Annotated in this window: 43 protein-coding genes (1 of these 43 running past the window's edge); 9 read left to right on the top strand and 34 right to left on the bottom strand. The window is 63.4% G+C overall.

Annotation, left to right across the window (positions count from 1 at the left end; translation table 11 throughout):
* Nucleotides 1-746, bottom strand: the 5' portion of a protein-coding gene (locus P5205_17340) for a thiamine pyrophosphate-binding protein (GenBank protein ID HSA12129.1). It extends 901 nt beyond the left edge of the window; the window shows 746 of its 1,647 coding nt (coding positions 1-746); its start codon is at nt 744-746; the stop codon falls past the left edge of the window.
* Between the two features lie 157 nt (nt 747-903).
* Between P5205_17340 and P5205_17335 the strand changes: the two genes are divergently transcribed.
* The 4 genes from P5205_17335 to P5205_17320 all read left to right on the top strand — a co-directional run bounded on the left by P5205_17335 (nt 904) and on the right by P5205_17320 (nt 4,097).
* Nucleotides 904-1,944: an Mrp/NBP35 family ATP-binding protein gene (locus P5205_17335; protein HSA12128.1), complete on the top strand. Its 1,041-nt coding sequence runs from the start codon at nt 904-906 to the stop codon at nt 1,942-1,944.
* A 190-nt stretch (nt 1,945-2,134) separates the two neighbouring features.
* The gene (locus tag P5205_17330; protein HSA12127.1) at nt 2,135-2,353 is read left to right on the top strand and encodes a DUF4032 domain-containing protein; all 219 of its coding nucleotides are present in this window, start codon (nt 2,135-2,137) and stop codon (nt 2,351-2,353) included.
* Nucleotides 2,354-2,515: 162 nt separating this feature from the next.
* A complete protein-coding gene (pyrR, locus tag P5205_17325; GenBank protein HSA12126.1) occupies nt 2,516-3,046 on the top strand; it encodes a bifunctional pyr operon transcriptional regulator/uracil phosphoribosyltransferase PyrR in 531 nt (176 codons plus the stop codon).
* 109 nt (nt 3,047-3,155) lie between these two features.
* Nucleotides 3,156-4,097, top strand: coding sequence for an aspartate carbamoyltransferase catalytic subunit (locus P5205_17320; GenBank protein ID HSA12125.1), 942 nt, complete (start codon nt 3,156-3,158; stop codon nt 4,095-4,097).
* Nucleotides 4,098-4,132: 35 nt separating this feature from the next.
* Here the strand turns inward: P5205_17320 and P5205_17315 are convergent, their stop codons facing one another.
* The 5 genes from P5205_17315 to P5205_17295 form a co-directional block, all read right to left on the bottom strand.
* On the bottom strand, nt 4,133-5,488 hold the full coding sequence (locus P5205_17315; GenBank protein ID HSA12124.1) for a nucleoside recognition domain-containing protein: 1,356 nt from the start codon (nt 5,486-5,488) through the stop codon (nt 4,133-4,135).
* A 195-nt stretch (nt 5,489-5,683) separates the two neighbouring features.
* Nucleotides 5,684-10,492, bottom strand: coding sequence for an ankyrin repeat domain-containing protein (locus P5205_17310; protein HSA12123.1), 4,809 nt, complete (start codon nt 10,490-10,492; stop codon nt 5,684-5,686).
* A gap of 495 nt (nt 10,493-10,987) precedes the next feature.
* Nucleotides 10,988-11,668: a response regulator transcription factor gene (locus P5205_17305; protein HSA12122.1), complete on the bottom strand. Its 681-nt coding sequence runs from the start codon at nt 11,666-11,668 to the stop codon at nt 10,988-10,990.
* A gap of 145 nt (nt 11,669-11,813) precedes the next feature.
* Nucleotides 11,814-14,135 carry a HAMP domain-containing sensor histidine kinase gene (locus P5205_17300; GenBank protein ID HSA12121.1) on the bottom strand — a complete coding sequence of 774 codons (2,322 nt, stop codon included), beginning with the start codon at nt 14,133-14,135 and terminating at the stop codon, nt 11,814-11,816.
* Between the two features lie 350 nt (nt 14,136-14,485).
* Nucleotides 14,486-16,621 carry a serine/threonine protein kinase gene (locus P5205_17295; GenBank protein HSA12120.1) on the bottom strand — a complete coding sequence of 712 codons (2,136 nt, stop codon included), beginning with the start codon at nt 16,619-16,621 and terminating at the stop codon, nt 14,486-14,488.
* Between the two features lie 139 nt (nt 16,622-16,760).
* Between P5205_17295 and P5205_17290 the strand changes: the two genes are divergently transcribed.
* Nucleotides 16,761-17,651, top strand: a complete 891-nt coding sequence (locus P5205_17290; GenBank protein ID HSA12119.1) for an SMP-30/gluconolactonase/LRE family protein — start codon at nt 16,761-16,763, stop codon at nt 17,649-17,651.
* A gap of 15 nt (nt 17,652-17,666) precedes the next feature.
* On the opposite strand, the gene P5205_17285 is transcribed toward P5205_17290, so the two are convergent.
* From P5205_17285 to P5205_17210, 16 genes are all read right to left on the bottom strand, one after another.
* Nucleotides 17,667-18,203: an NADH-quinone oxidoreductase subunit B family protein gene (locus P5205_17285; GenBank protein ID HSA12118.1), complete on the bottom strand. Its 537-nt coding sequence runs from the start codon at nt 18,201-18,203 to the stop codon at nt 17,667-17,669.
* A 3-nt stretch (nt 18,204-18,206) separates the two neighbouring features.
* Nucleotides 18,207-18,731: a 4Fe-4S binding protein gene (locus tag P5205_17280; protein ID HSA12117.1), complete on the bottom strand. Its 525-nt coding sequence runs from the start codon at nt 18,729-18,731 to the stop codon at nt 18,207-18,209.
* A 20-nt stretch (nt 18,732-18,751) separates the two neighbouring features.
* Nucleotides 18,752-19,672, bottom strand: a complete 921-nt coding sequence (locus P5205_17275) for an NADH-quinone oxidoreductase subunit H (protein ID HSA12116.1) — start codon at nt 19,670-19,672, stop codon at nt 18,752-18,754.
* Nucleotides 19,669-21,339, bottom strand: a complete 1,671-nt coding sequence (locus P5205_17270) for an NADH-quinone oxidoreductase subunit C (GenBank protein HSA12115.1) — start codon at nt 21,337-21,339, stop codon at nt 19,669-19,671. The genes P5205_17275 and P5205_17270 overlap by 4 nt, the downstream gene beginning before the upstream one ends.
* On the bottom strand, nt 21,336-23,252 hold the full coding sequence (locus tag P5205_17265) for a proton-conducting transporter membrane subunit (GenBank protein HSA12114.1): 1,917 nt from the start codon (nt 23,250-23,252) through the stop codon (nt 21,336-21,338). Before P5205_17265 ends, P5205_17270 begins: the two co-directional genes overlap by 4 nt.
* On the bottom strand, nt 23,249-23,737 hold the full coding sequence (locus P5205_17260; GenBank protein ID HSA12113.1) for a hydrogenase maturation protease: 489 nt from the start codon (nt 23,735-23,737) through the stop codon (nt 23,249-23,251). The genes P5205_17265 and P5205_17260 overlap by 4 nt, the downstream gene beginning before the upstream one ends.
* Nucleotides 23,737-24,612, bottom strand: a complete 876-nt coding sequence (locus tag P5205_17255; protein HSA12112.1) for an FAD/NAD(P)-binding protein — start codon at nt 24,610-24,612, stop codon at nt 23,737-23,739. The genes P5205_17260 and P5205_17255 overlap by 1 nt, the downstream gene beginning before the upstream one ends.
* Nucleotides 24,609-25,691: a 4Fe-4S dicluster domain-containing protein gene (locus tag P5205_17250; protein ID HSA12111.1), complete on the bottom strand. Its 1,083-nt coding sequence runs from the start codon at nt 25,689-25,691 to the stop codon at nt 24,609-24,611. Before P5205_17250 ends, P5205_17255 begins: the two co-directional genes overlap by 4 nt.
* A complete protein-coding gene (locus P5205_17245; protein HSA12110.1) occupies nt 25,688-27,715 on the bottom strand; it encodes a molybdopterin-dependent oxidoreductase in 2,028 nt (675 codons plus the stop codon). The genes P5205_17250 and P5205_17245 overlap by 4 nt, the downstream gene beginning before the upstream one ends.
* A 789-nt stretch (nt 27,716-28,504) precedes the next feature.
* Complete coding sequence (locus P5205_17240; GenBank protein HSA12109.1) at nt 28,505-29,929, bottom strand: PQQ-like beta-propeller repeat protein; 1,425 nt, start codon at nt 29,927-29,929, stop codon at nt 28,505-28,507.
* Between the two features lie 33 nt (nt 29,930-29,962).
* Nucleotides 29,963-31,168, bottom strand: coding sequence for a threonine synthase (gene thrC / locus P5205_17235; GenBank protein ID HSA12108.1), 1,206 nt, complete (start codon nt 31,166-31,168; stop codon nt 29,963-29,965).
* Entirely contained in the window at nt 31,165-32,385 is a 1,221-nt protein-coding gene (locus tag P5205_17230; GenBank protein HSA12107.1) for a YgeY family selenium metabolism-linked hydrolase, read from the bottom strand. The genes thrC and P5205_17230 overlap by 4 nt, the downstream gene beginning before the upstream one ends.
* Nucleotides 32,370-33,713, bottom strand: a complete 1,344-nt coding sequence (gene ssnA / locus P5205_17225) for a putative aminohydrolase SsnA (protein HSA12106.1) — start codon at nt 33,711-33,713, stop codon at nt 32,370-32,372. Before ssnA ends, P5205_17230 begins: the two co-directional genes overlap by 16 nt.
* Before the next feature lie 23 nt (nt 33,714-33,736).
* On the bottom strand, nt 33,737-36,220 hold the full coding sequence (locus P5205_17220; protein HSA12105.1) for an FAD-dependent oxidoreductase: 2,484 nt from the start codon (nt 36,218-36,220) through the stop codon (nt 33,737-33,739).
* A 156-nt stretch (nt 36,221-36,376) separates the two neighbouring features.
* Nucleotides 36,377-37,000, bottom strand: a complete 624-nt coding sequence (locus tag P5205_17215) for a phosphoribosylanthranilate isomerase (GenBank protein HSA12104.1) — start codon at nt 36,998-37,000, stop codon at nt 36,377-36,379.
* A 108-nt stretch (nt 37,001-37,108) separates the two neighbouring features.
* Entirely contained in the window at nt 37,109-39,190 is a 2,082-nt protein-coding gene (locus P5205_17210; GenBank protein HSA12103.1) for a HEAT repeat domain-containing protein, read from the bottom strand.
* 328 nt (nt 39,191-39,518) lie between these two features.
* Between P5205_17210 and P5205_17205 the strand changes: the two genes are divergently transcribed.
* The 4 genes from P5205_17205 (at nt 39,519) to P5205_17190 (ending at nt 44,632) form a co-directional block, all read left to right on the top strand.
* Nucleotides 39,519-40,787 carry an L-rhamnose isomerase gene (locus P5205_17205; GenBank protein ID HSA12102.1) on the top strand — a complete coding sequence of 423 codons (1,269 nt, stop codon included), beginning with the start codon at nt 39,519-39,521 and terminating at the stop codon, nt 40,785-40,787.
* Nucleotides 40,788-40,801: 14 nt separating this feature from the next.
* A complete protein-coding gene (locus tag P5205_17200) occupies nt 40,802-41,950 on the top strand; it encodes an L-rhamnose/proton symporter RhaT (GenBank protein HSA12101.1) in 1,149 nt (382 codons plus the stop codon).
* Nucleotides 41,951-41,995: 45 nt separating this feature from the next.
* The gene (rhaB, locus tag P5205_17195; protein ID HSA12100.1) at nt 41,996-43,477 is read left to right on the top strand and encodes a rhamnulokinase; all 1,482 of its coding nucleotides are present in this window, start codon (nt 41,996-41,998) and stop codon (nt 43,475-43,477) included.
* A gap of 294 nt (nt 43,478-43,771) precedes the next feature.
* Nucleotides 43,772-44,632: a glycosyltransferase family 2 protein gene (locus P5205_17190; protein HSA12099.1), complete on the top strand. Its 861-nt coding sequence runs from the start codon at nt 43,772-43,774 to the stop codon at nt 44,630-44,632.
* On the opposite strand, the gene P5205_17185 is transcribed toward P5205_17190, so the two are convergent.
* The 12 genes from P5205_17185 to P5205_17130 all read right to left on the bottom strand — a co-directional run bounded on the left by P5205_17185 (nt 44,597) and on the right by P5205_17130 (nt 57,174).
* The gene (locus tag P5205_17185) at nt 44,597-45,832 is read right to left on the bottom strand and encodes a glycosyltransferase family 4 protein (protein HSA12098.1); all 1,236 of its coding nucleotides are present in this window, start codon (nt 45,830-45,832) and stop codon (nt 44,597-44,599) included. The two genes, P5205_17190 and P5205_17185, sit on opposite strands and share 36 nt — an antisense overlap.
* Nucleotides 45,829-46,650, bottom strand: coding sequence for a methyltransferase domain-containing protein (locus P5205_17180; protein ID HSA12097.1), 822 nt, complete (start codon nt 46,648-46,650; stop codon nt 45,829-45,831). Before P5205_17180 ends, P5205_17185 begins: the two co-directional genes overlap by 4 nt.
* Before the next feature lie 22 nt (nt 46,651-46,672).
* Complete coding sequence (locus tag P5205_17175; GenBank protein HSA12096.1) at nt 46,673-48,004, bottom strand: FAD-dependent oxidoreductase; 1,332 nt, start codon at nt 48,002-48,004, stop codon at nt 46,673-46,675.
* Between the two features lie 115 nt (nt 48,005-48,119).
* Nucleotides 48,120-48,944, bottom strand: coding sequence for a hypothetical protein (locus tag P5205_17170; GenBank protein ID HSA12095.1), 825 nt, complete (start codon nt 48,942-48,944; stop codon nt 48,120-48,122).
* A gap of 182 nt (nt 48,945-49,126) precedes the next feature.
* A complete protein-coding gene (locus tag P5205_17165) occupies nt 49,127-49,273 on the bottom strand; it encodes a hypothetical protein (protein HSA12094.1) in 147 nt (48 codons plus the stop codon).
* A gap of 728 nt (nt 49,274-50,001) precedes the next feature.
* The gene (locus P5205_17160) at nt 50,002-51,384 is read right to left on the bottom strand and encodes a hypothetical protein (GenBank protein ID HSA12093.1); all 1,383 of its coding nucleotides are present in this window, start codon (nt 51,382-51,384) and stop codon (nt 50,002-50,004) included.
* A gap of 53 nt (nt 51,385-51,437) precedes the next feature.
* Nucleotides 51,438-51,683: a DUF6429 family protein gene (locus tag P5205_17155; protein HSA12092.1), complete on the bottom strand. Its 246-nt coding sequence runs from the start codon at nt 51,681-51,683 to the stop codon at nt 51,438-51,440.
* A 708-nt stretch (nt 51,684-52,391) separates the two neighbouring features.
* Nucleotides 52,392-53,921 carry an anthranilate synthase component I gene (gene trpE, locus P5205_17150; protein HSA12091.1) on the bottom strand — a complete coding sequence of 510 codons (1,530 nt, stop codon included), beginning with the start codon at nt 53,919-53,921 and terminating at the stop codon, nt 52,392-52,394.
* 16 nt (nt 53,922-53,937) lie between these two features.
* Complete coding sequence (locus P5205_17145) at nt 53,938-54,576, bottom strand: hypothetical protein (protein ID HSA12090.1); 639 nt, start codon at nt 54,574-54,576, stop codon at nt 53,938-53,940.
* Nucleotides 54,576-54,968 (bottom strand): phosphoribosyl-AMP cyclohydrolase, encoded by a 393-nt coding sequence (gene hisI / locus P5205_17140; GenBank protein HSA12089.1) that lies wholly within the window; start codon nt 54,966-54,968, stop codon nt 54,576-54,578. The genes P5205_17145 and hisI overlap by 1 nt, the downstream gene beginning before the upstream one ends.
* A gap of 108 nt (nt 54,969-55,076) precedes the next feature.
* A complete protein-coding gene (gene hisF / locus P5205_17135) occupies nt 55,077-55,853 on the bottom strand; it encodes an imidazole glycerol phosphate synthase subunit HisF (protein ID HSA12088.1) in 777 nt (258 codons plus the stop codon).
* 88 nt (nt 55,854-55,941) lie between these two features.
* Nucleotides 55,942-57,174, bottom strand: coding sequence for a uroporphyrinogen decarboxylase family protein (locus P5205_17130; protein ID HSA12087.1), 1,233 nt, complete (start codon nt 57,172-57,174; stop codon nt 55,942-55,944).
* Nucleotides 57,175-57,671: the final 497 nt, after the last annotated feature.

Raw genomic sequence — 57,671 nt, 5'->3', positions numbered from 1 at the left:
TCGCCGATGACGGACTTGCCAAGCACGGTGGCAGCGACCGGGATGTTTGTTTTGCGGGCAAGCTTAAGCAGTTGATCCTGCAAGCCGAACCGGTGGACCTCCACGTCGGCAAGAATGACCGGCCGGCGGGCGCGGGCAATCATCTGCCCGGCTTCGGCAAGGGCTTCGCGCAGGCTCCGGGGATCGCTCCGCTCGTGGAGCTCGGGGGGCTGGTGGTGGGGGATTCCGGGCACCGTGACGAGATCGCGGGGGAGTTCAATGTAGACGGGCCGCTTGTAACGCAGCGCTGCATGCAGCACCCGGTCTATCTCCTGGAAGGCAGTCTGCGGATCGCCAAGTACGGTTGAGGCAACGGTCAACTCTTCGAAGACCTTCTTCTGGGTGTCGAACTCGCGGACCTTGTGGTGGAGCAGGGGATTCTTCTCGCGTTCTTTGATGCCGGGCGCGCCGCTGATGACGACGACGGGAGACTTCTCCGCGAAGGCTTCGGCGGTGGTGTTGGCGACCTTCAAGCCGCCGACGCAATAAGTCACGCAGACCGCTCCCAGGCCGCGCACACGGGCGTAGGCGTCGGCGGCAAAGCCGGCGCCCTGCTCGTCACAAGTGTTGATCAGGCGCAGCTTGCTGCGGAAGAGCTGGTCGTAGAAACCAAGCACGTAGTCTCCAGGAATGCCAAATACATGGCGCACCCCATGCGCGTAAAGCCGTTGGATGAGGTATTCACCGATGGAGAGCGAGGTCTTCATTTGCCCTGCACTCAGGCTAACATGCTCGGTGGAAGGGGTCAAAGCCCGTTGCGGGCATGAGCGAAGACAAGAGCCAAGGGGAATGCCAAAGGGAATGCTTTTGACTTCATTCTGCTTCGCCCTACATTGCGGCGTTAAACCGAATCATCTGCACATGCTGACGGACCACGACATCAAGAACGCGCTGCGAGCAGTCAAGTACCCGGGCTACAGCCGGGACATTGTATCCTTTGGCCTCGTGAAGCAGGTTGCGGTTAACAACGGAGTGGTCAGTGTCGCGCTGCAACTGACGACGGGCAATCCGGACATCGCAAACCAGATCAAGCTGGAGAGCGAACAGGCGTTGAAGGCGATGCCGGGAGTGACACAGGCGAACGTGGAGGTGAATGCGCAAGGCGCGCAACAGCCAGCGGCGGGGCAGAGTCCCTGGGCGCAACAGCAAAAGGTGCCAGGCATCCGGCGAATCATGGCCGTAGCCAGCGGCAAGGGCGGCGTGGGCAAGTCCACCGTGTCAGTGAACCTGGCGTGCGCGTTGCAGCGACTTGACGCGAAGGTCGGCCTGCTGGACTGCGACATTTACGGTCCGACGATACCGCTGATGATGGGAGTGCACGAGCGGCCGACGATCAGTGAGGCGGAGAAGATGGTGCCGCCCGCCAACTACGGCGTGAAGCTTATGAGCATGGGTTTTCTGGTGGAGGGCGACCAGCCAGTCATCTGGCGCGGGCCGATGATCATGAAGACCATCCAGCAGTTCTTCAGCGCTGTGGAGTGGGGCGAGTTGGACATTTTGGTAGTGGACTTGCCACCCGGCACGGGAGACGCGCAGCTTTCACTCTGCCAGACGGTGCCGCTGGACGGGGGCGTGGTCGTGACCACTCCTCAGGAGGCGTCGTTGGGGGTGGTGCGCAAGGGCATCGCGATGTTCCAGAAGGTCAGCGTGCCAATTCTAGGGATGGTGGAGAACATGAGTTATTTCACTGCCCCCTCGGGCGAGCGCTTGGAGATCTTTGGCCACGGCGGCGGGCGAGCGGAGGCGGCACGACAGTCTATTCCGTTTCTCGGCGAGGTCCCGTTGTTCAAGGAAATTCGGGAGGGCGGTGATCGGGGTGTGCCGGTGGTGGTATCGGCCCCCAACGAGCCGGCTGGGCAGGCGTTTGTCAGCATCGCCCAGGCCCTGCGCCGGCAACTTGGCTGACCGGGATGACAAGAAGGCATTTCTGTGGTAGGTTGCTGCGCAAAGAAAGGCCGGCTTATGAAGCCGCAAGAGTTCAATGGAAAGGTTGCCCAGGCAGTCGAGGCGCCCAGGCAGGAATTTGCAGTTGGGGCTTGTCACCAGCCAGGGCCCTGTTACATTGCCGCGGTCGAAGCTATTTGGATTCGCGATTATGTCTGACCAAAGCAAAGCGCCGCTCCCGGCAGATGATTTGCTGAAGAACTCCTCGCTCTACAGGGAATTTCAGGCGGAACGCGAAGAGATTCTGAAGCACAAGTGGATTGAATCGGAGAAGGCAGGTCGGGACATTGGCTTTGAGCGGGCGCTGACGGACTGGATTATCAAGCATCGCTCCAAATGGCGGAGGAGCCGGCAAGCCGCAGGCCATTGATACCCACCGCTCCTTTAAGGCCGCCCAGTGAGGCGGCCAAGGAACCATGACACCACCCAAAGCCCGAAGCGCGAAGCCCGGGGTCTGGAGTCTAGAGCCAGGACCCGCGGTCTTGCGTTACTCTCCCGGGCCGCGGATTTGCTGTGCCCAATCACCTCTCTCATGCCCGATTCCACATTGATACTCAACGCCCTGGCTCTCCAGCGCGCCCTCACCCGCATTGCGCATGAAATTGCCGAGCGGAATGAAGCCGGCAGCGAGGTCGTAGTGGTTGGCATCCAGCGCGGCGGGGTACCGCTGGGGCGGCGGTTGGGCGCGTTGCTAACGGGGATTTGGGGACACGCCGTGCCGACCGGCGATCTGGATGTCAGCATGCACCGGGACGACCTGGATCAACGGGTTGCTCCCAATGTGCAGCCCACGGTCATTCCGTTCGATGTCACTGGCAAGACGGTGGTGCTGGTGGATGATGTGCTCTTTAGCGGTCGCACGGTGCGGGCGGCCATGGATGCGCTGAATGATTTTGGCCGGCCGCGGTGCATCCAACTGGCGGTGCTGATTGACCGCGGGCACCGGGAGCTTCCTATCAAGGCGGATTTTGTGGGCAAGAACGTGCCTACGGCCCGGATCGAGAGGGTCCGCGTGCGGCTCGCGGAAATGGGCGGCACGGACGAAGTCGTGCTCGAGAAATGAAGCACATACAAAGAGCTGCAGAGATGGGGTATTGTACCAATGGGAAGAGGATGACCTCCAGTGTGCGCGCATTGCGCCGCTCCATGACTTCATTGCCTCGTTTCTTGCCATGAGCTGGAATCGCAAACATCTGCTCGACATTGAATCGCTCACGGCGGATGAAATCACCACAGTGCTCGATACCGCGCGCGCCTTCAAAGCCGTGGGCGAGCGAGCGATCAAGAAGGTCCCGGCGTTGCGCGGCAAGACGGTCATCAACCTGTTTGTGGAGCCTTCCACCCGCACGCGCACCAGCTTCGAGCTTTCCGAGCAGCGGCTATCGGCGGACATCATCAACTTCACGGCGGAGGCCTCCTCACTCAAGAAGGGCGAGACCCTGAAGGATACGGCCCGCAACCTGGAGGCGCTCAATATTGATATCATCGTCATCCGCCACTGCGCGTCGGGCGCGGCGCATTTCCTGGCCCGGGTGCTCAACGCCAGCGTTATTAACGCCGGTGACGGCGCGCACGAGCATCCCACCCAGGCCTTGCTGGACACCTTCACCATCCGCGAGAAGAAAGGCCGCATCGAGGGTCTGAATGTCACGATCCTGGGGGACATTCTCTACAGCCGCGTGGCGCGGTCGGACATTTGGGCCCTGACCAAGCTGGGCGCCAAAGTAACCCTCTGCGGGCCCTCGACGCTTGTGCCGCGCGTGTTCGAGCAAATGGGCTGCCGGGTGACCCACGACGTGGAGGAGGCCATTCGTGAGGCGGACATCATCAACCTGCTGCGCATCCAGCACGAGCGCCAGCGCAAGTCCATGTTCCCCAGCCTTGGCGAGTATGCCAGCCTTTTTGGCCTGAATAAGACCCGGCTGGCCCGCACCAAACCGGATGCCCTGATCATGCACCCCGGCCCGATCAACCGGGGCGTGGAGATTGACAGCGAGATTGCCGACTGCGACCGATCTGTGGTTCTCCAACAGGTAACCAATGGTCTGGCGGTGCGTATGGCTGTGTTGTTCCTGGTGAACGGGGGCAAAGGCCCGCAGGAAGTGGCCCCCTGAAGCAGGCCCCGGCGCGTCGTTCGCGGCGGGCAACCTTACCCGAACACCAGCCGGCAGAAGATCACCGACGCGATGACTCCGACTGAGTCGGACACTATTCCGGCGGGAAGCGCGTAGCGCGTCTTTTTCACGCCCACGGAGCCGAAATACACCGCCAGCACATAGAACGTCGTTTCGGTGCTGCCGAAGATGGTGCCTGCCATGCGCACGGTCAGGTGGTCCGGCCCGAACTGTTTAACCAGCTCGGTGAAGATGCCGAGCGTGCCGCTGCCGCTCAGCGGGCGCATCAGCACCAGCGGGAGCAAGTCGGGGGGGAAACCGATGGCCAACATCGCCGGCGCCAGCATCCGGCTCAAGAGGTCAATGCCCCCGGCGGCGCGGAACATGCCGATTGCCACCAGGATCGCAACGAGGTAAGGGATGATGCGCAAGGCGACGTCGAAGCCTTCCTTCGCGCCGTCCACGAACTCCTCATAGACCTTGACCCCGCGCAGGATGGCATACAGCGGGAAGATCGAGAGCATCAGGGGAATGGACAGCTTCGAGATGGCGTCCACGACACAGACAAAGGTGGACCGGCCGGCCGCTTCGGGGGACAGCGGGAGTCCCAGCAGCGCGGGGAAGGCCTGGCGCAGGAACAGGTAGAGGAAGAACACCCCAAAGGCCGACAAGATGAGCTTGCCCCACCATTGCAGCGGCACGAGCGTGGAGGCTTCCTTTACCGGCGACTTGTCGTTGTTGGGATTCGCCGGCGGCGGCCCCACCGTTGGAGTCTCATTTGGCGGGGGCGCGGCTAGCGGCGGCAATCGGTAGAACGGCAACCGGCCCAGCAGCTTGGCGGTGAGGACGGCGGAGGTGGCGGCGCAGATCGTCGCCATGAGGGCGGTGCCGACGATGGCGGTGGGGTTGTTGGATTTGTTGGCCGCCAGGATGGCGATGGCAGTGACGGGAATGAGTTGGACGGAGCTGGTATTGAGGGCCAGCAGCATGCACATGGCGTTGGTGGCCGTGCCGGGCCGCTGATTGAGCGTCTCCAGGTCCTTCATGGCGCGCAGGCCCAGGGGGGTCGAAGCGTTGCCGAGGCCGAGGATATTGGCGGCCATGTTCAGGAGGATGGAGCCCATCGCCGGATGTTCGACGGGCACATCGGGGAAGAGCCAGCGCATGAGCGGTCGCAGGGCGCGCGCCAGCAACGCCACCAGGCCGGCGCGTTCCGCCAGCCGCATGATGCCAAGCCACAACGCCATGATGCCGACCAGCGGCAGCGCGGTCTTCATCACCGCGAACTCGGCCATTTCGAAGCTCTTGTCCGCAACGGCTTTGAGGTTGTCGTTGCAGCCGCCAATGATGACGGCCAGCACGATCAGCCCCAGCCAGATGTAGTTGAGCATCGCGCGGAAGCTTACGCGCGCGCGCCCCGTCCGCTAGCAAAATCAGCCTTCGCCGCAGCCGCAGGGTTCGTCACCCCACGCCGTCGGCATCCGCCGGCGTTCCCGACCACGGTTGGCGCACAACCTGCGCACGCATTTGTCCGCCATGGCCTCGCCATGGAATGCTCCCTCTTCCGGCCGCTGCCGCCGGAAAGATCATCGCCTGGCGTACGGGTAAAGCGTGCGCTGCGGCGAGTAATACCACGTCTCGTTCAGGTGCATCCCGTTGTAGCCGCCGAAGGTCAGCAGCCCGTCGCCGGTCCACACGACGCTGGTCAGGCGCGGCGACGGCGCGCCGGACGTGGTGATTTCCGTCCAGGTGTCGGTGGCGGGATTGTAACGGGCGCCGGTGCCAACGAAGCGGCCGCCGTTGTCCTGCGAGTCATTGACTCCGCCCCAGAGGACCATCTCGGTGCCCGTCCAAACCGCCGAGACCGAGACCCTGCCTTTCGGCGCGCCAATGCTGGAGATGGGCTTCCAGGTATCCGTTTCCGGGTTATAGCGCGCGCCGTTTTCGAGGTAATCCGACGGGGAAGCTGCCTCGCGCGTGCTGCCGCCCCAGACGATCATTTCCTTGCCGGTCCAGACGGAGACGTGGCCATAGCGCGGGCTGGGCGCGCCGTCAGTGCCGATCGGGGTCCAGGAGTCCCGGTTGGGATTATAGCGGTAGCCGTCGTTGAGTACTTTGCTGGCGTTGCCGCCGCCCCAGGCAATCGTCTCCTTGCCGGTCCAGATAAGGGAGTGAAAGGAACGGCGGGAGGGGGCGCCACGGGTTGTGATGGCCTGCCAGGTGTCGCTGGACGGATTGTAACGGCCCCCGGTGTTGAGGTAGGCATCGGCGTGGGCGCCCTGGTAGCGGCTGTGGGCGTCGGTATAGCCGCCCCACACCAACATTTCCTTCCCCGTCCAGACGGCCGGGAAATCGAAGCGGGCAGACGGGGCATTGCGGGTGGAGACCGGGGTCCAGGTGTCGGTGGAGGGATTGTAACGCGCCCCGTCGTTGCGGTTCGTGTTATTGCCCCGTAATCCGCCGAAGCCGCCCCAGACAATCACTTCCTTGCCTGTCCAGAGCATTGCATGACCTGTCCGCGATGAGGGCGCGCCTTTGGCCGGCAGCATGGCCCAGGTGTCTTCCGCCAGGCAATAGCGCGCGCCGTCGGCGAAGCTGGTGCCCATGCCCTCGCCGCCGAAGACGACCATATCGGTGCCGGTCCAGACGGCGTTGGCCGCCCGGCCGCTGAGTTCCGATGCGGCCCGCTGTTCCCAGCACTCGCCTGTCCGCGGCCTGGCCGAGGGGTCCTTGTGGTAGCCGGCGTTCACCAGGTCCGGGTCGTCCGCCTTGGGAGAGTAACGCACGCCGCCGATGTCCAGATGGTCGGTCCTGGCAGCCTGCGGCGCCTGGCCCGGAGGCAGCCGCAGCTTGCGCCCGGGTATCTGCCGGGCGGGACGTGCCCCCGGCTGCGACAGAGCCGGTGGCGGCGCCTGGCTGGGCGACACCGACGGGCCGCTCATTGGAAGCCCTGTCGCCGGGTCAATCACCGCCGGCGGGATCGGAGTGCGCCCGTCCTCGGGCGCAGCAACCTCAGATTGTCCTGGCAGGCTGGGAGCTCCCAAACCCGCACTCTGGCGGGACGTCGCTGCGCCCGAGGACGGGCGCACTCCGGCGGTGCCATCGCCCCTCTCCGGCACCTCGATCCGGTCCCCGTCCCGGAGCCATAACCCCGGCGCGGGTTTGCCCTCCGAGCAATCCACCACCCACTCGCGCTTCTCGCCCGTGGCCGGGTCCCGCCGCGTCACCTTCACCCGGGACAAGTCCGACGAACTGAGCACCAGCATCGACTGGAGCAGCACCGGCTTGAGCCAGAACGGAGTTCGGGAGGTGATCACGGACTCACGGCCTGTCCCGGGGAAGGGCATTTCGATCTTCGGTGTCAGTGTGATATTCGTCCCCCGGCCCTCGACGACGATCTCGACCTGCCGCGACAAGCATTTCCTTAGGTTGCCCAGTTCCTGCTGGGAGAAGCCGGGCCACCGCTCATTCAGCGGATGCACGGCCTCGGGGACCTCCACCACGTCGCCCCATTCCACCCGCACGTCTTTGGTGCAATCGCCGGACTCCAGCACCGGGCGCAGGTCAACCGCCTGCTCCTGCCAGGTCTTATGACCGGGCGCAGGCCGCCGAATGCGCAGATTGGCGAGGTCAGGAAAACCGACAAGGCGGCCCGGATTCCAGTCAGCGTCAACGAAGGCATTGTAGTATTGGCGGCTGTGCTCTTCCAGGCTTGGGGAAGTCGCCAGGAAACCGTATTGCAGGCCGATCAGGTCCAGCAGTGTGAATTGGCTCCAGTCGTTGGCGCCCTTCGTCAACACGTACTGCGAGTAACCCGTCGCGCGGCGGGACACACCAATCCGGTCCAACGCCGGCAGCTCATCCGTCGCCCCGTGCCGCCGCAGCAGGTCGGCCATCGGCTCGGGCTTGGGCTCCGGTTGCCTGGGGGTAGAAGACGGCGGCTGGCCGGGAAGCCCATAGGGCCCGCCCATGCCTGGCGGCGGCAGCGGCCACTGGCTCTTGGCCATGTCCAGCGGTGTTTGCCCCTTGCTGTCTCGCTCGTTGGGATCGGCCTTGTTGGCCAGCAGCAGCTCGACCAGTTCCCGCCGGCCATCCCGCACCGCGAAGTGAAGTGGTGTCCAGCCCTCGCCGCCCTCCTTCGCATTGGGATCGGCCTTGTGGGCCAGCAGCACCTCGGCCACCTCTCGCTGGTTGCTGTACACCGCTGCATGCAGAGGTGTAGACCCGTTCTGTGACTTGCTATTCACGTCCGCGCCAGCCTTCAGCAGCAGCTCGGCAATCTCCTTCCGGCCACGCTTTGCCGCCTCGTGGAGCGGGGTCCAGCCGTCCTTCGGTTGCCCGACATTCGGGTCGGCCTTGCAGGCCAGCAGCAATTCCACTGCCGGCTGCCCTCCCTCTATCTCCACTGCACACAGCAGCGGCGACTTGTCCTCCTGCCCGCGGAGGTTCGGATCGGCCCCGCCCTCCAGCAGGGCCTTGAGCGTCGGGGCGTTGTACAGGGCGCCGAAGATCAGACGGTTACCCCCGGGCAGGGAGCCGTTCGGGTCGGCCTTGGCCCGGATGAGTTCGGTCACAGCCTCGGCGCGGTTCTTCTTGACCGCAAGGGCGAGCGGAGTAGCCGTGAAGATTTGATTAGGAGGCACTCCATACACCCCACTGAAGTTCTGGGTGATATTGGTGTTGAGATTGGGGTCGGCGCCGCTGGCCAGTAGCAGCTTCAGCGCGGGCAATTCGCCATAGTAAGCGGCCACCGTCAGCGGCAGGTTGCTGGACCCGGCATTGGGATCGGCCTTGGCCGCCACCAGGGCTTGCGCGACCGGTTGGGAATGCCGCTCCACCGCATAGCTGAGCGCCGTGCGACCGGAGCCGTCCACGACATCGGGGTCCGCTCCCTTGGCGAGCAGCAACTCGACCAGCCCGGCGTAACCTGCGTTCGCGGCCAGGTGCAGCGGCGTTTGGCCGGCCGAGATTAGCGAATACTTCAGGGTGCTGCCTGGACGGTCACGCTGGTCGTTGGCTGTGGTCTTGGCATTTACCGGCGCTCCGGCGGCCAGGAGCGCCTTGGCGACCTCCTCGTAACCCTTGCGGGCGGCCAGGTGCAGCGCAGTGACGCCGTCCTCAGTCTGAGCCCCGGGCTTGGCGCCCTTGCTCAAGAGCAGGTCCACGATGGCCTTGTGACCGTTGCCGGCGGCGTAATGCAGGGCCGTCAGGCCCGGTTGCTGCAGGCCGTCCACCGCCGCGCCGTTGTCCAGCAGCAGCTTCACCACAGCCAGTTTGCCCTGGGCCGCTGCCGTCTGGAGCAGCGTCTCACCCGCCGCCTGCGGGGCGTTGATCAGGTCCGGGCTGTCCCTCACCAGGGCCTGGATGCGCCGCAATTCGTCGGCCTCGCTGGAGACGGCGGGGGCGGCGGGTTCGGCGGCGGCCATCTGAATCGGCTGGCCCGCCTCGAGCGCCGCCAACTGCCGCCTCAGCTTCAGCAGCTCGCGCTCGGTGGGCACCGTGCTGTCCCACGGGGCGCCGCCGGCCTGCACCAGCCGCTTTTGCGAGTCCACCTGCTTCTCCAGCAGTTTGATTTCTGCTTCCATCAGCCGCCTTTGCTCCTGCCGCGCGGCGTCCGAGAGAACGGGGGCGGCTGTCGCGGCTGGCGCGCTCACTTGCGCCTGGAATTCCTTCGCCAGTTTTGCAGCTACATCGCGCTTCACCTCCAATCCCTTCAATACACCTTCGACCTGCTCATCTATCTGCTTGTTGAGGGCTTCCAAGCGGGCCTTTTCCGACGTCACCACGGGATGCTGGGAACTATGCGTCTGCTGGAGGGCGGCAAGGTTCTGCTCCGCCTCTGAGAGCTTCTGCATCAGTGCGGTGAAGACCGGGTTCGGATAACTCTGCTGCACGGCAATGCGGAGCTTGTCCTTCGGCAGCTCTTGGAGCGCCCTGATCTGATTCCCCAGAGCCATGCGCTCAGCTTCCGCTGCGAGGAAGGCCTGCGATTGGGCGGAGACGGCCGCTGTTGCCGGCACGGCGCCGAGCCCCGCCAGGTTCTGGCGGCTGAGGGTGACGAGCGTCGGCTGGTCGGAGAACTCGCGCAGGATGCGCTCATACTGCGCCGCGGCGTCGTTGGTGTTCCCTTGTTTGCGGTAGCATTCACCGAGGCGAAAGATGGCCGTGGCGGCGAGCTTGCGGTCCTTGTCGAATTGACTGGCGACGGTTTGGTAGGCCTGAATGGCCGCGCCCAGGTTCTGATTGGCTTCCTCCTCGAACAGCCCGCGCTGGATGGCGATAGTGAGGTCGTTGGTCGCCGCGCAGGCGGGTGAGACCGGCAGGGCGAGTGTCGCGAGCAGCAGCGAGATCACGGCCAGTGCGCAGCTCGCCCGCGCCAGGTCAACGCCTCTCATTAACACCGGGGCTTCAGCCCGGTGTCGAGGTGCGGCGGGGGCTGGCAGCCGTTTCAACGGCTTTCCCCGTTTGCGGGCAAACTGTTGAAACAGTTTCCTGCTCGCCACCGCGCGTTTACACCGGGCTAAAGCCCCGGTGCTAATGAGAGATCGTGCCCAGCGGATCGCAGCAGTAGTTTTCATAAGAGTCTTGTTCTTAATTCTTCGCTCCCAGTTTGACGTGTGTTCCGCCGCTGAGTTGTCACCCTTTTGTAAATTCGAGCTGCCCGCGAAACAAGCTACAGGGCCCGGCAGAAGTCCGGACGCCAGGGCGTTTTGTTCCGCAAGGCCGCAACCGCGCGCAGGCCCGGCGAAGGCTTGGACTGCGGTGGGAAGCGAAGCGCCACACCGCTTTCGGAAACCGGACCGCACTCGGAAAGCGGTGTCGTCGCTCCGCTCTGCCACCGCAGTCCAAAAACTAACTGCCACTTCCTGGCGTCTTTGGGGGGGGGTAATTCACAGATCGAGCTTATACCCGACGCCGTGGACGGTTTTGATCCAGCGGGGTTGGTCGGGGTCGGGCTCGAGCTTGCCGCGGAGGCTGGCGATGTGGTTATCCACCGTGCGAGTGGTCGGGAAAGCGGTGTAACCCCAAACGACGTCCAGAAACCGATCGCGCGACACCGGCGTGCCCGGCGCCTCGGCCATCAGGCGCAACATGGCGAATTCCTTGGCGGTGAGGTGCAGTTCTTTACGACCGCGCGTGGCGGTTTGCCTGACCAGGTCTATCCGGGTTTCGCCGAGGGTGAGTTTTGTGGGCAACTTCGTTTGCCGCTGGACGCGGCGCAGCATCGCCCGCACGCGAGCCAGCAGTTCTTCCGTGCTGAACGGCTTGATCAGGTAGTCATCCGCGCCCACATCCAAACCCTGCACGCGGTCCTCCACCTGTCCCTTGGCGGTCAGCATGAGGATTGGCACGGGGTTCGAAAGCCGGCGCAACTCGGCGCAGACGGCGTAGCCGTCGAGCTTGGGCATCATGATGTCCAGCAGGATCAGGTCGGGCTTCTCCTCGATGGCCCGCTGGAGGCCGGTTTCGCCGTCGGGCGCTGTCAGCACGCGGTAGCCCTCGCCGGCCAGCACGTCTTGGAGGGCGGTGCGCATGGGGAGTTCGTCTTCGATGATCAGGATGCGTTCCATAAGAAGAAGTCCGAAGTCCGAAGGCCGAAATCCGAATGAGGGCCGAAACCCGAAACCCGAAGGCCGAGGGCGGAAATGCGAAGGTGGCGTAGCACCGCCGGGAAGGCAGCGCTGGTCTCGGACTTCGGACTTCGGATTTCGGCCTTCATTCGGGTTTCGCGCTTCGGCTGTCGGAGTTCGCAGTGGCCGACGGCACAGGCAGCTCGATGGTGAAGCGGCTGCCCTGGCCAGGGGCGCTGCGGACAACGACCTGTCCGCCGTGCGCCTCGACGATGTGCTTCACGATGCTCAGACCGATCCCCACTCCCTGGGTCTGGCGCCGCAGCTCGGAGCCGCGCCGGTAGAAGCGCTCGAAGATGCGCTCGTGCTCGGAGGCCGGGATGCCTTCGCCGTGGTCTTCGACCCAGAGCAGGAGGGCTGTTGCGTGTTGCGTGTTGCGTGGGGGTGTATTCCGCAGGCCTTCTTCCAATCCCACAGTCACGGTTTGGCCTTTGGGGGAGTGCTTGAGGGCGTTATCAATCAGATTAACCAGGGCCTGCTGGAGCGCCTTGCCGTCGGCAGCCAGTTGCGGGGTGAGGGTTGAGGCTTCAGGGCCGGGAAGCCGGAGCTGGAGGTTGACTCCCCGCTCGGCGGCGTAGGTTTGCATCAGCTTCACGGTCTGCTGCGTGAGCGCGATCAGGTCGGTAGGCTCGAAATCGTACTGCTTGCGGCCCTGCTCGATGCGGGAGAAGTCCAGCACGTTCTCGATCAGTGAAGAGAGGCGGCGGCATTCCTGGACGATGAAGCGGAAGTATTCCTGCTGCCTGGGTGTCTCAGGGACTTTGCCCCGCTCGAGGCTCTCGGCCATCAGGCGGACGGAGGCGATCGGGGCGCGCAGTTCGTGCGAGACGCTGGAGACGAAGTTGCTCTTGAGCTCGTTGAGGCGCAGTTGACGCTGGAAGGCGCGCCAGGAAGCGATGACGCCGAGCAGGGCGGCGAAGGCCGAGGCCGCGACCAGGCCGGCAAGGAGCAACGCGTGACGCCGGTAAGTGGCGAACATCAGCGCCTGGTCGGCCACATAGAGCTGCAGCACGAACCGCGGGCGGCTGGGGTATCCTTCGTAATCAATCTCCGGCTCGCCGGGGGCCTTCTGCAGCTTGCCGGGGGCGGAGAGGTTTCCGTTGGCCTCGGCCAGCATGAGCGGTGCGGCGTTGGTGCCCCGGCCCGGCGACCAGCGCGCCGGCAGCGACAGGCGCTCGCCCTCCAGCCATACCGCAAGACCCAGGTAGTTGGGGAGTTTCACCTGCGAGTTCTCCAGCGCCCGCGCCAGCGCCTGCTCGGCCACCGATTTGGGCAGGAACCGCACGGTCGTCCAGACCGCGTTGGCGGGCTCGGCCATTAGTTGGCCGGCCGGCGTCGGGGCCAGACTTCGCTCGGGGTTCAGAATGCACAGCCAGCGGGTCTGGTCGCGCTCGATCCAGAAATTGGCCGTGGTGACGCCCCGCAGCTTGCCGGTTTGGCGAATCTGTTCGGCGATGTCATGCAGCTTGAGGCGGGCGTCCCAAAGCATGCGCCAGGCCGCCACGCCGGTTTGCAGGGTGGAATTTGTGCCGGCGATTTCCCCCAGTTGATCCAGCAAAGCCGGAATCAACGGGCTGGGCGCGCGCAAGACCTGATCGGGAATCGCTTCCCACAGCGGCTCGGATGGTCCGGCGGCCCGCGCATAGCGCAGCGCTTCGCCGAAGGCCAGATTCGCTAGCGGCAGACCGGCTTCGGAGAGCGTTTCGCGGTTCTCCTGGGCCGAGCGTAGCGCCTGGGCCACCGCTTCCGCCGGGGGCAGGCGCGTCAACTGGCTGCGCAAGCCGAGGGACGCCGCGTTCAGGCTTGCTTCCGATTCCGGGTCGGTTTCCTGAAATTGCGCGATGCGCTGCTCGATTTCCTCCGCGTCCGCTCTGGCGGCGGAGGCGGCTTTGAGCGCGTCCCAGGCCGCTCGTTGCGCGGAGGACAGCCCCGTGAACCACGCCGGTGGTTGGGGTGCAGGATCAAACTCGAGCCCCTGGCCAAATCGTCCTTCCGCAGTCAGCCTGAACGTGGCAGGGAACACGGCTTCGGGCTCCCAACCGGGAAACAGCGCCCGCCATTCCGCCAACTGCGCCCGCGGATTGGTGTCGGGAAACTGAACCGCTTCGATCTCCCGCTCACTGCGCGACTTGCTGCCGGGCCACGCGCCCACGACCTCGACCAGGTGATCGCTCCAGCGCCGCGAGTGGATGTCCTGATGAATCAGGAAGTTTCCCCACGGCCGCTCCAGCTCCTTGCTGTATTGGCGGGCGACCTCCTCGGCGCGGCGCCGGGATTCGCGCTCGACCGCAGCCCGGTTTTCGATGATTGCCGTCAGTGCGACTGCCGCAATGATCAGCACTGGCAGCAGGATCAAGCCCGCTTGCCAGGCAAATCCTGGGTTCCGCGCTGAGTGCAGACTGGCCATTGGACGACGCATCAATTCTGGCCGCAGACTACCCCGCCGCAAGCACAACTGTTGTCATGGTTTTGTAAGGAATTCGGGACCAGCGGCTTTCGTCGCGCCGGTATTAGCCAGAAACCTGCCTGACGATGAGGAAAGATGGTGATGTTTTGCCCCATTTAACGCGTAAGTTATTGCGATTGAGGCGCTTGTGAGTGAGTTGACCGCCGGAATGGCCTGGTTTTGCATCGTAAGTTAAGGCAGGGCAAGGACTTACAGTGAATTCGCCATTGGATGTCAAGGCTGTATCCACGGTGTGGAGACGGTGAGGATACGGTGTGGATACGGTGAGACCCCTTATGGGGCCGGGGTCACTACGGGCGCGGGGCGATGACGAGGGTCTTCTCGGCCATGGTGGACACGGGCAGGGTTTCCACGGCGGCCATATGCTCGCGCCACCATTCCTCGGCGTTCAGCAGGGTCCAGGACCCGGCGGAAGCGCAGGCCGCCAGTGCCTGTTCCAGGGCTTCGGCACTGGGGGGGCGCTCCCCGGGTTGCTTGGCGAGGCAGCGCAGGAGAAGTTCGGCCAGGTCGGGCGAGACGGGTTTGCCGAGGCGGTCGGCGGGGTGTGGCGGGGTTTCCTTGACCTGACGGGCGAGCAGTCCTTCGACGGTATCGCGGACGAATAGCGTGCTGCCGGTCAACAACCAGTAGCCGACAGCACCGAGCGAGTAGAGGTCGCTTTGTTTGTCAACGGTTTCGGGCTTCTCAACGGCCTCTGGCGACATGAAGTGCGGCGTGCCGACGACGGCGTCCGAGCTATGCGCATCACCCGGTCCCGGGCGGACGGCCTTGACGAGGCCGAAGTCGAGGACTTTGACCAGGTCGCAGACGCCGCCGCGGCGGGTGAGGCTGATGTTGGCGGGTTTGACGTCGCGGTGAATCAGGCCGATGCGATGGGCTTCCGAGAGCGAGCCGCAGACTTGGCGCAGGATGTGGATGACGCGGCCTTCGGGCTGAGGGCCGAACTGGCGCACGAGCTGGTCGAGGTCAATGCCGCCGAGGTATTCCATGGCGAAGTAGAACAACCCCTCGGGCGTGCGCCCGTAGTCGTAGATGGCGACGGTGTTGGGGTGGGTAAGCTGGCTGGTCATCTGGACCTCGTGTTCGAAGCGGGCAGTGTTGGCTTCGTTGGTCAGTTCGGGGCTGAGGAGCTTAATGGCCACTGGCCGGCGGAGCAGGGAATGACGGGCGCGGTAAACCATGCCGTTGGCGCCGCGGCCAATCTCCTGGACGAGGACGTATTCGCCGAGCCGGCGGGCGGCAAGGGCGCTTTTGCGGGCGGAAGCCTTAAGCCGTTCGACGAGGAGCGTGAAACCGAAGATGGCTCCGCCGCTGGCGATGAGCAGCCCGGAGAGCAGCAAGAAGGCGCGGCGCAGCACGCGGAGGGTTTGGAAGGCTTCCTCGACGGATTGCTCGGCGGCGACGCCCATGCCGTAGTCAAACAGCCAGGCCCAGGCCCCGACGACCTTTCGGCCGCGGTAGTTGCGGTAACCGTGCACGTCGCAGTCACTGCTGCCCATGGTGGCGGAGGCGGCCATGCGGGTGAGGCGAAGCTGGTCGCGCGGTTTGGCGGGCGGGTCGCCGGCGCGCAGTTCCTCCTCGGGATCGAGCAGCTTGAGGTTGAGGATGGCGGTATTCTCGCGGCCCGGGGGAATGAGGCCGAGCACCTTGAGTTCCGGGTCAACCCGGGTGGTTGTCAGCATGAGGCCGGTGCGGTCAAAGGCGTAGGCTTCGCCCGTCTCGCCCATTTGGGCAACCGAGAAGATGCTGGAGAACTCCCGCTCGGGCCTGATGCGAAGACTCAGGACGGCAATGACGGTGTCGTTGGTGGACTTCACGGGGGCGGCGACGAACATGGTGGCGCCTTCGAACAGCTCGTTTGTGTGCACCTGGCGCGCGAAGGGCCGGGATACGGCTAGTTGGCCGTTGAGTGCCTTGTTGAGGAAAAGGTCGTAGGGGCGGGGCGTCGTGGTCCCCACCATTTGGGGCTGGGTCGCGGCCAGGACCTTCTTGTCGGGGGAGACAACGACGTAGGCGAGGTAGCCTTGAGCTTCGAGGAGGGGTTGGAGGTAAAGCTGCAGGGTGCGGGCGGGGGCGGAATCAGCCAGGTCTAGAGCGGTGGTTTGGGAGTCGTTCTGCCGGGCGGCAAGCTCGGCAATGGCCGCTTGGATGCGCAGGTCCGAGGCAAAGGACTTGGCGTCGTACTGCCGCTCGGTGAACCAGAGGCGCAGGGCGTTGATGTCAGCCTGCAACACGGTCTCCAGCCGGGCGGCCAGCTCCGCGCGGGTCGTTTTCTCCACCCGGTTGATTACCCACAGGGCGACGAGGCTGAAGACCAGCGCGCCCAATAGCGGCACGGCCCACAGATGCTTCGAGAGCACCCGCGGCACCCTCATCACCAACCGGGCAAGGGCGGTTGCGCGGGAACCTGTTCGGCCGGCAGTCACCGCCCAAGACTGGTAAGCGGCGAGGCGGTTGTCAACGGAGACCCGTTGACTGGGGACCCCGGCCGCCCGGCCGCCGCCGGGAGATTTCCCTCTTTACACCGGGCAACATTTTGATTCCGATAGCCGGAGTGAGATCAAAGTGAAACGCTTCATTTTAGTTTTCCTGGGCATTGCATGCTCGGCGCAAGTCCTGGCGGCGGAGGGCGGGATCATCGCCGCCGGCGCGACACTGCAGAAGCTGGCAGGCGATTTTGTCTTCACCGAAGGGCCGGGCTGTGACGGCAAGGGCAATGTGTACTTCACCGATCAGCCGAACGACCGCATCCTCATGTGGAGCGTGAAGGGTAAGCTGAGCACTTACCGGCAGCCGTGCGGGCGGGCGAACGGCCTTTCGTTTGATCAAGCGGGTAATCTCTGGGCCTGTGCTGATGAGAAGAACGAGCTGTGGATGATTGACCCGTCGGGGAAGACGACTGTGGTCGTCAAGGATTACCAGGGCAAGCTGCTCAACGGCCCGAACGATGTTTGGTGCACACCGCGCGGCGGATTGTACTTCACCGACCCTTGCTACGTGCGGTCGTATTGGAAACGAGGTCCCAAGGAGCTGGCTGAGCGCGTGTATTATCTAGCTCCAGACCACAAGACGTTGACGCCGGTGATTGATGACCTGAAGCAGCCCAACGGCATCATCGGCACGCCGGATGGCAGCGTGCTCTACGTGTCGGACCTCGGCGCGCGCAAGACCTATCGCTACCGCATCCAGCCGGGTGGTGGGCTCAAAGACAGAGAACTCTTCTGTGAGCTGGGGTCAGATGGGATGACAATCGACAACCAGGGCAATGTCTATCTCACCGGCAAAGGCGTGTCGGTCTTTGATCCGGCAGGGAAGAAGATCGAGCAGATTGATGTGCCGGAACCGTGGACCGCAAATGTGTGTTTTGGCGGCAAGAACCGGCGCATGCTCTTCATCACTGCCAGCAAGAGCGTTTATGGACTACAAATGGCGGTCCATGGGGTGGACAGCCAATAGCGAGCCGGCGGGGTCCTATACCTTCTCGGTCTTCTCGTAAACGACCAATTCGCCGGATCCGCGCAGGTCGTCGCGGTGATAGCGGGGGATGGGCATCTCCAGTTGCTTGAACCGCACGGGTGCGCTCTTCTTGTCCACCAGCCCAACCGCGACCGCCACTCCGTAGATGATGGCTTCGGGGCGTGGCGGGCAGCCGGGGATGTAGAAGTTCACCGGCACAATTTTCTCGACCGGACCGAGTACGGGGTAGGAGTCAAACCAGATGCCCCCACCGCAGGCACAGGAGCCGATGGCAAAGACCAGCTTCGGGGCGGGCATGGCTTCATAGGCGCGCCGCAAGGCTGTGGCGGTGGATCGCATCGCTGGGCCCTGGCAGAGCATGACGTCGGCATGGCGGGGCGAGCCAACCAACTTGATGCCGAAGCGCTCGACGTCGTAATACGGGGTGAGGACGTTGAGCACTTCGATGTCGCAGCCATTGCAGCCGCCGCTGTTGGCATGATAGACCCACAGCGACCGGCCAAACATCTTTTGGCAGAGGTTCTTTAACATGCTCTAGTCCAAATCAATCTTGATGTCGTCCACCACCGGATCGCCCTCCAGGTAGGCTTGCGAGCGGAGGATCCAGCGTTCGTTTTGGACGTCGTCGAAGCGGTAGCCCTTGAGTTTCAACTGCTCCAGGGGGGAGGGCTCCTTGAAGCAACGGCCACAGCGCTGACAGGTGCTCATGAAAAGTTCGAGCCGCTGGCGGATGTCGCCGATGCTGTTGGTGGCAGTTTCGAACTCATGGCTCATGGTGATGGCCTGCTCCGGGCAGACATCGGCACAGCGCCCGCAATAGGTGCAACGGCGGCCGAGGTATTGCAGGATGCGGATTTCCTGGCATAGGTCCACCACCAGTATTTCGCGCGCGGGACAGTTGTTTGCGCAGCCGGCGCAGCCGATACACTTGGCCGCGTCGAAGATCGGCCGGCCGCGGAACTTTTCGGGGAGCGGCTGAGCCTTGGCCGGGTAGGGGAGCGTCACCTTTCCCGCCCTTAGGCAGACGAGCGTTTCCTGGAGCTTGCTTAGCAGTGACATGGGTCTAGAGGGGTAAATCTTCAGTATCCATAGCTGGCCATAACCAAAGCGCCCAGAGCCACGATCAGGAGGGATGCGAAGAAGCGAATGGCCTGGTCAATCCGGTAGCGGGCATGCGTCGCCGCCACGAGCGTAACCAGCAGGACCAGCCCGAGAACCTTGACCCAGAAGATCAGCCAGCCGAGCGGAAATGACAGGGTCGAGCCCCACGGGGCGAACAGGTTCACAAACAACGCGCTGTAGATCAGCAACTTCACCATTTGTGCGTATTTGAACAGGGCCAGCTTCGGTCCGGAGTATTCCATGAGCGGCCCTTCCATCAGCTCCGTTTCCGCCTCTGAAATATCAAAAGGCACCCGTTGCACAAACGCTTGAAACGAGAGCAGCATGACTCCCAACAGGACCAGGCCTGACCACGGAAAGCCGCCAGTGGCGTATACCGAGCCGTTGAGGACAGTGTCCAACCGGAACGACCCTGTGTGCACCGCGCCAGCCACGATGGTCACCGCGAACAAGGGTTCGAGCGCAATCATGGCCATCATCTCACGGCTGATGCCAACCAAGGAATAAGTGGACCCCGCCGCCAAACCCGCGAGCAGTGTGCAGATGCCCGCAAGTGTCAGGAGGTAAATCACCAGGATAGCGTCCCCCGCGCCGTTCAACGGCGCGGGAAAGCCCATTGGGACAAGACAGGCCAGGGCTAGAGCAGTGGCCAGCGACAGGTAAGCCGCAAATCGCTGCATGGCCGGCGTCTGGCCTGATTCGATGTCTTCCTTGCCCAGCAGTTTGAGGAGATCGAAGTATGGTTGCCAAAGGGGTGGTCCCTGGCGCGACTGGATTTGCGCTGTGACCTTCCGCAGCACGCCCTGGAAGAAGGGAGCCAGCAACAGCACGAGCACCGCGTTGCTCAGGCAGCCAAGCGTGGCGCACAGGAAGTTCATTTTGCCCTCACCAGTTTGATTAGTTCTTCCTGCGACCACACCTTAGTCGTGCCGGCTTTCAGGTCAATCGTCTCCAGCCGATCAGTGCAGGAGAAGCAGGGGTCGATGCTCCCGAGCGAGATCGTCATGTCGGCTAATTGCTGGTCCTTGATCATTGTCGGGACCGCCTGGAGGTTCTGGTAGGTCGGGGCGCGCACCCTCCAGCGGTGCGGGCGGTTGTTCTCGCCGGTGATGACGAAGTGGTGGCTCTCGCCCCGCGGGGCCTCTACTGATGACAAGCCCAATCGCCCCGCCGGCAGATTGTCCTTGATCGGCACCTGAAGCGGTCCTTCCTCCATCTTCTCCAGGCACTGGCGGATGATGCGGATAGCCTCGAACACTTCCTTCATGCGGACCACTACTCGCGACCAGACATCGCAGCCGATTTCAGTGATGACATCGAAGTCCACGCGGTCGTAGGCGGCGTAGGGATGATCGCGACGGCAGTCAATGTCCACCCCCGCGGAACGAGCCACCGGACCGACAAGGCCGGCATTTTTCACAAGGACCTTGTCGGCGATGCCGACGCCACGGGTGCGTTTTTGGATGTTCTTATCCTTGCTGACCGCCGCCACCACGGCTTGCCACTCCGTTTCCAGCTTGTTCAGCACCTGGCGTAGCTCGACCTTAACGTCAGGCGTGATATCCCAGCGCACGCCGCCGATGACGCACAGGGCGTAGGTCTTGCGGTTGCCACTGATCTTCTCTGCGATCCACATGATTGGCTCGCGGATGCGCCAGCTTTGCATGAATAGCGTGTCGAAGCCAACGATGTGGCAGGCCAGCCCCACCCACAGCAGGTGGCTGTGCAGGCGCTCGATCTCCAGCATGATGGTGCGAATGTACTCAGCCCGGGGCGGCAAACGCAGCGCAACGGCAGTCTCAACTGCCTGGGCGTAGGCGACGTTGTGCACGCACCCGCAAATGCCGCAGATACGCTCCGCCATCATGGGGATGTCGTTATAAGTGAGGACCGACTCGGCCAGCTTCTCGATGCCGCGATGCACCATGAAGCCGCGGTATTCGCACCCGCGCACCATCTCTCCTTCCACGTAGAGCCGGAAATGGGCCGGCTCATCAAGCGTGGGGTGAAATGGCCCGAAGGGCACCACAGTGCAGCCTTCCGGGGGATTATCGAACTTGAACTCCCCCTCTTCGTCGAAACCTTCGGGCACCTGGTTCCAGGGAATGTCCTTGCGCAGTGGATGCACACCTTCCGGCCAGCCGTCAGGGAGCACAAGCCGCTTCGGGTAAGGGTGGCCCAACGGCTCGATGCCGACGAGGTCACGGAACTCGCGCTCAGCCCAGTTGGCGCCAGGCACCACGTCAGAGATGCTGTCTACCTTGGGGTTGTCGGCGGGCAGGTATGCCAGCACGCTGCAGAGCAGATGGTCGCGGTCGAAGGCGAAGTCGTGTGCGACGAGGAAATTGCCGGAGCAGGACCGGTCATCCAGTCCGATGCTGATGACGTACCGGGCGTCCAGTTCGCGGAACACGTGATGGCAAACAGCCTTGACGGAGGACGGCTCGACAAAGACGAACAGGCGGGTGTCGCCCGGCAGGTCAGCCCGCTGGATGGCTGGGCCAAACTTCTCCTTTAACTGGTTGAGTCGGTCGCGAGAGGTCATGGCTTTGGCGCGGGTTGCGTACCCGGCGGACGCGGCGCGCCGCCGAGCCAGCGGAAGTAGCGTTTGATTTCGCCGTAGAAGCTATGGGCGGAATAGCGGTGGCAATCGGCCTCCCGGGCGTAGCCGCAGAGCCAGGGGACAGCAGCCCGGCGCGACGACCTGCCGAGCTTTGATAGGCAGCGCGCCACCAAAAACATCAACCCCAGCACCACCGCGAACACCAGCGGTGCGAACAGGGCAGCCGAGTGCAGCTGCGTTACCCCGCCCCCCAGGGAGACTTGCCGCGGAGCCGCTTCCGCCAGCATAGCCCCGTACCCCTGACTGCTGGCGTCCAGTGCCATCTGGACCAGCCGGAAGCCAATAGCTGGCAAGACTCCCAACAGGACGCACGCCAGGGCGAGGGCGACTTGGGGCAACTGCATGCTCCAGCCGACTTCGAGCCGAGGACGGCGCCCCGCCTGATCGGCCACCAGCACGCTGGTTCGCGAAAGGAAACTCACCCCGAAGAACTTGATGAACGAGGCCAGGGTCAGTGCGCTGGTCAGGATGGCGATGACGGCGAATACCACGAGATACTTCACCGACGCGCTGCCCTGCACTGCAGCGACGTATATGGTCCACTTGCTGACGAAGCCGTTGAAGAGCGGCACCCCCGAGATTGAGAAGGATGCCACCAGGGCGGTAATGGCGGTCAACGGCATGAACTTCATCAGCCCGCCCATCTTGTTGAGGTCTTGCGTGTTTGTGGCGTGGAGCATTGAGCCGGCATTAAGGAACAGCAGTGCCTTGAACAGCCCGTGGTTCAGGACGTGGAGCAGTGCGCCAAAAAAGCCGATCGCCGCCAGTGCGGCGGCTGTGGGCCCGGGCACTGGCAAAAGGCTGATGCACGCTCCGGTGCCGAGCAGGATGTAGCCGATTTGCCCAATGCTATGGAAGGCGAGCAGGCGTTTGGACTGCTCCTGTTTGAGCGCCTGCATTGTGCCGGTAAATAATGTGATCGTGCCCAACAGCGCAACTACCAGGCCCCACTTCGCGAGCGGATAACTGTCCTGCGCCGCGGTCGGCACGAGCCAGAGGAAATACCGCATCAGGCCATAGACGCCCGTTTTGATCATCACTCCGGAGAGCATGGCGCTGACGGGCGACGGCGCGGCGGGATGCGCGTCCGGCAGCCAAAACTGCCCAAACGGCCACATCCCCATCTTGATGCCAAATCCCACCAGGAACAGCGCGAAAGCCAGCGCGGTCGCGGCTGGTCGGGTGTTCAGCATCGCCGGCAGGTTCGCGCTGACCGTATCGAAGTCGTACTTCAGGCTCGCGCTGCCGCTTGCCGCCGCGCCAGTCACTGCCAGCAACTCGGCGCCGATCATCGTCGCGGCGCAGGCGATTTGCATCATGATCAGATACTTGTTGGCCGCGCGGACATTGGCGGGATTCCTGTGCTCGAAGCGGATCAGCACATAGCCCGGCAGGGTCATCATCTGCCAGAAGATGAAGAAGAACCACATCATGTCGGTCGTGCTGACCAGCCCGTACATCGCGGCCAGGAAGAGCAGGAAATAGGGATAATAGCGCGCCACGCTGTAGCCTTCGTAGTTCCGCATGTAGACGATGGAATACAGCGCTGCGGGAACGGAAATCAGCGCCGTCAGCAGCAGGAACATACCCGTCAAGCCATCCACATATACCCGCAGCACCAAGCCAATCTGCGGAAGAATTGGGAATTGCGCCTGATGCCCGGGACCCGAGGCCAGGACCTGCACCACACTGGCGCTAATCATCAGCGCGGTTGCCAGGGTGAAGGCGAACGCTATCCAACCCGCGACGTTCTTGCTCTTCGAGAACAGCAACGTCAGCACGGCCCCAACCATGCAAAGGACGATGGCGGCAATAACGGATTGTTCCGGGGTCATGCTATTGCCTCCAGGTGGATCTCCCTCAGGAGTTGGAGCAGCAGTTCCAGTGTGGCCTGCAGCGCCTGGCTCAACTGCGCACCTTGCCTGACCGACCCCGGCTGTGCGCCCAACAGCCAGGCCTTACTCCTGCTGTTCGCCTCGATTCGCTTTGCCAACAGGCCCAGCGAGAGCTTGTGGGTGGAAACCTGCGGGAACCGGGCGGCTAGCTCGTCTGAGTTCAGAAGGATCACTGAACCCGGCGCGCCGCCGAACTCCGCGGCGTCGAGGAAAATGATGTGGTCGAAGCCTTCATCCGCCACCCGGCTAATGATGCGTTCGGGAGCGGTGCCGCTTACGATCACATGAGCTGGATTACCATGAGCCCTCAACTCCTCCGCCAGCCGTACCCCGAAGCCGTCGTCCCCATACTCGAGGTTGCCGAGCCCGATCAGGCACACGCGGCCTTGGAAGCAGTGCTGGAGTTGTTCGCGCAGGTCGAGCATCAGATGTCCTCGCCGAGTTTCTTGATCTGCTCGTAGGTGAACACGGGGCCGTCCACGCACACGTAGGCTACGCCGATACAACAGTGCCCGCACTTGCCGACCCCGCACTTCATATATCGTTCCAGCGTCGAGACGATCTCCTTCTCCCGGAATCCCATCGCCAGCAGGTCCTTGATCACGAAACGGAACATGATGGGCGGGCCGCAGACGAAGGCAATCGAGTTGTCCACTGGCACCTGCACGCCAGGCTTCTTGAATAAGCTGCCGACTACCCCCACGTTGCCGTTCCAGCCGTCTGACGTGCGGTCCACCGTAAGATGACACTCAACCCCCGCCGACTTCTGCCACTCAAGCAGGTTGGGCACATACATCAGCTCGCCGGGTGTCTTGGCGCCGTAGAAGATCTGAATGCGCTGATACTTGTCGCGGTGGTTCAGCGCATAAACGATACACGAACGGAGCGGGATCAGCCCAATGCCCCCGGCGACAAAAACGAGGTTCTTCCCGTAGTAATCTTCCATTGGGAATCCGTTGCCATAGGGGCCGCGGACTGCGAGCCGGTCACCTGGCCCTAACTGGTGCAGCGCGGCGGTGCAACTGCCGACGGTGCGAATGGTGAAAAAGGTCTCATCCTCAGTCGGGCTGGGTGGCAGCGAGGCCGGAAATTCGCCCACGCCAAACAGCGAGACTTGCGCGAACTGCCCGGGACGAAAGCGCTTGAACTTCGCTTGCTCCAGTGGGTCCTCGAAGTGCCAATAGAAGGTCTTCACTTCAGGGATGTCGTCGCTCACCCTGTCCAGCACCGCCAGCTTGGGCAGGTAGATATTCTCCGTGGCCCCGGGGGGCGGCATCAGGTTGCTCGCTGGCGGATTCATGCCGGTGGAATTTTGTCCGTGGCGGCGGTTGCCCGCCGGATCATCTCGACCACGCTGGGCATGCCGACGTCGCCGTGGCAAACGGCGGCGCAGCGACCGCAGCCGACGCATGCCATGGTCAACTCGCGCTGGATGAAGTAGTGGGCCAGCTTGCGCATGAAACGCCGGTTGCGGCGGTCGTGCACCGCCCGGCGGGGATTAAAGCCGCCAGCCATCCGGGTGAAGCCGCCCAGGGCACAGGAATCCCAAATCCGGACCCGCTCGATCTCTCCCGGGCCGACTTGGCGGTCGCTCACCGTGAAGCAGGTGCAGGCGGGGCAGACGTAAGTGCAGCCGCCGCATTCCAGGCATCGATTGCCGACCTCCTCCCACGTCTTCTCAAGGATCGCGCCTTGCGAGACGTAACGCACTGTCGCCGGGAACCAACTTGTCGTGGTCTTAAAGCGCTTGCGCACCTCGCCCAGGATGGCGCGGCGCTTATCGACGTGCGCCGCCGTGGCCGGCTTGAACATCGGCCTGGTGAAGAAGGCCTCGCCCGCGGGGGTTCCCGCCACCACCATGTAATCGCCGCCCAAGTCCATGAGTTGCAGGTCGAAATGCTCGCGCGCGGCTGGGCCGGTGTCGGTGCAGGGACAGAAGCACTCCTCGCCAATGTCGCGTTCCGGATCGGTGCAGACGACATTGATCAGCAGCAGATTCTGCCGGCGTTTCTCGTAGTAGAGATCGCGGAACTCGCGTCCGAGGTAGAAGCGGTCGAGGTGCCAGATGCCTGACAGGTCGCACGATCGGATGCCGAAGATCGCGCGTTTACGCTCCCGGTAGGTGGGCTCGATCTGAAACGTGCCGTCGTGCTGCCGCAGCTTGAGCAGCCGCTCGATGTGCGGCAGGACAAAGCGCTTGGGCGGGTAATACGGGTTGGGCAGGTGCACCTGGAGGCTGTCGCGGTTCTCATCGGTCACCAGGTCGAACCACGTGTCGCGCCCGCGCCCTGAGAACGGCGCGAACACCTCGTAGCCCTCCTGGCGGAGCAGGTCCACCAATTTCAGCACGGACGCAGCTTCGAGGATTCGAGCTTTCATGCCGCCTCCTTCGTCACGCGCACCGGCACGAGTTGCATGCCGCACTCGGTCGAGCCGCAAATCTGCTGCTGCACCTGGCGCACGAAGTACGGCACGAAGACCGTCCCGCCGCGCGCCTCGGGGGTCACCCGCGCATTGGCCACCGCCGCCCCGCCAGCCGCGGAGAGGCGAACCTTCTCGCCGTCGCGGATGCCGAGCTGCCTGGCGTCGTCCGGGTTCATCTCCACGAAACCTTTGGGATAATCCAGCAACAGGATGCGGTATTCACGCTTCAGCGTCTCGCTGTGTTGGACGAGGACGTTTTGGTTCCAGTAGTAAAGCGAGTTGCCGAAGACCAGCGTGAGGGGGTAATCCGTTGAAATCGCGACTGCCTGGGAGGGCCGGCTGATCGGGGCGAACTTGAATCCCTTTGCCGGCAGGCCTTCCGCGAACAAGTAGCGCGTGCCGAGCGGCCGGTCCTTGGTGCAAGGCCATTGCCGGCCATACTCGGCGGCCAGGTTATGGTAATTGGCGCCGCTGTAGAAAGGAACCACCATGCCAATCTCCTCCATCACCTCGGCAGCTGACCCATACCGCCAATCAGCCCCCAGCGCCCGGGCCACTTGCGTCAGTTGCTGCCAGCCGGGGATCGTGCCGGGCAGCGGCTCAATGATCTGCTCGGCCAGTTGAATCCGGCGCTCGGTGTTGGTAAAGGTGACGCGCTCCTCCCCAAACGCGGTTGTTGGCAGCACCACGTGGGCGTGCCGCGCCGTCTCGGTCAGAAACAGGTGTTGCGCCACTACCAGCTCGCATTGCTGCAGGGCGCTGGCCGCATCGCCAAAGCAGGCCGTGCTGACCGGGTCATACCGGCAAAGCCACATGGCCCGCACCTGGCCGCCGCTGCGGCCGGCGAAGATCGAGCGCGAGGCCAGGCCCGGCCGGGCGGGCAGCTTCGTGCCCCAGGCCCCTTCCAGCTCCGCGCGCGCTGTGTCGTTGGCCACCGCGCGATATCCGGGCAGTCGGTCGGGCAGCACCCCCATATCGCAAACCCCCTGCAAATTGTTGTGCTCAGTCAACGCGAAGATGCCAGCCCCATCGCGGCCGAGCTGGCCGGTCAGCAACGCCAGGTTCACTATCGCCTGCACGCGTGCCGTGGCGCGGGCTTCGATCCCGGTCGAGTAGAGAATGGCCGCCGAGCGAGCACGGGCGTAGGCCAGCGCCGCCGCCTCAATCAAGTCTGCTGCCACACCGCAGGAATCCGCCGCCGCCAGCAAATCGTAGTCGCGCACCCGGGCCAGAAACTCGTCGCAGCCGCGGCAATGCGCCTTCATAAACGGCAGATTCATCAGCCCGCGGTCCACGATCACCTTGGCCATTGCCCCATATAGCACCGGCTCGGTGCCGGGTTTGATCTGCAGGAAAAAGTCGGCGCTTTCCGCCACCCGATGTCGCCGGCTGTCAATGACCACCAGCTTGGCCCCGGCCAGCTTCGACCGGATCACCACCCCGCCAATGGTTGGGAGCTGGCGCGCCAGGTCCACGCCGTCCACGACAATCACCTCGCTTTGGGCCAGTTCGCCGACGGAGTTGGTGGTTGCCGGCACGCCGAGCATGTCGAGCAGGACATTGATCGAGTTGTTGCAATAGACCCCGGTGCCGTGGTCCACATTGTTCGTGCCGATCACAGCCCGGGCGAGCTTCTGCAGCAGGTAGGCCTCCTCGTTCGAGCAACGCGGCGAATTCAGAAACGCAAACGCATCGGGACCGTGCTGGGCGCGAATCTCCTTCATGCGCCTGACGATAAAGTCGAGCGCCTCCTCCCACGGCACTTCCTGGAACTGCCCGTTCTTCTTGAGCAGCGGGCTTTTCAGCCGATCCGGGGAACTGGCCACCTCATGCACATGCCAGCCGCGCAGACAGATGCGCCCCTCGTTGGTGGGGTGCGACATGCTCGGGTAGGCGCCTACGATCTGGTTGCCCACCGCCTCCAGGTAAATTCCGCAACCGACCCCGCAGAAGGTGCAAGTGGTCAGTTTATGTGCCATGCGTGCGTGTTACTCAGGGTTGTGAGCTTCGTAACCTGGCCGGCCAGCGCCCATCGGCAACCCGCTGTTCCCGCCGAGGCACCACCAGAACCAGCATTGCGCTGAGTTATCGACTCTCATATTGGCACACATGTCGCTGATGCAGCCGTGTTCATAACCGAATCCGGGAAGCCGCGAAAGCTTTTTCTGAGAAGCACACGCCGGCTGCGGGGTTGCTCCATGGCGAATGAGAGACGTCTTCGAAGGCAGCAACCTCGTCTGGTTCAACGCCGGCATGGAACCCTCCCGCATGGTTGGGCGCGACCGTTTCCCACAGCATCACCGACCGCTTTGGACGTCCTTGGCACACAGGAAAGGAGGCAGGAGCCATCCCCGCGAATTATGGAGCAATTTAGTTTGACACTGCCCACGAACGGACCGTGGCGCACCAGGGAGTCTCACCGTATCCACTCCGTATCCTCACCGGATCCACACCGTGGATACAACCTTGACATCTGAGGTTTGCTAAACGTAATATGTTGCAATTACGGAACTTACGACTGCCATCCGCCAACAGACGCTGCCGAGGCTCGAATTCTCCGTAAGTGCATTAGCGGCAGAGACTTATGCGGAATGGTCAGAATTCAGCTGCTTTCGCCCTCCCGGCAGGGGGACCACGATCCAGGGAGCGGATTCCTCTCAGTCTTTCCCTGGCGATTTAATTTGACAATAAGGCAGTGTGTGCCATCCTGGCACACCTCGCAGGCGGCAGGGTCGGTCGGCAGCTGCCCGACGTTTGCAGCGGCTTAGCTACTTCTCCGTGAGGCAGTAAAGGTGCTCGCCTCCGCGCAGAAACAGCTCTTTGCCGACCGCCACGGGCGACGCATCGAACTTCTCGTCCAGCCGGTTGACGGCGAGCACTTCAAGTTTGTCGGAACGCTTGAGCACCACGGTGACGCCGTTTCGGCCGGGAAGATAGACTCTGCCCGCGGCGCCCAGCGGCGAGGCATACACGCCAGAAAGGTCCTCCAACTTGTGCGCATCAATCAGCGCGTCGCCGGCTTTGGTGTCCAGGCAGGTGAGCACGCCGTTGTTGCCGGCGAAGAAGTAGAGCCTGCCGTCGTAGAGCAGCGGAGAGGGAACATAAGGAGTGCTCCGCTTGCGCGTCCAGGCGATGGCATCCGTGCCGGTGAGATCGCCCGTGCGGCCCAGTCGGATCGCCAGCAAAGCGTTGCCCTGGAATCCGCTCATGCAGTAGACCGTGTTCGCGTCGGCGACAGGGCAGGGGACCACGTTGCGAGTGAGCCCGCCGCACTCCCAAATGACGTCGCCGGAAGCCACATCGTAGCTGCGGATCTTGCCGGTCGCGGCCACCACGGCCTGGGTTTTGCCGTCGCGTTGAATAATGAGCGGGGTGGACCAGGACGTGCGCTCCTCGCGCGTCTTTTTCCAACGCGGCTTGCCGGTGGTCTTGTCCAGCGCGACGATGAACGAGTCGTCCTCATTATCGCAATTCACGATGAGAGTATCCTCGTGAAGCGCGGGCGAGCTGCCTTCGCCAAAGGCCATTACCATGCGCATCTTGCCCAGGTCATGTTCCCACAAGAGCTTTCCGTTCAGGTCAAAACAGTAGAGGCCACGCGAACCGAAACAGGCGATGAGGTGTTTGCCGTCAGTGAGACCCGAGGAGGAAGCGAAGCTGCCCTCGTTTTGCCGATAGCCTTCATGGGGAACCTCCTCGCGGGCCACCTTCTGCCAAAGCACCTTGCCCGTCTGACGGTCCAGGCACAGCACCGCGAACTGATAAAACTCCGTTGGCTTGGCGCCGCCGCCGAAACCGCCCCGGCCCTTTCGGCCGCCCGGGCCGTCGGGTCTGCCTTCTCCCTTTGGAGGCGGCTCGGCGCGGACTGCGGATGGCTGCTCGCCGGCGGCAGCGGTGTTCGTTTCGACCTTCCTGCCGGTGGGGATTGCGGTTTGGATGAAGATGCGGTCTTCCCAGATGATGGGCGTGGCGTGGCCGCCGCCGGGGAGCCTCACCTTCCATTTGACGTTGTTGGTCTCGCTCCAGGTGATCGGAGGAGTGGCCTCTGGCGCAACACCGTTCTGCAGCGGGCCGCGCCACTGCGGCCAATTCTGGCTGGGCACAGCGGCGTAAGTTGTCGTTGCCGCAAAGATGAGGGAGCCGGCCAGGCCGAGGAGGTTTAGCCGAAGCGGTTTTTCAAGTCCGAGTTTCATATACAGTTGCCGAGGTTAGCTATCGGGCAGGGTTTACAGCGCGTCAAGGGTCGGCTCAATCGAGGGCGGGATGCGAATCGTGCCCATCGCCGCGTCAACGTCTTTGAGGCCGTGGCCGGTGATGAGGAGCACGATTCGCTCCCTCCGGCCCAGCAAGTCGGAGCCTTGCAGTTTCCGCAACGCCGCTACCGTCGCCGCAGCCGCCGGCTCGGCGAAAATGCCGGCCTTTTCTGCCAGCATTCCTTGCCCGCGCAGAATCTCCCGGTCCGATACGGTAACGGAGAATCCCCGGCTCTCCACCACCGCCCGGCGAGCCATGTGCGCGTTCGAAGGGACGGAGACCGAAATCGAGTCGGCGATCGTAGCGGGCCGCCGCGCATTCTGACACTTCCCGGTGCGGATGTAATGGTGGATGGCCGCCGAGCGCTCGGCTTGCACGCACACCAGCCGCGGCAACCTGGCAATCAACCCGGCAGCCTTCAGGTCGTAGAAGGCTTTATACACACCGCTGATAATCACCCCGTCACCGACCGGCACAAGGATCGCGTCCGGCACCCGGAACTTGTTCTGCTCGTAGATCTCCAGCCCGACCGTCTTCTTCCCCTCGATGGTCAGGGGATGATACGCAGTGTTGCGGTTGAGGCCGCCCTTGCGAGCGGTATATTCGAGCGACAGCCGGAACGCATCATCGTAAGTGCCGCGCACAGGAATCACCCGGGCGCCGTAAAGCACCATCTGCACGAGCTTGGCTTTCGGCGCGCTTTCGGGCACGAAGATGATCGCCTGCCTGCCTGCGGCGGCACAGACGGCTGCCAGCGCGCTGGCGGCGTTGCCGGTCGAGGCGGTGACAATAGAGGGCTCCTTGAGGCGGTTGGCCTCCGCCACGACCAGGTAAGAAGCCCGGTCTTTCAGCGAGGCGCTCGGGTTGAGACCGTCGTTCTTGAGCCAGACGTTCTCGAACCCCAGCGCTTTGCCCAGCGCGGCAGCCGGGAGAAATGGTGTGTGGCCAACCGCATAGGGCGGGTAGTGCTTCGGTTCGACCGCGGAGAAGAGATTCCAGTCCGGACTCTGCTTCCGGAAACGCCGCTTGATGGCGGCGTAGTCAAACTGGACGGAGAGCACACCGAGCAGCGGAATGCCCGGACGGTAATCCGCCGCGCAGGACGGGCAGAGGTAGCGAACCTCATCCCGCCGGTAAGGTTTGCCGCAGGTGGTGCACTGGTAGAAAAATGGCGTCATGCCTTCCCATTCAGCCGGGCGACCAGGGCGGCGTAAAAAGCCGCGGCGGCACTCAGATGGTGCACGGGGCAGGCCTCGTTTGGAGCGTGGGCATACACCTCGTTACCCGGACCAAGCCCAAGACATGGGATTCCCCTCATGCCGGCGATGGCAATGGCGTTCGTGCTGAAGGTCCACTTGTCCACCAGCGGAGCTTTCCCCAGAACTCCCTTGTAGGCCGCCACGGCGTCCTTCAGGTAGGGCGATTTCGGCTCCAGCACCCAGGTGGGATAGTACTTCTCCGTCGGGTATACCTTGCCGGTGTAGGCCGGCTCGGCGTAATTGAGCACAAACACTTTGGCGTCGGGATATCCCGCCCGCTTTGCCGCGTCGCGCACTTCAGCCAGCGCGCTTGCCTTGGTCTCCCCCGCCGTCAGCCGCCGATCCAGATGGATCCCGGCCCCGTCCGCCACCGCGCAGAGCGACGGCGAGGAGGAGCGCGCCTCCGTGACGGTGACCGTGCCCTTGCCGAGAAACCGGTCCTTCCGCAGGCGCTCGTTCAGCTTCTCGATCTCCAGCGCGATGCGCGCGATCTTGTAGATGGCGTTGTCCCCGCGCTCGGGCGCCGAGCCGTGGCAACTCCGGCCTTTGACCTCCACGCGAATCTCCATCCGGCCACGGTGACCGCGATAGATGTTCAGGTTGGTCGGCTCGGTGATTACGACAAACTCCGGCTGCAGCTTCTCCTCCTTGAGCAGGTACTGCCAGCACAGGCCGTCGCAATCCTCCTCCATCACGGTGCCGGTGAAGTAGATCGTGAACTGGTCATTGAGCCCCAGCTCTTTGATGATTCTGGCCGCATAGACCATCGAGGCCATGCCGCCTTTCTGATCCACCGTCCCGCGGCCCCAGATCTTGCCGCCCTTGATGCGCGGCTGGAAAGGGTCGAAGCTCCACTGCTCGCGATCGCCGGGATACACCGTGTCAATGTGGGCGTCGAAAGCGATCACGCGACGGCCTTTGCCGATGCGCCCGATGATGTTGCCCAGGCCGTCAACGCGCACCCCGTCGAAGCCGACCTTCTTCATCTCCTTCCTGATTACGGCGATGACCTTCTCCTCCTTCGAGGAAAAGGAAGGGGTGCGGACCATGTCCGCCAGGAAGCGGACCGTTTCTTTTTCAAGCGCCTTGGCGCGTTTCTGAATAGCTTGGTAGGTGTAGTTCATATTCTCTTCCATAATTTGGCGGCCAGTTCGCGGGCGCGGGCGTTGATGCGCCGCTCGTCCAGGTCGAGGGTCAGGCGCTTATTCAGCATCAGGACGCGCCCGCCAACGATGGTTGTCTCTACCGCGGCCTGGGACATGCCGAAAACGAGGTGGCCGAAAGTGTTGCCCGCCTCCAGCGGCGTGGGCGGATCGTAGTCAATGACCACCGCGTCACCGACGCAACCCTCGCGGAGTTCACCCAGCGGCAGATTGAAGCACCTGCCCGCGATGGTGGGGTTGTTGAACAGAAGCGCCGACACGGCTTCGCCAAAGCCCACTGAGGGATTCCGGGCGGCCAGATGCTGCCCCCATATGGCGGCGCGCAGCTCCTCGATCATATTGGTGGTCATGGCATCGGTACCCAGCCCGACTAGAACCTTCCGCTTGAACAACTCGACGATGTTCGCCATGCCCACCGCGTTGTTCATGTTGGATTGCGGATTATGGATAACGGCCGTTTGCGTCTGCGCCAGCAGATCCATCTCGCGAGGATTCACGTGGACGCAATGCGCGGCGATGCTGCGGGGGCCCAGGATGCCGAACTTGTGCAGTCGCTCGACCACCCGCAGGCGGTGCCGCCGCTGGGAGTGTTGTTGGTCGCTCAGGTCCTCCGCGACATGGATGTGGAAGCCGGTGCCCAGGTCGCGGCCAAGGGCGGCAGCCTTTTCCAGCGTGGCGTCCTTGAGCGTGAAGGCGGCGTGGAGGCCAAAGAGGGCAGAGAGGTGAGAGGAGCGAGTGTTGGCGGGCGCTGCCGCGGACTGACAATGGCGAAGGAAGGCAACATTCTCCTCCAGGCCCTCCTTGCTGATGCGCGCGCCGTCACGGTCCGAGACCTCGTAGCAGAGGCAAGCCCGCAGGCCACTCTGTCGAACCGCCCGCTCGATGGCCTGGAGCGAACCGCGAACCGCGTGGGGGCTGGCGTGATGGTCAATGAGCGTCGTGGTGCCGTGGCGGATCGCCTCCAGCAGGGCGACGAGCGCGCTGTAATAGCAATCCTCGGTCGTCAGGGCCGTGTCGAGCCGCCACCAAAGATTCTCCAGCACCTCGACGAAGTTCCCGGCCGGCCGGGTCCTGGTCAGGCCGCGTGCGAAGGTGCTGTAGAAGTGCGTGTGGGCGTTGATGAAGCCCGGGGCCACAACCTTGCGCGAGGCGTCAATGCGTTTGCCTGCAAACCCCTTGAACCGATTCCTGGGCGCAACCTTCGTGATGCAACCATCTTCGATGAGGACTGAGTGATTAGGCAGGACGGCCGGCTTCCTGCCCCCAGTGAGCACGGTTCCATTCTCGATGAGCAGCGGCATTGCGGGTTGTGCGGTTGCCTGGGCTAGTGCCGGAGGGCGGCCAGCTCCCGGGTGGTCCGGGCGCCCATAGTTATGGCGCCGGCGAAACACTTCTGCGCGCACAGCGAACAGCCGATGCACAGAGCGGGCTCGAAAAGCGGCACTTTCTTTCCGTTTAACGTGATGGCCTGGTAGGGACAGCGCGTGCAGTTGCCGCAGTGCTGGCAGAGTTCCGCGTCCACCCGCGGCAGCTTCTTGGTAGCCGGCAGGGCCATGAAGTCTGTGATCGGATTGGGCAGCGCCGCGCCAATCAGCTCCTTCACCGACTTGAAGCCCCGGTCCTCCATCAGGTAGCTCAGCCCGGAGTGCAGTTCATTCACAATGCCCAGGCCATACTTCATCGCAATGGTGCAGAACTGCACGGTCTGAGCGCCCAGGGCCAGGAAATTGGCGGCGGCCTTGTAGTTCATCGGCCCGCCGTTGCCCGAGACGGCGACCCCCATGCCGGATACCTTGGCCAGTGTCAGGTTGCTGATCGGCAAAACCCCTTCGCCGGACATGCCAACCACGACTCCCTCTTCCCATTGGCGGTTCTGCGCCGGGCGCAGGGCGAGCGACGGGAAACTGTTGGCCAGGGTGACGCCACCCTTCTTGTTGGGATACTTCGCGAAGACCTGCTGAATGCGCTTGATGATCGGGTGGATGGAGGTGACCGCGGCAGTAAGCTTGAACAGCTTTGGGTTCGCCTCGGAACTGGCCTCCATCACCCAGTCAATGATCCTGGCCGCCAGCTCCGCATTCTGCGAAACGATGTCGCCTTCCGTGCCGTCGCCGCCCTGCGGGCAGGAGAGGCTGTATTCGACCCCCATCGCTCCGGCAGCCTCCAGCTTCCGCGTGTTGGATTGCCAGACGGCTTTGTCCGCCTCGTCCCGCCCGGTGACCGGCCCGCCGGTCGAGGCGAGCGTCAGCCGGTCCGGGAACTCACTGACCAACTGCCCGACCTCCTGGCACACGCGGTCAAGGTCATGCCCGGAAACATTGTCGCAATTGCCGTAGGTCGAGGGGCCGAACACGGTCATGTACTCGGCGGGGATGTGAATCGGCACATTGTCGAAGGCCGTCTTCATCACGCCGCCGGACCAGCCGGCTTCGTAGGCCTTGCGCATCTGCTCGTAGCCGTCGGTGTGCGGCGCCGCCGAAAGCAGGAAGGGCGATCGGATCTTGCGGCCGAAGAACTCCGCGTCGAGGGGGACCGGGCGGAGCTCCAGACCCGCCAGGACAGCGTGGCTCTTGGCGCGGTTCTTGAACCGCGGCAGCTTCTCGCCATGCAGGAACGCATCGGCCTCCAGGGCGGCGTTCTTCCCGGTGGCGACCGCCTCGACCACCGTCGAGGAGCCCAGAATCATGTCGCCCGCGTAGAATATGCCACGAACCTTCTTCACTGGCATTCGGGGCCGGCTGCCGATCGCGGAGATAACCAGATCGAACTGCCGGAAGACGGGCGACTCCTTCTTATGGATGACGAAATTCTCCGGCCGGGGCGCTTTGCCTCGCGGCAACATCATTCGGGCGATTCGCAGGCCGGTGACCTTCTTCCCCTTGTGGACGACTGCGAGTGGCTTGGAGCAACTGGCGATCTCAATGCCATTCTCCAGCAGCATATCCCGTTCGTAAGCGGTCAGGGGCATGTCTTGCTGCCTGCGCCGGTAAATCAGTTCCACCGACAGGGCACCGCGCCGCCTGGCCGTCGTGGCACAGTCAACCGCCACCGCGCCGCCGCCCAGCACCGCCACCCGCTTGCCCCTGACGGCGATCTCTTGCTGGCGATCCAGATACTGCTGCCAGGACAGCGCGTGTTCCCAGCCCGGGATGTCCAGTCGCATCGGCTCCTCCAGCCCCGCGCATACGATCACCGCCTGGTGCGTTTCCAGCAGCGCTGCCGGGTCGGATACCGCCGTGCCCATCTGAAAGTCCATCGCCCCAAGGCGCTTGAGGAACTCGAGGTCTCGGCGCGGCACGTGCTTGTCGAGCCGGAAGTCCGGGATGAGCTTCATCATGCCGCCCAGCCGCTTGCGCTGCTCGTACACCGTCACCTTGTAACCACGCTGCGCGAGCAAGCTGGCTGCTCCCAATCCCGCCGGGCCGGCGCCAACCACCGCGACCTTCTTCCCATTGCACCTGGGCGCTTTGAAGCTGCCGAGGCCGGCCTCGTACGCGCGCTTCATCACGCTGGCCTGGACGGCGGGGATGTTGATGGGGTGATCGAACGTGCGGCGCGAACACGCCTTCATGCAGAAGTAATCCGGGCACACCACACCGCACACCCACCCGAGGGGATTCGACCCCATGATCAACGCCCCGGAACGTCGGTAGTCGGACTTCGCCCCCATCCTGGCCGCCATGATGAAGTCCGCCGGCGAGCAATCCGCCGGACAGGCTGCCTTGCAGGGCTTCTCCTCGCAATATTCGCACCGCTCCAACTCCGCCTTCAATTGGGCGTCGGTGAGGGATCCATCATTGTTCTTCATGGCTGCGTCGCTTGTAAAAGGATGAATATCATGACACCCAAACCGCACGGTCGCAACAACACTCCTGTTGCCCATTGCTAACCCTCGGTTGGCCGGGGGCGAGCAAAAAACTGCAAACCGCTGCCCGTGCCTTTCAGTCCTGGCTTCCGAAGCGCCTTAACTCTCGGCCGCTTTGGCCGCCTGGATGAACGCCTTGACCTTGGCATGGTCCTTCCGGCCTGGCGCGGACTCGACCCCGCTCGATACATCCACGGCATACGGCTGGGCGCGCTGCACGGCCTGGGCGACGTTCTCGGGGGTCAGCCCGCCCGCCAGGAAGATCGGTCGGCCCCATTCGCGCGCTTGCAGGGCGAGGTCCCAGTTGAACGTCTCGCCGGTGCCGCCAGGTTTGCCCGGCGTGTAAGCGTCCAGCAGCCAGGCATCCGTGTGGAAGTCCCGTACCCCTTCCAGCGACGTGGCGTCGCGGATGCGGAATGCTTTCATGCTCATCAGGCCAAACTGCACGCAGTAATCCGGGGGCTCCTCGCCGTGAAACTGGAGCAAATTCAGGCCGCATTCCCGGGCCGCGCGCACCACGAGGTCCTCCGGCGCGTTGACGAACACGCCCACTTTGATAATGAACGGCGGCAGTTGGCGGACAATGCCGGCGGCCGCTTCCACCGACACATCGCGCGGGCTTCGGTCGTAGAACACGAAGCCCAGCGCGTCGGCGCCCGCCCCGGCCGCGGCCAGGCCGTCGGGCAGATTCGTGATCCCGCAAATCTTGACTTTCACTGGCATTGCGTCACACCAGCATCCCATTATTCCCGTCCCAAGACAACTGCGGCGGCGCCCCGGCTTCAACCGGATAGCTCACCGAGACCGCGCGCAGCAGAGGGCGCTGGCATTTCAGTGATCTCCCGGCGGCTTGCCCGGGGCGCTGCTTTCTATTCTTTCGATGGCGTCGCGAGCGGCGCGGCGCAGCTTCCAATCGCGGCTTTCGAGGGCTTCCCGAAGCTGCGGCAGGGCCGGGCGCGCCGGCCGGCCGATTTCCCCTAGGAATTGGATGGCTTCCTCTTGCCGGTAAAAGTCCACGCTGGGCTTGAGGAGGCTGGCGGTTGCCGCGACGACGTCCGCTGATGCGTCTGGCGCCAGGCGCAACAAGGCCTTGGCACCATAGAATCGCATGAGACCGGTGCGCCCGCGCGCCATGACGTCGCGTAAGACCGCGACGCATTCCGAGGTGCGGCTGGGATCAATGGCGGCCAGGGCCTCGGCGGCGGCAATTCGTGCGCGTTCATCCTCATGGTTGAAGAGTTTTACCAGTTCCGGCACCGCCGGAACTGCCGCCTGCCCAGTCTGGCCGAGCAGCCGCGCGACGATTGCTGCTGTCGGATAGCCATCTGCTTCCGGCCACGTGAGTGCCTCGATGAACACGGGCACTAATTCCGCGCCGTGTTTGACGTCGATCCGGCACAGCGCCTTCGCGGCATCCAGACGTGGCTCCAGCCATTCGTCTTCGAGCACAACCTGCTTCAAAGCCGGCACCGCGTTGCTGGCCCAACCGCCCATCTCACCCAGTATGACGGCGGCGCGGACGCGGTCGTCGCTGTCCTCGGATCTGAGTGCAGCAAGGAGCAGCGGTACGGTTTCCGGATTCTGCGGTTCGATCTGCGCGAGGGCGGAGAGCGCATAGGATCGAATATCCGCCTGGTTGGTGCGCGCCATCGTCAGGAGAGCTGAGACAGCCCCTCGGGCTCCCGGCCCCACCTTGCCCAGCGCATAGGTGATTTCCCAAACAGATGGTTCATCATGGGCGGAGGCGAGCTCGCGCACGAGCGCGCTCACAGCGGGAGCAGCTTCCGGCCCGACGTCCGCCAGCAGCAGGAAGAATTCACCCGAAGGACACTTCTCGAATGCTCGTAATATCAAGGGCGCGGCGGATCGTGCGATCGGACCCAAAGCCCGCAACATTTCCGCCGAATCCCTGCGAACCGCCGCATTGCGCGCGCAAAGGCCCTCCACCAGTACGGGCACCAATAACTCCTGTTCCTGCTGTGCCGTTAGATGGAGATTCTCCAGCGCTCTGCGTAAACTGCCAACGGACTGCCCCGGGTCCACTCCGAAGGCCGCCTCGAAGGCAGCGAGAACTTGTTGTCGCGCATCGGAGGTTGGCGAGTGTTGCCAGTCCGCCACCGCCGCGAAAGCTTGTTCCCATGCATTCCTGGCGGATACCCGAACCCGCCCTTCGCCAGCGGGCGGCTTGCCAGTGCCGACGGCGGTCGCAGCCATTCCCTCGACCCGCAGCCAATCGGGGGCGTTTGTGCCCGCGGCATTCAAGTAGGAGGCGAGGCTGGCCCTAGCCCGAGGGTCGGTGCGGGCCATCTGACAGAGTTGCCGAAAGGCATCGAACTTTACAGAACGTTCGGCATCGCGCAAGGCGCGTTCGAAAACCGGGCGGGTCGTTGCGTGGTCGAGAGGGGCAAGCCGTCCAAGGCTTAAGATCACCGCGCGGCGTACCTCGGGGCTGCTGGACGAATACAGTCTGACGAGCGCGGGAGCGGCGTTTGTGCCGGCGCGCTCCGTCACCGCGAGAAAATAGCCGCTGGTCAGGATCAAGCCCATTCCTCGTCTTGCCTTGGGTTGGGGCAAATGCTGGCTAATGGCGGTTGGAAGGCGCCGATAGACCTGCGAGTAAAGGCGGTTCCAAGGCAACGCGGCTTCCCCGGTACCCCAGGCCGCAATGTAAGGCAAGGCTTTCGGCCCCATGGCCGCAACCGCTTCCTTGGCTTCGAAGACTGGGTTGGGCGGTGTCTCCCGCTGCCCTAAAACGGAGGGGGCGAGGATTCCCCTTTGTGCTGAATCCAGCCAATATGAAATCGGCTTGCCTTGATACACTGGTTCCTGATTGGTCCACCATGTGCAAACGGCAAAGCCGGCGATCCCAATCGGCACCAGGGTCCAAAGAACGAGCTTTCGACGCTTGCTCATCAATCATCAACCGTCGCGTGAGCTGTTCGCACTGGTAACCTGAGCCAGCAAAACAACCTGTGTGCCGGCGAGCAGCGTGTCCGGGTGTCCCGTCATGTCCTTGAAAAGATACTTTGGCACAAACTAGTAACGCGAGACACAATTGAGAGTTGAAGCAGCGAGGGGCAGGGGACCCAGTGTAGGGCAGGCAGGCTGCCTGCCGCTGCAGCCACTGACGGCGGGGTTGATAAGATGCGCCTCGGTGTTGCTCCGGCTGGAAAAGATTGTTGACGCGCCCGGCGGCCTGCCTAATATCCGCCCAACATCGTTAACCACGGAAGCGCTAATTATGAGCAACACAAAGAATATCGCACAATCTTATCAGCTCGCCAAAGAACGTTATGCCCAGTTGGGCGTGGACACCGACAAGGCCCTCAAGCTGTTGGCGCAGATACCGATCTCAATCCACTGCTGGCAGGGCGACGATGTCGGCGGCTTCGAGAACGCCGGCCAGGAGCTGGGCGGCGGCTTGGCCGTCACCGGCAATTACCCGGGCAAAGCCCGCACCGCCAACGAGCTGCGCGGCGACTTTGAGAAGGCGCTCTCCGTCATTCCCGGCAGCCACCGCTGCAACCTCCATGCCTGTTACGCCGAGATGAGCGGCAAGAAGGTGGACCGCGACGCGCTCAGCGCCGACCAGTTCAAGAACTGGATCGCCTGGGCCAAGGCCATCAAGATCGGCATGGACTTCAACCAGACCTATTTCGCCCACCCCAAGGTCGTGGGCGGGTTCACGCTCACCAACACCGACGCCGGCATCCGCAAGTTCTGGATCGAGCACGGTATCCGTTGCCGCGAGATCGGTGCCGCGATCGGCAAGGCCCTCGGCAAGACCTGCGTTACCAACCTCTGGATTCCGGACGGGATGAAAGACACACCCGCCGACCGCAAAGGCCCGCGCGAGCGCCTGGTCGAATCCCTGGACGCGGTCTTCAAGAAGAAGATTGATAAGAAGCTCAACTTGGACTCGGTCGAGCCGAAACTGTTCGGCATCGGCGCCGAGAGTTACACGCCCGGCTCCTCTGAGTTCTACATTGGCTACTCTGTCAGCCGCCAGATCCTGCTCACGCTCGACGCCGGCCATTACCACCCCACCGAAGGCATCGCCGACAAGATTTCTTCAGTGCTCAACTACTTGCCGGAGATCGCGCTGCACGTCAGCCGCGGGGTGCGCTGGGACAGCGACCACGTGGTTACGCTCACCGACGAGCTGCAGGCCATCGCCCAGGAGATTGTCTGGGGCGGTTACACGAACCGCGTGCACATCGGCCTGGACTACTTTGACGCGAGCATCAACCGCATCGCCGCGTGGGTGATCGGCTCGCGCAACATGGTCAAAGCCCTGTTGCTGGCGCTGGTAACGCCGATTGCCAGGCTCAAGAAGTTTGAAGCCGAAGGCGACTACACCTCGCGCCTTGCCTTGATGGAAGCCGCCAAACTCCTGCCCGCCGGGGCGGTGTGGGATTACTACTGCCAAAAGATGAACGTGCCCGTCGGCGACGCCTGGCTGGCAGAGGTAAAGCGGTACGAGAAGGACGTGTTGTCCAGGCGGCAATAACCGGAGGGGGCGCCATGAACGAAGCAACGACGAATCCAGCCCTGGGCGTAGTCATTTTCGCGCTGGGCGGACTGGCGGGCGCGGTGTTCTATCTGCCCTTCAAGAAAGTCAAGAACTGGGCGTGGGAGAGCTATTGGTTCATCTATGCCGTGGCCGGTCTGATTGTGGTGCCGTGGGTCCTGGCGCTCATCACCTCGCCCAATGTCACTTCGGTGCTCAAGCAGGCGCCTGGCAAGGAGCTTTGGTATTGCTACTTGTGCGGGGCGGCCTGGGGCGTGGGCGGACTGACTTGGGGATTGATGATCCGCTACCTTGGCGTCGGGCTTGGGTTGGCCATTGGCTGCGGGCTGTGCGCCGCCGCGGGCACCCTCATCCCGCCCATCATCAAGCCGTGGCTCAATGCGGTCGTGGCCGGCGCGCCGCTTCCGTCACTGCTCGAGGGCGTGAAGAACCTGCACGGCACGCCCGCCGCCAACATGTCCCTCATCGGCGTGGGTATTTCACTGCTGGGCATCATCCTGGTCGGCATGGCCGGCATGTCCAAGGAAAAGGAACTGCCCGAGGAGCAGAAACGAAAGGCCGTCGCGGAATACAACTTCAAGCTCGGCCTCGTGGTGGCCATCTTCTCCGGCTTGATGAGTTCCGCTCTCGGCATGGGGTTGCAGGGCGGAGGGACGATCGAGGCGCTGGCCCAGACGACGGAGCCGGCGACGCCGGTTGCGTGGAAGGGCATGCCTGTGTTGGTCGTGGCGCTGCTGGGTGGCTTTACCGTGAACGCCCTCTGGTGCCTGTTTCTGAACGTCAAGAACAAGACCACGGGCGATTACACCAAGAGCGGCACGCCGCTGCTTGCCAACCTGATGTTCGCCGGGCTTGCTGGCGCTATTTGGTGTTCGCAGTTCATCTGCTTCAAGACCGGTGAGCCGCAGATGGGCGCTACATCGTATATCGGCTGGTCGGTGCTCATGGCCTCGGCGATTCTCTTCAGCACACTGCTGGGCATCTTCCTTGGCGAATGGTCCGGCACCAGCGGCCGTACTCAAGGCTTCCTGGCGATCGGCTTGATCTTCCTGCTCGGTTCGGCTGTCGTGGCCGGTTACAGCGGCAAACTCAGCCAGGAAAGACCCGCTGCCCTGGCATTGCCCGCCGCCCCAACCAGCTGATCGGCACACACCACGCACTTCTGACCGCATCTCTATCCACTCAGCATGCCTCGCACCTATCTCGCTATTGATCTCGGCGCCGAAAGCGGCCGTGTTGTCGCCGGCCTCTGGAACGGCAAGACTATCCGTCTCGAAGAAATCCACCGCTTCCCCAACGGCCCGGTGTACCTGGGCGATTCGCTGCGCTGGGACGTGGTGCGGCTCTGGGCCGAAATCCAGAACGGCCTGGCTCTCGCGGCGAAGAAATACGGCAAGTCCATCGTTTCGGTCGGCGCGGACACTTGGGGGGTGGACTACGTGCTGCTGAGCCGCCGTGACGAGATGCTGGGCCAGCCGTACGCCTACCGCGACGCCCGCACTAACGGCATGATGGAGAAGGCGTTCAAGAAGGTGCCGCGGGCTGCAATCTTCGCCCAGACTGGCCTGCAGTTCATGCAGTTCAACACCCTGTTCCAGTTGTTGGCCCACAAGCAGGCGAACCCGGACATGCTGGAGGCGGCCGATGTGCTGCTCATGATGCCGGACTTCATCCACTGGGCGCTGTGTGGTTCACGGGTGGTGGAGTTCACCAACGGCACCACCACGCAGTGCATGCATCCGCTCACGCGCAACTGGGCAACCGGCCTGCTGAAGAAGTTTAGCTTGCCGGCGCACATTTTCCCGAAGGTCGTGCCGCCCGGCACGCGGCTGGGCGCGCTGCGCCCCGGGGTGGCGGACCGGACCGGCCTGCGCAAAGTCAATGTGGTCGCCCCGCCTACGCACGACACCGCTTCGGCGGTCGCTGGCGTTCCCACCGCCAACACCGGCAAGGCCAACTGGGCTTACCTCAGCTCCGGCACCTGGTCGCTCATGGGCGCCGAGGTCAAGAAGGCCTCCCTGTCCGCGCGCACCCAGGAACTCAACCTCACCAACGAAGGCGGCCTGGACGGCACCTATCGCCTGCTCAAGAACATCATGGGCCTGTGGCTGGTGCAGCAGTGCAAACGCGCCTTCGACGCGCGCGGCCGGAAATACGAATACGGCCAACTCGCCAGGTTGGCGGCAAAGGCTCCGGCGCTCCGTTCCATTGTCAACCCGGACGACTCGCGCTTCCTCAACCCGCCCGACATGCCGAAGGCCATCCAGGATTTCTGCCGGGAGACCAGGCAGCCCGTCCCCAAGACCGAAGGCGAACTGGTCCGTTGTGCCTACGAGAGTCTCGCGCTGAAGTACCGCGAGGTGCTGGGCTGGCTGGAGGAACTCACGGACAACCGCATTGAGGTGATTCACATCGTCGGGGGCGGCTCCAAGAGCGGCATCCTCAACCAGTTCACCGCCGACGCCTGCCAGCGTCCGGTCATTGCCGGCCCCGTCGAGGCAACCGCGATGGGTAACCTGCTCGTCCAGGTGCGCGCCAGCGGCGAGCTGTCCACCCTGGGCGAGATGCGTGAAGTCATCCGTAAGTCCAGCGACGTTGCGACTTTCCGGCCCGGGAAAGCCGCCGCCTGGGAAGACGCCTCCGCGCGCTTCGCTGGGCTGCGCAGGTAGTTGTCCTGGCCCGCCCCAGTGTTGCCCAAGTGCACGAACTTGAAGAGGCCCTCGATAACCACTTTCTCCTGCGTGTAGCCGAAAAAGCGGAGTACTACCTGCTTGGTTAACTGGTCTAACCCGACCACCAGCACGGCGACCAGCGCAATGCGGCGGTTCGGGACTCCCAGAGACCTACGCAACAAGCTCATTCCAACAATAACTGACCTGAATATAACCCTAGGCCCGCCCCAGGAACAACATCAAACGCCGATTGACCTCACCTCGTACGCTTGGCAGCATCCAACCATTGCCATGCCGTCGCCACTGAGAATCTCGGTCGTCACGCCCAGCTTCAACAGCGTTCATACCATTCGCGCGACGATCGAGAGTGTCGCGCAGCAGGACTACCCGCACGTCGAGCACCTCGTTATAGACGGCGGTTCGGCCGACGGCACCCTCGATATTCTCAAGGCCTATCCCCGCCTGCTCTGGGTATCTGACAAGGACGAAGGCCATTATCACGCGATGGACAAAGGAACGCGCCAGGCCTCCGGGGACGTCGTTGCCATTCTCAACGCGGACGACTGCTACCGGCCGGGGGTGCTGCGGGAAGTCGCGGCGGCCTTTGAAGCGCATCCCGATTGGGATGCCTTGTTTGGCGACATTGTGTTCGTTGACGGCGAAGGCCGGGAGATCTTCCGGCGCGAGGAGGCGGGGTTTGATGCGCAGATCATCCGCTTCGGGCATAACACCGTCAATCATCAGACCCTGTTCCTTAAGCGAGCGGTTTACCTGCGGCTCGGCGGCTACCGCTACCGGGAGTTTAAGAACTGCTGCGACTACGAGTATGTCATGCGGCTGATCCGCGCCGGCTGCCGTATCGGCCACATCTCCGTGCATATCGTCAACTACCGCTACCACGAGCACGGCCAGTCCGCCGATCTGCGGGTGCGGGCCAACATGGCCAGGGAATCAGCCGCCATCCGCAAGGAATATGGCGTGCCCGGAGGAATCATCGGCAAAGCTTTGCAGACTTATGCCCGGATCAAGCGCCAACTCACAAAGCTCTTTACCCTCGGGAGATGCGACCTGATCCCCGGTGGCCTGCAGCTCAAGAGGCACCTCCGGGCCAAGACCTCATTCTCCTCCAACATCGGGGTGGATAAGCTCTAGATAAGTTGCCTCCAGCAACTGCCGCTTGGCTTCCCATCCGAACCGGGCCTCCGCGCGCGCCCGCGCCGCCTTGGCCAGGCTGGCGCGCAACCCCGGCTCTCGCTGGAGCCGAACCAGTCCCGCCGCAAAGGCCCGGATCGTCTCTTCCGGCGCCGAAACCGGGACCTTTATCCCCGAAGCTTCATCCACCATTTCCCCCGGCCCGGCCCAATCCAGGCAGATGACCGGCACCCCGCGCGCCATGGCCTCGAGCAGGGCCGAACCGCCGCTATCGCGCAAGGCCGGAAACACCAGCACGTCTGCCTGGGCATAAAACGCGTCGAGTTGCGAGCGCGGCACCTTCCCCACAAACTGGACCTTGGCGGCCAGCCCCAACTCCGCCGCCCGCCGCTTCCAGTGCGCCAGCGCGGGACCGTCGCCCACCACCGCCAGCTCATAATCCGCCAACCCCGCCTGCGGCAACGCCTCCAACACCAGGGGAATGGCGCGCCTAGCCACACAGTTGCCCACATAAAGCATCCGAAAGGTGGAATCCTCAACGGCGGCCCCGGCGGGCGGACAAACCCATTGTTGGTCTTCTGGGCGCAAGGCGTTCGGGGAAACAATGCGGCACTTGGCGTGAAAGCGAGGCGGCAGAAAGTGAAGCGTCGTGCGATTCGACACATAGAGCGCGGAGGTCTGCCGCAGCGAACGCTGGACTGCAGGGGTCTGCAGCCAAAAGCGGTTCGCCAGATTCCGCCCCTTCTCGGCCCATCTCGCCGGCCCCAGGTAACGATCAAATCCGGGCGGCACATGCTCCCCGCCGGCAATCGGCCCCCACACCGACGGGATGCCCAACCCGGCGGCCAGAAACGGCACCCGGAAGGTGTGGAAAGTCGTCTGATGCACCAGCGAAATTTTCTTTTCCCGGTGCAGTTCGCGAACCAACCGCGCCACCCGTTTCTGCCAGGCCAGCTTGCGCGACCAACCCGCCCAGCCCAGGTCGGCCAGCGGCCACAGCCACTCCGGCACGTCAACGAAATGAGGTGTGATGCCGGCCACGCGCGCGCTTTCTTCCACCGCCGTCCGCGCCTTGGGCGTGGTCACCAGCTCCACCTCGTGGCTGCGCGCGGCCGCTTCGGCCCAACCCCAGCCCAGCCAGTGCTCGCCGCTGCCGCGCGGATTGCACGCATAGGCGCTCATCACGACGCGCGTCCTCAAATCGGGGCCCTCCCGATGACATGGATGTCCGAGCACAAGGACGGAACGTGCCGGAGCAACCAGTCCGACCCCGTCGCGATACCACGCACCAGGGCGGTCGGCAGGAAGCACAGCGCCGTGCTATCGCGACCGATGAAGTTACGGCCATAAGTGGCCACCACCCGCAAACCATTCCATTGCATCAGTTGCACCAAATCCCGGATAACCGGCTCACGGACATGGCCGCGATAGATCGGATCCCCATCTTCGTACCAGGTCCCCAAAAGCGGAAAATTGCTTCGGCCGAACAGGACATAGAGCCGTTTACGTAGATTCACCGCGTTGGGCGTGGCGAGAACCAGTAAACCTCCGGGCTTGAGGATACGAACGATTTCCCGGAACAGCCGTTTGGGCGAGTGATGCCAGTGTTCCAGGCTGTGGAAGCAGGTCACCACGTCCACCTCCCTGTCCGGCAGGGGCAGCTTATGTTGCAGGAAATTCTCCCGCACAACCGCTACGCCCAGTTCCTTTTCGAAAGCCTCGAGCAACGGAATCTCTTGGCCGCGCTGACTCATTTCCACCCCCCCCCCTCCCCCAAAATCATCCACCAAGGTTACCTTCATGCCGTGCGCGCGGCACAACGGACCAAAGATCGAAAGCCCGGCCCCCAGGTCCACCAGATGCTTTCCCGCCTGCAACGCCCCATGCCGATCGAGCATCTCGATGTAGAATTCATTGCGCGCGTCCAGATAGGGCGCGAGGGGGTGCTTCGCCAGTATCGGCATCAGCGTCTTCTCATAGAGGTCGCGACTACGCCTGGGGTCGAAGTGATAACGCATAAAATGTCTTAGGACCTACATCTTAGGACTTGGATCCTTGCAGTTGCGCTGCTGCCGCTTTGCCGTCCAGCATGGCATCCTCCATTCCGCCGTAGCCCCACCCGCCCCACCGACCGCAGGAAATGACGCCCTGGTCTGCCAGGTAATCAAGAATGACTTGCCGGCACTGCTCGTAGTTGTGATCGAAGATGACGTAAGCGAAAGGGATTTCGCACAATCTCATGAACAGGACCTCATCCCGGCTCGAAAGTACCCGAGCCTTCCGCAGGTCGGACAGCACACGTTGCTTCAACTGCTCAGGCTGCTTGAGCAAGTCGGCTGCCCCCTCCGACATCTCAACGTAATAGCTGCGGCAGCCCGAGGGCGCGGTGCCCGGGTGCACCGCCGAATAGGAGCCTGTGCGGTAGAAGACGTATTCTGGCTCCGGAAAATATATCCAATGGTGATCACTGGCGATATCCCCGGGACCGCGCACGCCCAAGTCGAAGTACCGGACGGTCGTCGCGCGGAGATGGTGCGCCGCCGCGCGAATCTCCTCCGGCAGGCCGGCCATCAGCGACAGGAACCGCGGCAGCGGCGCTGTGTTGAGGAGCCGCCGGTAAGCCACCTGGCGGCCGTCGGACAACGTGGCGACCCGATTCTGGTGGTCCACCTCGGCCACCGCCACTCCATAAACCGGCGGGACCTGCAGCGCCCGCGCAATCGCGCGCGGCAGGGCGCCGATGCCCCCTTCCCGCGGATAGACAAATCGGGCGTTGTAGCCCAAGGACTCGCGCGAAAAACCCAGCGCGCCCTTGACGACATCTTCCAGCGAGGGCCGCGGGATAAACCGCTCGGCGTATTCCGGACGCAACTCTTCCAGCCGCACGCCCAGGAGCTTCTCGTTGTAAGGCACCATGAAATGCCGGGCGATGCCCTCGCCAAAGTTCCGCACGATCCATTCCCGGAAATCTCGCGGTGCGGCCGTCGCCGGCTTCAAGCCGAAGTCTTCCGGGTGCCGGGCTTTGAGCAAGCCGATCAGGCAGTCCAGCACCACCTCCCGCGGCAGCCCGTAGGTGTTGGCTTGAAACGGGTAAGGGGTGAACGTGTCGCACAGGTGGATGACGGCTTTTCGTCCGTGCTCGACGAGTCCGCCGGGCAGAAGCTTCTGTGCCAGCGCCTTCATGTAGTCGCTCCGCAGATGCAGCCAGTGCCCGGTGCTGTCGCACAGGAAGCCCGGATGACGCTCGTGCGTGCGGGCCATGCCGCCCGGTTCGCCCTCGCGCTCCACCAGGAGATAATCCCCCGCCAGATGATACGCGCAGGAAAGGCCGGTCAAGCCGGCCCCGATGATAAGTGTTGCGTGCGTTTCCACAAAACCCGGTTGTCCTATGATTCGTACATCGATTTAAGCGCTGGTTGACCTGCAAGCTACCCTCCGAAAGCGCCTAGAAAAAGCTTTTGTCGCAGCCGCGCCGCGCCGAGTCGGCTCACCTGAGCGCGCAGGCGAAGTCATATTCTCCCGAAACCACGTTCAGCCCGGCGCTTCCGTTTTCGCGGCCTGAGAAGCGCCCCCCCGCGGCGCGGGCGATCGGCTGGCCGCTATCCGTGAGTTCCGCGCCCTCCCTGGCCGGCACAAAGACCGTTGCCACGGCGCCGACCGGGACCCGAACATGGAGCTTGAACTTTGCGCTTTCCGGCCACCAATCGCTCGCCGACCCAAACATCGGGTGGTTGTGCGAATAAGTACTGTCGCTGAATTCCCGAAGCTCCCACAGCGTTGTCGCGCCGTTCTCCAGCATGTGCCCCCAACCCGGAAAGGTGCGCTGATTCACCACCCCGAAAGCCGTGTCCGCCCGCCCCAGGTCCGCCAGCGCGTGCAGCATGAACTTGGTGCCAAAGATGCCCGTGCTCAGATGGCCGCGATGCGTTTCTCCGATCTCCCGCACCAGCACCGCCAGCGCGCGGTTTTTCTCTTTCGGCGGCACTAGCCCGAGGTAGAGCGCAAACGCTTGGCAGGCCTGCGTGGCGGTGTCGTATCGTCCCGTGCCCGGCTGCAGGAACCTCCGGTTGAACGCGGTCTTGATGGTCTTCGCCAGAGCCTCCGCTTCCTTCCCCAGCACACGCGCGATGTTGGCCAATAGCTTCGCGTTGAGGTGGTAGAAGCCGGTGCCGGTCAATGCGCGCGGCTTGGGCACGAGGCTCTCAGAATCGCTGATGCCGTTGTCCAGGATGCCGTCCTGCGCCTGCGACTGCAGCAGCGCCAGCCAGAGGCGCATTCCGCATCCCGGCGGGATGATCGCATTTCGTTTCACCAGCGCGCAGAGTAGCGGACTGACCCCGGCAGCGTCAGGCCAAAACTCAGGGGGCCTCTTCAAGCTCGCCCAATTCCTGGCAGGGACGCGCCTCACTGCCACCGTGCCACCAGGGCGCGCAACAAATCGCGCGTCGCCGCCAACCCTTCGGCGGGTTTGATGACCTCGACCGCATACAGCAGCTAAGCCAAAACAAGTTCGCGCTCGCAGCCTAGGATGCCCGCGCGCGTCGCGCAAGCCTTGAACGCCTCCGAACTGAGCAGTTCCTCGAGGCGCTGAACCAGGCTCGCGGCGGGGAAACGGTCCACAAGGATGGCGGGCTGGATCACATAATGAAACCAATCCTACCCGGGAATGCCCGCCAGTTCGCCCCGCTCCCAGTCCGGCACCGTCCAAGCGCCCGAGGAGGGCGCGACCGTGATGTTCCAGGGGGCAAAGTCCCCGTGTTGAAGCGCCGCCTGAACTGTCCGCCCCGGGAGCCGTTGGGTCAGTGGGCCAAACAGCTCGTTGGCCCGGGCGGGGCGACAGGAAAGTCGCGCGCAGCCTGGGCACGTTGCTGATGCTCTGCGGCATCGCCGTAAGCAATGGTCTTTCCTTTTCGACTAGGGCCAGTGCGCACTCGCTCAGGGCGGCTTTGACCGCCGCGTCCGGGTTTTGGGCGGCATCGAAAACCAGTATCAGGATGCGTTGGTCATCCTTGGCGGGATTTCCCGCTAGGATCCCCACTGTCGGCGACGCCCGCCGCGGCTCTCCGGGCAGCGAGGTGATGAACCGCACAAAGCCTTCCTGGGGAACCACGGTAATACTGATCGGCCTGGTCCCGAAAGGAGCCGCCACGCCCATGTGCCAGCTCAAAAGGGTCCGGGCGGAGCGCACGCGGGGTGTCTGCGCCGGAAAGAGGCCCAACGAAACCACGGCGACGCGCAGTTGGCGGGGCGGCAGCATGAAAGGCCGCCCGTGCTTGCTGACCAGGCGCATGTCCACCCGCGCGCCCGCAGTCTCTCCCGTTGTGTGGCCGAACAGGTCCTCCCAGAAATTCCGCAGCGCAGCCATGGCCTTAAGGCGAGATTTCCTCCCGCTCGCTTTCGGGAAAAGACCGGCCCGGTCCAGCGCCCAGGCGCTTCCGGGTCCGCTCCGCCATATAATCCAGGATCGCCCGGTTAACCTCGGTTCCCACCTTCTCGACGGGCTGGGCGGCGTTGATGATGCGCCCGTTGGGGAGGCCGCCCACCAGCGCACGATAAGCGCGACACTGGCGTTCCGTCTCGGCCAGCGGGACTTCCTGTTTGCGGCGCTGGAACACTTCGGCGGGCGCATCCAGCAGTATCACCAGGTCCGGATCTTTCAGTAAGGCGCAGCCCAACCGAACGAGGCCCAGGGACACCTGCAAGCGGAAGCGGGGTTGGTCCACAAGGAGATCGTAGTAATAGCCGTCTATCAGCACCAAACCGCCGCGGAACGTCGCCGGCCGAAAGACCAGGTGCGAGCCGAGAAAGAACTCCAGCCAGTGAAATAGGAAGTAGCCGAAGGAAGCCAGCCGGTTACGCACCGGCTGACCGTGCGGATCGGGAGCGGCCCCGCGTGCCGCCCGCCGCCGGGCGGTAAACACCGGCGGCTTCCAATGAAAATGCCGGCCCTTGAGCGGGCTGAAAGTGCGCTCGAGCCCAGCGACCACGGCTTGGGCGATGGCGGACTTGCCGCAGCCGCCCGCGCCGCACAGCACGACGGTCAAACCCGGCGGACGCACGAACCGCAACCACAACCGCCAAGCATCAGTCAATAACGACCGCAGGGTCCGCCAGGGGTGCCGCGTCAATTGCCGGACAATCAAAGTCCGCCGTAAAGTGCCCGTGGCAGCCTCGATCGCCCGCCAGCGTTCCTCGACCCCGGCGGTCAGGAGGAACTTCGCGCGCGCGGCGCCATAGGTCTGCGCCAGTCGGTCCATGACCAGCGCCGGCTCAGCGCGGAAGCTGGCGGCGACGAACGGCCGGTATTTCTCCTTCACCTTGCCCGTGTAGATCAGGAAAGAAAGTAGGCTTGTGGCGGCCTCGTCGGCGGGATGCGGCACGGCGAACAACTCCCGCCGGACTCGGCGCTCGAGAAATCCCTGGCAACTGAGGAAATCAAACCCGCGCCACTTCGAAGCGATGAACAAATCGAAGTGCGCTTGGGCATTGGATTGCCGGCTCGACAAGTAGAGGGCCACGGGCATGAACTCGGCGCGGTTGTGTAGGCGAAACCCGGCCGCCTCCGCCGCCGCCACCAAGGTTTGCTCCGCGTGCCGTCGCTGGTCCGGCGCCACCAACACGTCAATGTCGTTGGTGGTTGAGTTGGGCAGTCCCTCATAATTGCGCAGGATCAGAAAGTCAATGCCGGCCCGCGCGAAGGCGCGAAACACCGTGGTAATCAGTTGGCTGATTTCCTGTGCTTCAGACATCATGTGAATACGGCGCCCGGAATGCCCCGCGGATGGCAGCTGTTAATCCCTGCGCTTCAATCACAAAACAAGCGGCGGAATAGCTTCTCGGCGCGGGCTTTCCCCTCGTCCGAGGGCAGGACCGATTTGGCATTGCCGACGGGATGACTGATATAGCGTTTGGCATGAAGGCGGGCCAAAGCGTCCCAGTTGTGTCCCTTCCAGGCGCGCGTTGATTTGAGCGCCCCACTGCCTTCCGTAAAACTGGTCAGGTGCAGCAGCGCCAGGATCGCATCGTCTATCTTACCAAGGTTCGGTGTCATAAAACTTACGTTCAGGCCAAACGGCCGTCGAGCCAATGCGCGACCCCCAGGAGGGCGGCTGCGCGCTTGATCTTCGCTAATCGTTCAATAGGTTAACGGACACACTGAATGAAACCAATCCAGAGAGCTTCTGTTTGCGGACTCGGGGTGCAATTTGACACTGTATCTCAGTAGTGTCCAGTTAAACTCTGTTTGAAAACGACTTCCACCAGTGTCAACAGGCCTGACGGCAGCGGTCTGGCATTGTTCGATTTGAATTCCGTTGCGGGCCATTGCGTGCAGTTTTTCGCGAGATTCGGCGTATGCAGCATCGGGCATTACCTTTAACCGGACACTAGCGACTGTATCTAGGTAATGAGGCGGTAACGGTTCCTCTCCGACCAAGAGAACACGCATCAACGTTGGGAGGAGTCGTTAAGAAGATAGTAGCGTGTGCACAGTTACTGAAGGAAGCCGAGGCTCAAGTGTTGGCCGAGGGGCAGGAATGGATGCGCCAGCGTTTGGCGCGGCGACTGCAAGCGCAAACCCGAGAGGCTGGGGCTCTTTTTGCCCGTGCGCCAGCGGCAGACTCGGCGACTGACGCTGCGCACGGTGGTGGGCGCGGTCACCGTCGAGGTCGATTACGGTCGGGAGCCAGGCCGGGGTAAATGGGTCTGTCCGGCCCGAGAATGCTGGGGCTTGGGACCGCACCAAAAGATAACGCCCGAGCTAGCCGCCGAAAGTCTCGGCCATGGCAACCGCCTTGAGCATCGCCTGGGACTTGTTCACCGTCTCCTGATATTCGCCTTCGGGCGTCGAGTCGTTTACCCAGCCGCCTCCCGCCTGGACGTAAGCGCGGCCGTCCTTGAGGAGCGCCGTGCGGATGGTGATGCAGCAGTCCAGGTTGCCGTTGAAGGAGAAATAGCCGACGCAGCCGCCGTAAGGGCCGCGCGCTGTCTGTTCCAGCTCGGCAATGATCTGCATGGCCCGGATCTTTGGCGCGCCGCTCAGCGTGCCGGCCGGGAAGGTCGCACGCATCAAATCATAAGGCGACTTGTCCGCCGCGAGGCGGCCCTTGACCTGGGACACGATGTGCATCACATGGCTGTAGCGCTCGATAATCATCAGGTCTTTGACCTGCACGGTGCCGTAGTCGCACACCCGGCCCAGGTCGTTGCGCCCCAGATCCACCAGCATCACGTGCTCGGCGCGCTCCTTGGGGTCGGCGAGAAGTTCCTGCTCGAGGGCGAGGTCCTCTTCAGGCGTCATGCCGCGGCGGCGCGTGCCGGCGATCGGGCGAATCTCGACATTGCGGTCCTCGCAGCGGACATGGATTTCCGGCGAGGCGCCCACGAGCGAGAAGCCCTGCAACTCCAGCAGGAACATGTAAGGCGATGGATTGATGGAGCGGGCGGCGCGGTAAACATCCAGCGGGCAAGCTTTGACGGGGGTGGAAAAGCGCTGGGAGCCAACGATCTGGATGATGTCGCCGGAGGTGATGTATTGCTTGGCCTTCAGCACGTTGGCGACGAACTTCTCCCGCAGCAGGTTCGACTCGAAAGGCAGCGCGGGCACTTCCGCGGGAACGGTCACCGGCCGGTGCTCACTCGGCTGCTCCAGCAGTGAAACGAGGCGGTCAATCTCGCCGGTGGCGTCCTCATAGGCCTCGGCCGGGCTGGTGGAGTCGTCCAGCACCGCGTTGACCAGCACGGTAATGGTCTGGGTCACGCGGTCGAAGATGAGCAACTGATCGGCGATCAGGAAATAGATCACCGGGGTCTGCAAATCGTCGTGGGGCGGGCGGCGGACAACGGGTTCCACATCGTGGATGAATTCATAGCCAATGAAACCGATCGCCCCGCCGGTAAACCGTGGCAGGCCGGGCACGGGCACCGCGCGGTACTGCTTCATCACACGCTCGACCGCCTCCAAGCCGTCGCGCAGGCCCGGCGCGGCGGCGCTCTTCCCGCCACCCGGTCCTTGCACCTCGAACTCCTGGGCCACCTTGCCGTTTTCGATCACCTCAACCTTGCGGCCCATCTGCCGCACAATCGCTCGCGGATTACAGCCCACGAACGAGTAGCGCCCGATGTGCTCGCCGCCCTCGACCGACTCGAACAGGAACGACTCACCCGGCCCACGGATCTTGCGGTAGGCCGAGAGCGGGGTCTCGACATCGGCCAGCAAACGGCGGGTGACGGGAACCAGGTTCCCTTGGCCAGCCAGCTTCAAAAACTCATCGGGTGTGGGTGAATACATATTGGACGGTGCCAGGCTAGTCGCCCCACGGCGGGTTAAGGTGCCCAGCGGCGAGCAGGACTTTGTCGTTCTTCCCGAGTGGGGGAGAGGCTTTCTGTGCCGTTCGGTTCCGTTCGGCCGCCTGGGCTGATTGGATTGTCGAGCGGCGCATGCGCCAGATTCCCAGCAGAGTATAAAAGGCCACCGCCAGGGCGTAAGCCACGATGCCGAGCCCGATCGCCAGCGAGACGGGTTGGCCGTGGCTGAAGTAGATTACCGCCGCGCCCACCCCACCGGTCAGCAGAGTCTGGGCAAACAGGCAGAACAGGTAGAGCGTGACGTTGGTTTCCTGAACACGCTCGATGTGCCAGTCGCGGTAGAACTGCTCACCGAGCGAGCGCATCAGCCAGGCGGACTGGAAATTGCGCGCGGCCACGAGCGTGCTCGTGGTGCCGATGACAATTGCCGGCAACGGCCAGAAGGAGAGGCCAAAGCAGAGCGCCAGGTTCACCGGAATGCCCCACTTCCAGCCAAGCTTCTTGGCCAGGGGATTGCCTTCCAGCACCAGGTTGGGAGTGGCTACCCAGGTGCTGAGGAAGTCCATGCCCCGCGAGACGATCAGCAGCAGAAAGATGAGACAATAACTGCGGCTGGCAAATGGGACGAAGTCCTCCATTACTTCTTTGCTCCGTAAATCTCCCCGGGCGTTTGGAGCTGCGGTTCGGTGATCCGGTGGCTGGCGCCATCTTCGTCCACGGTTCGGAAGAAGCAGGACTGGTAGCCTTCATGGCAGGCGGCGCCAATTTGGTCCACCTGAATCAGCAGAGTGTCGCCGTCGCAATCAAAGGCGATGGCCCTGACTGTCTGGGTGTGGCCGCTGGACTCGCCCTTCATCCAGAACTTCTGGCGTGATCGGCTCCAGAAATGCGTCTTGCCGGTCGCGATGGTTTTCTCCAATGACACGCGGTTCATCCAGGCCATCATGAGGACGCGCCCGGTCTTCTGCTCCTGGATGATGGCCGGGATCAGGCCGTTGGCGTCATACTTCAGTTGATCTAAAAAGCTCATAAGCACGTTTCTGCCAAGGCACTAAGGTAGCAAATCCTGGCCTGCCGACCATGAAAATGTTGACCGGGCCCCACCGGTTGATGCAACCAGAGGTTACTCTCTCTCCTATCAAACGGGCCGTACCGGAATGCCCTTGCCCGCCAGGAACTTCTTCACCTCGCCCACGGTGAACTCGCCGAAGTGGAAGATGCTCGCGGCGAGGACGGCGTCGGCCTTGCCCTCGAGCAGCACCTCGGCCATGTGCTCCAGTTTGCCCGCGCCGCCGCTGGCTACCACTGGCACACCGACCGCTTCGCTGATGCGGCGTGTGATGACGAGGTCAAAGCCTTCCCTGGTGCCGTCCGCATCAATGCTGTTGAGCACTATCTCGCCCGCGCCGAGGGACACCGCGCGTTTGGCCCATTCGACGGCGTCCCAGCCGGTCGCCTTGCGGCTGCCATGCGAGAACACCTCCCAGCGGTCCGGCGCGACTTTGCGGGCGTCAATCGAGACGACAATGCACTGGCTGCCGAACTTCTCAGCCCCGGCCCGAATCAGGTCGGGATTGGCGATGGCCGAGGAGTTGATGCTGATCTTGTCCGCGCCCGCGCGGAGCATGGTGTACATATCCTCTACGGAACGGAGCCCCCCGCCGACGGTCAGCGGCATAAAACATTGGTCGGCGGCGCGCTCGATCACATCCACCATGGTGGCGCGGCCATGGGCGGTGGCGGTAATGTCGAAGAACACCATCTCGTCGGCCCCTTGCTCATTGTAGCGCATGGCCAGCTCGACCGGATCGCCCACGTTGCGCAAGCCGCCCGCTTCGGCGATGCCGAACCGGACGCCGCGGGTGACCTGGCCCGCGTGCACGTCCAGGCATGGTATGACTCGTTTAGCGATCACGGGGCCAGATTGAACCGCGTTGGAGCTGCGGAATCAATATCTTCTGCAGAAGGGACGGACGCGCACGCCCCGGCGAGGCGTCGCTGCCCTAAGCGCGCATCACGGTGTCGTACATGGCGACGACGTTCGCCGGGGGCACGTCGGCCAGGATGTTGTGGACCTGCTGAAAGACAAAGCCGCCGCCGGGCCGCCAGATTTCCACCTGCCGACGCACGTGCTCGCTGATTTGCGCGGGCGTCCCCTTGATCAGCATATCGCGCGTGTCGCAGCCACCGCCCCAGAAAGTGAGGCGTGAACCGAAATCGCGTTTGAGGCCGGCAGCCTCCATACCCCGGCAAGTGATTTGCACCGGGTTGATCGCGTCCAGGCCGGCGTCAATGAGGCCGGGCAGCAACTCGCGCACGCCACCGCAGCAGTGGAGCTGGATTTTCAGGTGGGGTGCGCGTTCTTTGACCATCTGCCACATGGCGCGTTCGCAGGGCTGGAAATACTCCCGGTACATCGCGGGCGAGACCTGCGGGCCGGACTGCATGCCCAGGTCGTCGCCGAAGAGGATGATGTCAATCTGCGCGCCCACGGCGGTGAGGAACCGGTCAAGATTGCGCAGGTGGATCGCGGTCAGCTTGTCCAGGAACCGGTGAGCGCGCTCTGGTTCGCCGGCCAGCAGCATGAAGAAGTTGTCATTGCGGTAGAACCACTGGCCGAACTCCAGCAGGTTGCCGCCGAACAGGCCGATGATCGCGCGGTCGGTTTGCTGCCGGAGCTTGCGCGCGCCTTCCGCCAGCACCGCCCCGCCGTCGGCGCCGCTCACCATCGGCCCGGGCGGCGACGCGATCCCCGACCACATGCACTCGGCGAACTCGGCCTCCAGCCGGTCCAGGTCCTCGCGCTCCAGGAACGGGAAATTCGCCTGCTCGAAATACCAGACTCCTTCGGGCATCCGCGCAATCACCTTGCCAGTGGAGGAAGAGCGCAGCACCCACTCGCTGTCCAGGCGGTCGGGCTTGGCCCAAGCCGGCATAAGGCAGGGGGTTCCGTCGGGCAACACCCATTCCGCCCAGTACTTGTCTTCGAGGGCGAAGGCGCGGCCCAGCTCGATCGTGTCCACCTTGAAAAGCTGCAAGACGTCTTCATCCACGATGGCAAGCTGCTGCACGGGGTCATAGACGCGAATGGGCTTCTTCGGCAGGCCAAGGTGTTCGCGCAAGCGGGCATAGGCCATTGCCGCGATGCCCGATGAACGGTGCCCGGACAGGTCAATCGGCACACGGTCCGGATCCTGATGGTTCAGCGCGGCAAGTATTCGTTCACGTGACGTCATAGCTTCAAGGTGTGGTGTTAACGCGGTTCAGCACACAGCCACAGCCTGCCCGCGTGTTGCTGACAGGTCAAAGGCAAAAGGACTGTGGCTGCGGAAGGCATAATGCGATGCCGGTGAACTGGCGTCCTTCCCAGTCTGCGTTCCAATCGCGGTTTGGATTTCGTCTGGTTACGGCAATCCACAAATACAGTCCCGTATTCCAGAACCGAATCACCATTTCGGTAGGAATTGGCGCAGTGTCCAGTTTTGAGACAGTCGTGGTGCCCGAGCACACCCTTCGTCAGAGCCCTCCAGAGTCGGAAATGCCGGTGCGATCACGCTGTGACACCCGTTACATCCCGGTGTGGTTCCCATGGGGGTCGGCCCCCATGGGAACCACACCGGGGTCCCGCCGGATTGACGCCGTCCCATCGCCGTAGCCGGCTTGGGCGTGTGGGGTGCCTGAGATATTCTCTGGGTTGCAAGTGGTGTTTTCATGAAAGTTATTCACAGAGCTT

This window comes from Candidatus Paceibacterota bacterium, assembly GCA_035452965.1.
In the GTDB taxonomy this organism is placed as follows: domain Bacteria; phylum Verrucomicrobiota; class Verrucomicrobiia; order Limisphaerales; family UBA8199; genus UBA8199.
The sequence above is the reverse complement of the archived record's forward strand: the minus strand, read 5'-3'. Positions and strand labels throughout refer to the sequence as shown.

Coding starts and splice junctions, on each gene's coding strand:
- P5205_17330 (HSA12127.1), top strand. CDS start 2,135: ATGTCTGACCAAAGCAAAGCGCCGCTCCCGGCAGATGATTTGCTGAAG.
- pyrR (HSA12126.1), top strand. CDS start 2,516: ATGCCCGATTCCACATTGATACTCAACGCCCTGGCTCTCCAGCGCGCC.
- P5205_17320 (HSA12125.1), top strand. CDS start 3,156: ATGAGCTGGAATCGCAAACATCTGCTCGACATTGAATCGCTCACGGCG.
- P5205_17315 (HSA12124.1), bottom strand. CDS start 5,488: ATGCTCAACTACATCTGGCTGGGGCTGATCGTGCTGGCCGTCATCATT.
- P5205_17310 (HSA12123.1), bottom strand. CDS start 10,492: ATGAGAGGCGTTGACCTGGCGCGGGCGAGCTGCGCACTGGCCGTGATC.
- P5205_17305 (HSA12122.1), bottom strand. CDS start 11,668: ATGGAACGCATCCTGATCATCGAAGACGAACTCCCCATGCGCACCGCC.
- P5205_17300 (HSA12121.1), bottom strand. CDS start 14,135: ATGGCCAGTCTGCACTCAGCGCGGAACCCAGGATTTGCCTGGCAAGCG.
- P5205_17285 (HSA12118.1), bottom strand. CDS start 18,203: ATGTTAAAGAACCTCTGCCAAAAGATGTTTGGCCGGTCGCTGTGGGTC.
- P5205_17280 (HSA12117.1), bottom strand. CDS start 18,731: ATGTCACTGCTAAGCAAGCTCCAGGAAACGCTCGTCTGCCTAAGGGCG.
- P5205_17275 (HSA12116.1), bottom strand. CDS start 19,672: ATGAACTTCCTGTGCGCCACGCTTGGCTGCCTGAGCAACGCGGTGCTC.
- P5205_17270 (HSA12115.1), bottom strand. CDS start 21,339: ATGACCTCTCGCGACCGACTCAACCAGTTAAAGGAGAAGTTTGGCCCA.
- P5205_17265 (HSA12114.1), bottom strand. CDS start 23,252: ATGACCCCGGAACAATCCGTTATTGCCGCCATCGTCCTTTGCATGGTT.
- P5205_17260 (HSA12113.1), bottom strand. CDS start 23,737: ATGCTCGACCTGCGCGAACAACTCCAGCACTGCTTCCAAGGCCGCGTG.
- P5205_17255 (HSA12112.1), bottom strand. CDS start 24,612: ATGAATCCGCCAGCGAGCAACCTGATGCCGCCCCCCGGGGCCACGGAG.
- P5205_17250 (HSA12111.1), bottom strand. CDS start 25,691: ATGAAAGCTCGAATCCTCGAAGCTGCGTCCGTGCTGAAATTGGTGGAC.
- P5205_17245 (HSA12110.1), bottom strand. CDS start 27,715: ATGGCACATAAACTGACCACTTGCACCTTCTGCGGGGTCGGTTGCGGA.
- P5205_17240 (HSA12109.1), bottom strand. CDS start 29,929: ATGAAACTCGGACTTGAAAAACCGCTTCGGCTAAACCTCCTCGGCCTG.
- thrC (HSA12108.1), bottom strand. CDS start 31,168: ATGACGCCATTTTTCTACCAGTGCACCACCTGCGGCAAACCTTACCGG.
- P5205_17230 (HSA12107.1), bottom strand. CDS start 32,385: ATGGAAGAGAATATGAACTACACCTACCAAGCTATTCAGAAACGCGCC.
- ssnA (HSA12106.1), bottom strand. CDS start 33,713: ATGCCGCTGCTCATCGAGAATGGAACCGTGCTCACTGGGGGCAGGAAG.
- P5205_17220 (HSA12105.1), bottom strand. CDS start 36,220: ATGAAGAACAATGATGGATCCCTCACCGACGCCCAATTGAAGGCGGAG.
- P5205_17215 (HSA12104.1), bottom strand. CDS start 37,000: ATGCCAGTGAAAGTCAAGATTTGCGGGATCACGAATCTGCCCGACGGC.
- P5205_17210 (HSA12103.1), bottom strand. CDS start 39,190: ATGAGCAAGCGTCGAAAGCTCGTTCTTTGGACCCTGGTGCCGATTGGG.
- P5205_17205 (HSA12102.1), top strand. CDS start 39,519: ATGAGCAACACAAAGAATATCGCACAATCTTATCAGCTCGCCAAAGAA.
- P5205_17200 (HSA12101.1), top strand. CDS start 40,802: ATGAACGAAGCAACGACGAATCCAGCCCTGGGCGTAGTCATTTTCGCG.
- rhaB (HSA12100.1), top strand. CDS start 41,996: ATGCCTCGCACCTATCTCGCTATTGATCTCGGCGCCGAAAGCGGCCGT.
- P5205_17190 (HSA12099.1), top strand. CDS start 43,772: ATGCCGTCGCCACTGAGAATCTCGGTCGTCACGCCCAGCTTCAACAGC.
- P5205_17180 (HSA12097.1), bottom strand. CDS start 46,650: ATGCGTTATCACTTCGACCCCAGGCGTAGTCGCGACCTCTATGAGAAG.
- P5205_17160 (HSA12093.1), bottom strand. CDS start 51,384: ATGATGTCTGAAGCACAGGAAATCAGCCAACTGATTACCACGGTGTTT.
- P5205_17155 (HSA12092.1), bottom strand. CDS start 51,683: ATGACACCGAACCTTGGTAAGATAGACGATGCGATCCTGGCGCTGCTG.
- trpE (HSA12091.1), bottom strand. CDS start 53,921: ATGTATTCACCCACACCCGATGAGTTTTTGAAGCTGGCTGGCCAAGGG.
- P5205_17145 (HSA12090.1), bottom strand. CDS start 54,576: ATGGAGGACTTCGTCCCATTTGCCAGCCGCAGTTATTGTCTCATCTTT.
- hisI (HSA12089.1), bottom strand. CDS start 54,968: ATGAGCTTTTTAGATCAACTGAAGTATGACGCCAACGGCCTGATCCCG.
- P5205_17130 (HSA12087.1), bottom strand. CDS start 57,174: ATGACGTCACGTGAACGAATACTTGCCGCGCTGAACCATCAGGATCCG.